The organism is Streptomyces sp. NPDC048507, assembly GCF_043199995.1.
In the GTDB taxonomy this organism is placed as follows: domain Bacteria; phylum Actinomycetota; class Actinomycetes; order Streptomycetales; family Streptomycetaceae; genus Streptomyces.
Window position 1 is genome coordinate 351,588 of the sequence record NZ_JBICWZ010000001.1, and the last position, 56,482, is coordinate 408,069.

Genomic DNA, 56,482 nt, shown 5'->3' on the forward strand with positions numbered 1-56,482 from the left:
TCGGCGAACACCAGCTTGTAGCTGTGCTCCCAGGCGGTGCGGGCGGTGGATTCCACGCCGATGCTCGTCGCGATGCCGGCCAGCACGATGCGGTGGATGCCGCGCCGGCGCAGTTGGAGGTCGAGCTCGGTCCCGGTGAAGGCGCCCCAGTGGCGCTTGGTGACCCGTACGTCTCCCAGCGCGGCGAGCTCGGCCGGGATCTCGGAGAACGCCGCGGGCGGGGCGGAGGCGGGCCCGGGGCTGTCCACGTCGGTGGTGGGCAGGTCCCCGCCATCGGGAGACCAGGCCACGTTGACCAGGACCACGGGCAGGTGATGGGCGCGGAAGGCCTCGGCGAGCGCGACGCCGTTCTTGAAGACCTCGGAGCCGGGCCGCGCGGCCGGCACGGCCAGGATGCCCTGCTGGAGGTCGATCAGGACGAGCGCGGTGCCGGAGTCCAGGGTCAGGGCGCCGTCGGACGCGGGAGAGGCGGTCATGCGGGGCTCCTTGGAGAGGGGGTGGGGGTGGTCAGTCGTCGGCCAGGCGCCGCAGCAGCGGGACGGCCTCGGCCAGCAGCGCCCGCTCCCCGGGGGACAGCCGCTCGGCCATCAGCTCCGCGAGCCGCCCGTGCCCGGCCTCGCGGCGCTCGCGCACGAGGGCGCGCCCCCGCTCGGTGAGGGAGACCAGCAGCCGCCGCCCGTCGGTGGGGTGCGGGGTGCGGGTGACGTACCCGTCGGCGCGCAGGGAGTTCACGGTGGCGATGAGGGATTGAGGGCGGATCTTCTCGGCCCGGGCCAGGTCGGCGCAGGTGGCCTCGCCGAGCCGGTCGAGCCGCTTGAGGACGGACATCTGGGAGAGGCTGATGCCGCCGCCCGTGGCCGCCCGCATCTGCCGCACCAGCATGCCGAGGGCGAGCTGCAGGTCCCCGGCGGTGTCACGGAGCGCCGGTTCGGGTTCCGGGATCATGGGAACGACCGTAAGGAATGACAGGCAAACTTGCAAGGCGGGCTGATGGTATGGGCCGCCCTCACGACTCAGGCGGACGGCTCCGGCAGCCCGCGGGCCAGCGCCCAGGCCAGCAGGGGCAGCACCGCCAGCGGCAGCAGCGCGGTGCGCAGGGAGGTCGCGTCGGCGGCGGCGCCGATCAGCGGGCTCGCGAGTCCGCCGACGCTCACGGTCAGGCCCAGCGTGACGCCGCTCGCGGTGCCCATCCGGGCCGGCAGGTAGTCCTGGCCCAGGGTGACCTGGAGCGAGAAGGGCACGTACAGGGCGGCGGCGGCCAGCGCCGCGCACCCGTAGGCCCACGGCAGCGGCAGGAACAGGATCCCGGCGACGGCGGGCGCGGCGGCGGCGTAGGCCCGGCGCACGGTGGTGACCCGGCCCCAGCGGGCGGCGAGCCGCCCGCCCAGCAGGGTGCCTCCGGCACTGCCGGCGAACAGAGCCGACAGGGCGACGGCCCCGGCGGCGGCGCCCGCGCCGCGCTCGCGCACGTACAGGGCGACGAAGGTGCTCAGGCCGATGAACACCACCGAGCGGACGACCACCACGAGCGTCAGGCGCGCGAAGGCCCGCCGGTCCTCGGCGCCCGCGACCGCCCGCCCGGGCGCACCGCCCCCGGCGCCGGCCGCCCGGCCGTGCCCGCGCCCGGGCCGGGCGAGGAGCACGCCCGCCACCGCCGGCAGGGCCAGCAGCGCCCACCCCGCCGGGCCGCGCACCGCCAGCGCCCCGGCGACGAGCAGCGGCGCGCACGCGAAGCCGATGTTGCCGCCGAGCGCGAACCGGCCCATGGCGGCGTGCCCGTCGCCGGACCGGGTGCGGACCAGCCGCGCGGCGGCCGGATGATAGGCGGCCACCCCCAGTCCGGAGAGGGCGACGGCGGCCAGCGTGGCCGGGTATCCGGCGTCGGCCCCGACGAGCGCGATCCCGAGCCCGGCGGCGGCCACGGCCAGCGGGATGAGCCAGGGCAGCTCCCGCCGGTCGGTGAGCGCCCCGAACAGCGGCTGGACCACGGAGGACAACAGCGAGGCGGCGAGCACGACGCCGGAGGCGGCCGCGTACCCGTACGCCCGCTCCGCGACGAGGAAGGGGACGAGCGCGGCGACCGCCCCCTGGTAGACGTCCACGCAGGAGTGGGCCGCGGCATCACGGAGCGCCGTGGCCCGTGGGGCGGGAGCGACGCGGGAAGCTTCGGATTCCACCCCCGACGGAGGAACGGAAGAAGAACGTTCGGCATTCACTGGATCGACTGAGGTCACCGATCGATGATTGCCGCGTACAACGGCTTCCCGCTTCCGATAAATTGCCGGGTGATGCAGGAAAACCGCCAGGACGATACCGGCCATCCACCGCTGCGCCACCTCCGCGGCGCCCCGACCAACATCAACCGCCTCGACACGCACCGCGGCATCGACGCCCACCGCCACGACGGCCACCAGATCGCCTATGCGGCCTCCGGGGTGCTCTCCGTCACCACCGGTTCCGGCACCTGGGTGGCGCCCCCGACCAGGGCGCTGTGGATCCCGGCCGGGACCGTGCACGAGCACCGCGCGTACGGGCGCACCGACCTGCACACCGTCGGGCTGCCCATCCGGTACAACCCGCTGGGCCTGGACGCCCCCGCCGTGATCGCCGTCGGTCCGCTGCTGCGCGAGCTGATCCTCGCGTACACCCGGGAGAGCGCCGACCCGGGGCCGGCGCGGCGCCGGATGCTGGGCGTCCTCCTCGACCAACTGCGGGTTTCCCCGCTCCAGCCGCTGCACCTGCCCGCGCCCGCCGACCCCCGCCTGGCCGCGGTCTGCGCCCTGCTGTACGCGGACCCGGCGGACCGGCGCGGGCTGGCCGCCCTCGCGGCGGACGCCGGGGCCGGGGCGGGGGAGCGGACGCTGAGCCGGCTGTTCCGCGCCGAGCTGGGGATGACCTTCCCGCAGTGGCGCACCCAGCTGCGGCTGCACCGGGCGCTGCGGCTGCTGGCCGTCGGCACTCCCGTGACGGCCGTCGCGCACCGCTGCGGCTGGTCCTCGGCGAGCGCCTTCATCGACGTCTTCCGCCGTGCCTTCGGCCACACGCCGGGCACGCACCCTGCCTGAGGTCCCGCCGGGAACCGGCCAAGAACCGGCGGTGCGGCGTCCGTTCCCGTCCGGAGCGTCCCGCTCCGTACGCAAGATCATCAAAATCAACTGAAATGATCTTCATGGGGCTTCCGGGGCGACATACTGGGCGGTGTGAAGACCGAATCCGAGACCGTTCTGATCGAGACCGAGGGCCGCTCCGGGGTGATCACCCTGAACCGCCCCGAGGCCCTCAACGCCCTCACGCACCCCATGGTGGTGAGAATCGCGGAGGCGCTGACGGCGTGGGAGGACGACCCGGCGATCGACCACGTCCTCCTGCGCGGCGCCGGGGAGCGGGGGCTGTGCGCGGGCGGCGACATCCGGGCCATCCACGCCGACGCGAAGGCCGCGACCACCGGCTCGCTCGGCTTCTGGCGCGACGAGTACCGGCTCAACGCCCGCATCGCCCGCTACCCGAAGCCCTACGTGGCCCTCATGGACGGGATCGTGATGGGCGGCGGCGTCGGCGTCTCGGCGCACGGCAGCGTCCGCATCGTCACCGAGCGCGCCCGCGTCGCCATGCCCGAGACCGGCATCGGCTTCGTCCCCGACGTCGGCGGGACCTACCTGCTGTCCCGGGCCCCCGGCGAGCTCGGCACCCACCTCGCCCTGACCGGCACGGCCGTCGGCGCCGCCGACGCCCTGATGTGCGGTCTCGCCGACCACTACGTGCCCTCGGACTTCCTGGACGAACTGACCCGGGACCTCGCGGAGGGCCAGGACGGGGCCTCCGCCGACAAGGTCGTGGCCCGCTACGCCATCCCCGTGGGACCGGAGGGTCCGCTCGCCGCCGAACGGGAGTGGATCGACCGCTGTTACGCCGCCGACACCGTCGAGGAGATCCACTCCCGGCTGCTCGGCACCGGCCTCCCGGCGGCCCGCGACGCCTCCCGGGCGCTGCACGCGAAGTCCCCCACCGCGCTCAAGGTGACCCTGGCCTCGCTGCGCCGCGCCCGCGAGGCGGATTCGCTGGAACGGGTGCTGGAGCAGGAGTACCGGGTCTCCGCTGCGGCCCTGTCCATGCCCGACCTGGTCGAGGGCATCCGGGCCCAGGTGATCGACAAGGACCGGCGTCCGCGCTGGTCCCCGGCCGCGCTGGTGCAGGTGCGGCCGGCGGTGGTGGAGCGGTTCTTCGCACCGCTCGGCGAGGGCCGGGAGCTGACCTTCCCCGCGGGCTGACCTTCCCCGCGGGCCGCCCGGCCCCCGGCGGGCCGGCGGGGGCGGCCGGAGGGGTCAGTCGCGGACGATCCGGGTGGCCAGACCGTCGAGGACCCGCTGGAGTCCGTAGTCGAAGTTCTCCTCGCGCCTGCGCGCCGGGTCGCGGTCGTGGAGGGCGGCCGCGTGGTCCTTGGTCAGCGGGTGCCCGTCGAGCGCCGTGCCGGGATCGGGCATCAGGGACCGGAGCCAGTCGCTCTCGCTCATCCCGCTGCGGGACAGCAGGGAGAGGTAGGAGGCCTCGCTGGTCGTGGCGCCGATGACGTACGAGATGACGGCCTTCATCGCGAGGTCGGCCTCGCCGGGCGGGAAGCCCGCCGTCTGCGCCAGGCCCAGCATCCGCTCCGACATCCGCATCAGGTTCGGGCCGAGGTGGGCCAGCCCGACCTGGCCGAGGACCGAGGCCACCCACGGGTGGCGCAGGACCATGTCGCGCAGGCTGTGCCCGCTGTGGGACAGCGAGGCGCGCCAGCCGTCGGGGCCGCCCGCCAAGGGGAGTTCGAGCTCGCCGTAGACCTCGTCCACGACCAGCTCGATCAGTTCGTCCTTGTTGGCCACGTGCCGGTAGAGCGAGGTGGCGGCGGTGCCCATCTGCGTCCCGAGCCGGCGCATGCTGAGCGCCTCGATGCCCTCGGCGTCGAGCAGCCGGACCGCCGCCGCGACGATCTGCTCGCGGCTGAGCGCGGGCTGTTCCTTCTGCCGGCGCGGCCGGGTCCAGACGGAGGGGACGGGGGCGGGGGCCTGCTCTGAAGGCGACATGCCTCCACCCTAGCCCCTTGCGGACACTGTACGCATCGTGCGTACGGCCTCCGCTGCCGCGGGTCGGCGCCGCCGCTCAGCGGTAGCCCGTGGTGTCCGCGGGCCGGCCCGCGTCCTGCACCTCCACCAGGTAGCGCCAGGCGTCCGGCCGGCTCCCGTCGAGATCGGTGAACCCGTACACCCCGGCGAGCTGACCGCTGGAGAGCGACCGGCCGTTCCAGCGGGCCACCTCCGGGTCGGCGGCCAGCGCCGCGACCGCGCGGCCCACGTAGGCGGGGGACTCGGAGATCGCGAAGTGCGGCACCCTCGCCAGCGCGTCGCGCCAGTTGGCCTCCGTCACGCCGAAGGCGTCCAGCATCATCTCCGAACGCAGCCAGCCCGGCGTCAGCGCCACCGCCGTCGCCCCGCGCGGGCCCAGCTCGTGCCCGAGCGCGAACGCCATCCGCAGCACCGCCGACTTGGCCAGGTCGTAGAAGAAGGACACCCGGTAGCGGCCCGCGTTGTACTCGGCCGTGCCGTCCGTCATCTCCACCACCAGCCCGCCCGGCCGGCGCAGCAGCAGGGGCAGCGCCACGTGGCTGGTGATCGCGTGGGTGTCCACGGCGAGGCGCAGCAGCCGCAGCCCGTTGTCCAGGTCGTGCTCCCAGACGGTGCTCTCCCATTCGAAGAGCCGCTCCCCGCCCCAGATGTCGTTCACCAGGACGTCCAGCCGGCCCCGTTCGGCATCGATCCGTGCCACCAGCGCCTCGACCTGCGCGGGCACCAGATGGTCGGCCGCCACCGCGACGCCCAGGCCGCCCGCCGCCGTCACCAGGGCGGCCGTCTCCTCGATCGTCTCCGGCCGGCCGTACTCCGAGCGCCGCCCGGCGGTGCTGCGCCCCGACACGTACACGGTCGCCCCGCGAGCGCCCAGCCCGACGGCGACGCCCCGGCCCGCGCCCCGCGTCCCTCCGGCCACCAGGGCCACCTTGCCGGCGAGGTCCCGGCCGCCGCGCTCCGACTCCGGCATGTCCCGAGCGTACGCCCGCCCGTACCGCCCGGCCCCCGCACGGCCGGGGCGCGCCCCGCTACGAGGGGTTCGCGGGCGGGGAGACCTCGGTGCTGAGCCAGCTCAGCGCCTCGGGGTACATCGCGGCCCAGGTCTGGAAGTTGTGCCCGCCCGACGGCCGCACCAGCGTCTTCACCCGCACCCCGGTGCCCCGGGCGGCCTCGGCGAAGGCGGTCAGCTGCCCGGGCGGGCTGTCCTTGTCCTGGGCGGAGGTGGCCAGGAACAGCCCGACGTCCGCACGCTTGGCCCGCCGGACCAGCGACATCGGGCTGTTGAGCGCACGCAGCCCCGCATCGGGCAGCACCTGCGGGTCCCCGGTGAGCGGATCCGGGTCCAGGGCCGCGCCCGCCCGGAACACCTTCGGATACTGCAACGGCAGCTTCGCCGCGCAGAAGGCCCCCGTCGAGATCCCCATCAGCCCCCACCCCTTGGGCCCGGGCAGCGTGCGGAAGTTCTTGGCGACCAGATCGGGCACGTCCCGGGCCAGCCAGGTGGCGACCTTGCGCTGCGGGGTGTCGCTGCAATCGGTGTTCACCCCGCCCGGGGAGATCTCCGGGATCACCAGGACGAAGGGGTGGGCCGTGCCGAAGCGCACCTGCTGCTCCAGCGCGCCGGGCATGGATCCCAGGTCCAGCCAGGAGCGCGGGGTGCCGGGGTAGCCGTGCAGCAGCATCAGCACCGGGTACCGGGTCCGGGCCGCGCCCGGGTCGTCGTAACCCGGGGGAGTCCACACGATCACCTGCCCCGCGAGCTTCGAGTGGCTGCCCCGGAAGTAGGTGGCCAGGGTGCCGTCGCTGCCCTGGGTGAAGCGGGCCCGGCCGACCGGCGCACCCGTCATCGCGGAGGCGTCCTCGCCGGTCCCGCGTCCGAGCAGGTCGTCCCAGGAGGCGTAGAGCCCGTAGCTGCCGTTGATCCAGGCGGCCACCACGCAGATCGCGGTCAGCTGGCACAGGCCGATCATCAGCACCCGGACCGCCCACCGCACCGCACCGGGCCCGGGGACCCGGTTCCACAGCAGCAGGGCGAGGAGCACGGCGAGCACGGTGACGGCGACGAGGGTGACGAGGAAGGCGGTGCTGGTCAGCTCCACGGCGTCGGCTCCTGAGGTGCGGGAGGGGCGGGTAGGCGGCGCGCGGCCGCCGCCCTGACGGGCCCTCAATGTACGGCGCGGCCAGCCCGGGGGCGGCGGGGCGCCGCGTGTCGCCGGGCGCGGTTCCCGGCCGGTCCGGCGCGGTATACCGGGCCCCGCGCGGGCCGCCGCACCGACGGCAGGCCCGCCCGCCGCCCCTGCGCTCACCCGTCCGGGTGATGGGCGGGGCGGGCCGTCGGCGGCGGGTCACGGGGCGCGGACGTCCACGGTGACGGAGTGCAGGCCGGTCGCCCCGTCGGGGACGGTACCCGTGCGCACGGACGTCTGGACCTGCCCGGCGCCGTCCGTGGCGCGGACCTCCAGCGTGTGCGGCCCGGGCTCCGCGTCCCAGGGCCACACCCACTGCCGCCAGGTGTCGACCCCGTCGGCGGCGGCGAGCGCGGCTTCCCGCCACGGCCCGCCGTCGGCCCGCACCTCGACCCGGGAGATCCCCCGGTGCTGGGCCCAGGCCACCCCCGCCACCGCGACGCGGCCCGCCGCCGGGCGGGAGAAGGCGCGCGGGGTGTCGATCCGCGACTGCGTCTTGACGGCGGCCCGCCGCGCCCAGGAGCGCCGCACCCAGTACGCGTCGTAGTCCGCGAAGGTGGTCAGCCGCAGCTCGCGCAGCCACTTGCAGGCCGACACGTACCCGTACAGGCCCGGTACGACCATCCGGACGGGGAATCCGTGCGCGAAGGGGAGCGGCGCGCCGTTCATGCCGACGGCCAGCAGCGCCTCCCGGCCGTCCATGACGGTCTCGACCGGGGTGCCGGTCGTCATCCCGTCCACCGAACGGGCCACCAGCTGGTCGGCCGGGCCGCCCCGCGACGGCGGCCGCACCCCCGCCTCGCGCAGCAGGTCGGCCAGGCGCACGCCGAGCCAGCGGGCGTTGCCCGTGTACGGGCCGCCGACCTCGTTCGAGACGCAGGTCAGGGTGACGTCGTGCTCGACCAGGGGCCGGGCCAGCAGGTCCCGCAGGGTCAGGGTCAGGGGCCGGGAGACCCCCTCGCCGTGCAGCGTCAGCTCCCAGCTCCCGGCGTCCACGCGCGGCACCACCAGCGCGGTGTCCACGCGGTAGAAGTCGCGGGCGGGCGTGAGGAACGGCGACAGGCCCGGCAGGCGCAGGTCCGCCCCGGCGGGCACCGGCCGGGCGGGGACGGCCGGAGCGGGCAGCGCGAGGTCCGCCCGGGAGGCCGTGGCCCGGGCCGACCCGTGGGCGCCGAGGCGCCGGCCGGCCAGGGCGGCCACCGCCGAGCCCGCGACGGTGGCCGCCACCAGCCGGCCGAAGCCGCGGCGGTCCATGGGCAGGGTCCGGCCGCCGAGCCCCGGCCCGGGGCTGGGCCGGTGCAGGGCCCTGACCAGCAGGTACAGGGTTCCGGCCGCGGCGGCGCCGCCCGCCAGCGAGGGCAGGGCGTCCTTCCAGGAGGCCTCCGGGCGGCCCACCGCGGCCACCGCCCCGAGCACCCCCACCGCCCCGGCGAGGACCAGTCCGGCGCGCGACCGGCGTACGGCCAGGAGGCCCGTTCCGGCGGCCATCAGGGCCAGGACGAGGGTGATCCCGAGGAACAGGGCCGGTTTGTCGGAGGTGCCGAAGGTGCGGATCGCCCACTCCTTGACGGCGACCGGCGTACGGTCGGCCACCGCGGCGCCGATCGCGGGGAGCGGGGCCGCCTCGGGGCGGACGGCCACCGCCGCGAGCTGCGCCACCGCCAGCCCGGCGCACGCCGCCAGCAGCCCGCTGAGCGCGCCCGCGGCCCGCCCGCCGCCGCCCCGCACCCCTTCCGCCGGGACCATCGCCGTCACCTCCGCCCGCGTGCGCCCGCCGCCAGGGCAGACCGGTCCGGGGAACCGGTGGGTGAGCCCCGGCCCGCAAACCGCTCCGGCTTCCACGGTGCCACCGATGCGGGCGCCCGCGCCCCCCGGGGCAGGGCCGTCTCCTGCGGACCGGGCCGGGCGGTGCGGGGCGGGCGGGGACTTCGCGGAGACCCCTTAGCGGCCCTGTGCGGCGGGCAGGGCCAGGAGCAGCAGGGGGGCAGTCGTCGGGGCGGGGGAGCCGCCTTCCGGTTCCAGGGTGACGCCGACGCCGGTGGCCCCGCTCAGGGAGCCCGACAGGAGCGCCGGCGCGTCGGGCCGGGCCGGGTCCATCAGGCCCGCCGGACGCATGCCGCCCGGAGCCGCGAACCACAGCTGGTACACCCGCCCGGCCGGGGGCGCCGCCATCCCGGCGGGCACGAACACCGCCCGGTCCCGCTCCCGGGATGCCACCACCGTGCCCGTGCCGCCGTCCGCGATCCGGCCGGAGGCCAGCCGGGCGTCGGGGGCCGACAGCACCCCGGTCAGCGCGTCGGTGCGGGCCCGTGCGGCCCGCGCCTCCTGCCGGGCGGTGTCCGCGCGCTGGTACTGCCAGGCCGCGACCCCGCCGAGGCCGACCGCCACCGCCACGCAGGCCGCCAGCGCCCACCGCGCCCCCGCCCACCGCGGCCCGGGCCCCGCGGACCGGGCCGCCGGGGCCCGGTGCCGCGCCGCACCCGGCTGTGCCGGTGCGGGGAGTTCGCGGATCCGCCGCAGCACCGCCTCGCGCAGTGCGGGCGGCGGCTCGCTCGCCACGGCCGAACCCAGCAGGGCCGCCGTCTCCGCGAGTTCGCGCACCTCCCGGGCGCAGTCCGGGCAGGTCTCCAGATGGGCCTCGAAGGCGGCGCGCTCCGGCCCGGACAGTGCGTCCAGTACGTACGCGCCCGTCGCCTCGTGCATGTTCTCCGTGCTCATCCGCCCCTCACCCCGAGACAGTCGCGCAGCCGCAGGAGTCCGTCCCGCAGACGTGTCTTCACGGTACCCAGCGGCACCGACAGCTCTTCGGACACCTCGCGCTGGGTCCGTCCCCGGTAGTAGGCGAGGATCAGCGACTGGCGCTGGCGCGGGGTCAGCGCCTCCAGGCAGCGCCGCACCCTGGTCCGCTCCTCGTGCTCCAGCGCCGCCTCCGTCACCTCGTCGAACTCCGGCACCGCGGCCTCCAGCCGGGCCGCACGCCGCTCCCGGTCGGTGGCGGCCTGTGCGGAGCGCACCCGGTCGACCGCCCTGCGGTGGGCCATCGTCAGCACCCAGGTACGGACGCTGCCCCGGTCGGCCCGGTAGCGCCCGGCGGTGCGCCACACCTCGACGAACACCTCCTGGGTCACCTCCTCCGCCTGGGCCCCGTCGCGCAGGACCGCGCGGGCCACGCCCAGCACGGCCGGGGCCACCGCCTCGTACACCGTGACGAAGCCCGCCTCGTCGCCCCCGGCCGCCCGGCCGAGGGCGGCGGCCAGCGACTCCTCGGCCCCGGCCGGGATTCCGGTGCCCGCCCCGGCCCGTGCGCCGGCAGGTCCCCGCGTGACGTCGTCCACATACCGATCTTCCGTGATCGGACCGGTTCCCGCCGCGTCCGGGCCGTCCACCGGCGATGCGGAGCCGGGGGCCCGGCGGACGGGGTCCCGGCGGGAGCGGCCCGCGCGGTGGTCAGGCATGCGGCCGCCCGGCGCGCTCCGCGGCCCGGCGGGCCATCGCCTCCAGGCACTGCCCCTCGTCCGCCCCGGCCCGCCGCACCGCGAGCTCCCCGCGCTTGCGCAGCTCCACGACCCCGTCGGTGAGCCGGTCCGGCCGGGCCGGGGCGGCCGGGGAGGACCGCACGTCCGCCGGTCCGTCCGTCCCGCCCACCAGCGAGGTCAGCAGCTCCAGGGCGGACGGCTGCGGGGCCGCCCGCCCCGCCGTGGTCCCCGTCGGCGCCGCGGCCGGGGCCGGCGTCTCGCACGGGGCGGCGGCCGGGGGCCGCGTCCGCTCGGTCTCGGACATCTCGGTGCACTCCTGTCGGCCGCTGGCCCGGGGGCGTCGGAAGGGGCGGCCGCCGCAGCGCCGCGGCGGCCGCCCCCGGGCACGTCCGGGCCAGTCAACCCAGCGCCCGGGCCGGGAGGGGGTCCGGGGACCGAAACTCCTCCGTCCGGGTAGCACGCCTCACCCGCACGGGTGAGGGCTGCGGGGTGTCGCGTGCGCAGCGGATTTTGATGCGGTAAGGGCGGTGGGTCAGTGTGCGGCCGCCGGTGGCAGGGCGGCGGCCACGGCGGCCGCCCTGGCGTAGGGATCGCCGCTCGGTGTGGCCGGCGGCCGGCTGGTGCCCCGCGCCCACTGCTCCTCGTAGGCGTGCCAGTCGATCTCCCGGGGCGCGGCCCCGCGCGCCAGCGCCTCCTCCAGGCCGTCGAAGTAGAGCTCCCACCGCTTGGCGTAGAACTCGGAGACCAGCCCGCTCCATTCGCGGTTCGCGTAGTCGTGCAGGAAGCCGCCCTCGCTGGTGCTGCGGCGTCCCCACACGCTGAGGATCGAGCGCGCGTCGTACGCGTAGCGGTCCTGCTCCGCCGGGGTCGTGCCCCAGGAGCGGGCCGCGGCCAGCCACCGGCCGAACAGGAAGTTCGGGTCGGTGCCGGTGAGCGCGTCCAACTGCCGTTCCCCGTCGGCCCACTGGCCGGTCAGCTCGTGCAGCAGTGCCGCGTCCTTCGCCTCGTACGCGGCCTTGATCCGCGGCAGCAGCTCCCGCGAGTGGTTGGCGAGGGCCTGCCGCGCGGTGTCCACCAGGTCGAACCGGTAGGCGCTGGACGAGCGCAGCCCCGGCGCCACCCGCAGCAGGTGGTCCAGGGCGCGGCGCACCGAACCGGCCGGGTAGCGCATGGACTTGGGGCTCCAGTACGCGGCCCCGGCCGCGGTCAGCGAGGGCCGGGCGGTGAAGAGGCTGTCCTGGGACTCCGACCACAGCCCGGACGACGTGCTGTACGGGCCCTTGCGCAGCTCCTCCCAGGCCGCGGCCGCCTCCGGGTCGGGCCGTCCGTAGCGGCGGGCCGCGAAGGCGGCGAACCAGGCCCGCTGGTCGACCGGGGCCGGCTCCCAGGCGAGGTCGGTGAACAGGTCGAAGGCCGCCGGGTTGGTGCCCGACGCCTCCGGCAGGTACGCCGTACCGGCCAGCGCGCTGTTGTCCTTGGCGCGCCATGCGCCGAAGCGGTCCAGCCACACCGAGGTGTTGGCGCCGATCGTGGTGTGTCCGCCGAAGTTGTAGATGGTCCCCAGGGCGTACGGGGCCCCGCCCCAACGGGCCTCCCGGTCGAGCCGGTTGTAGCGGTCGGAGAGCCCGTCCAGGATCAGCAGCTTCGAGGTGTCCACGCCGGCGAGCAGCTCCGGCGTCGGGTCGTCCTGCCAGCCCAGCACCGCCCACAGCGCCCCCGGATGCGCGCGGTGCAGGGCGCCCTGGATGGCCCGTGCGGCGCCCTTCACCTCGACGGTGCCGGTCTGCCCGCCCTCGTGCAGCGGGCTCATCCGGTACATCGCGCTGTCCCCGAACACCGCCCGCTGCTCGGCGTAGTACGCGGCCGCGAGCCGGCCGAACACCGGCGACGCCGGATCCAGCCAGTCGGGCCGGTCGAAGCCGGCCCAGTCGCCCTGCGGCACCGTGGCGGCGCCCGGGTTGCGGGCGGCGAACCCCGGCGGCACCGTGCCGAAGTAGCCGGGCAGCACCGGGGTCATGCCGAGCCCGCGCAGCTGGTCGGCGATGCGGCCGCCCAGCCGGGCGCGTTCGCGCACCAGCCGCTCGGTGACCGGGCCGCCGAAGCCGCTAAGGTTCTGCAGCAGCCACCAGCTCTGGTGCGCGGGGCCGGGGATCCACTCCCGCAGCTCCGCGTCCGAATAGCCGAAGCCCTGGAGCGCCTTGTAGTACGGGTATTCGGCGCCGGCCTGCACGAAGACCTCGTTGACGCCGTGCAGGGCGAGCAGGTCGATCTGGCGCCGGTGCTCCTCGAAGGAGCGGTACGGGCCCGCGTACCCGTCCTCGGTGTCGTTGAGGGCGTACCGGTGCGGGACGAGCGCGCTGCGGGTGACCGGCCGGGGTACGGCGGGCAGGGTCGCCGGGAGCATCCCCAGGCTGTCGCCCGGCCAGCCGATGTCGACCCCGGCGACGTGCTGGAGGTACCAGCCGACACCGGTGAGCAGGGTCGCGCCGGTGGAGCCGCGTACGGTGACGGCGCCCGCCGTCCCGGAGACGGTGAAGGTGTCCGCCCCGGCCGCCGTGTCGGGGACGAGGGTGAACTGCCCGGCGTGCCGGGGCAGGAGCCGTTGCAGGGCGGCCCGGGCGGGAGCCGCGTCGAAGGTCCGGGGCGCGGGCACGGCGGGGCGGTCCGTGGCGGGGCGGGCCGGACCGGGGCCGGCCGTGGCGGCCGCCGTGGCGCCCGGCGCCGCGGCCGTGCCGGTCAGGGTCAGGAGTACGGCGGCCAGCGCGGGCAGCACGGGCCGTACCCCGCGGCGGGCGCGGGGCGGGGGGATCGTCGTCATCAGCGCTCCGTCAGACCGGAAGGGACCAGACCTGGTCGGCCTGGTGGTCACCGCAGGGGGCGAGCCGCAGCCGCTCGGCGGGGGCGTCGGGGGCCTGGGGGGCGGCCGGTGCGGTCAGGCACCGGTCGCTCGTCTCCTCGACCAGAGCCCCGTCGCGGCGGTGGCGCCAGCTCTGCCCCGCCTGCCGTCCGGGCGCGCAGTCGGTCAGGGCCACCGACCCGTCGGGGCCGGCCGCGAGGCACTCCCCGGCCAGCCGCAGCCGTCCGCCGCCGCCCAGGGTCCAGCGCTGCCCGGCACCGGCCGTGCACGCCGCGAGGACGACCGCACCGGCGCCGGTGGTGCCGGACCCGTCCGCGCACCGGGCGCCGAGTCCGTTGATCTGCCCCGTCGGTACGGCCTCGGCGCAGCCGTGCGGGGTGAGCCGCCAGACCGCCGTGTCGTGCGCGGCGAGCCGGCCGGCCAGCGCACCGGAGACCCGGGTGGTGGTCCCGCTCCAGAGGTCCTCGGCCTCCACCGTGCAGGCGCGCAGCCCGATGTCGGCCAGCGGCACCGAGATGTCGCGGGCGCTGCCCGAGCGGTTGAGGACGGCGACGGCGCGGTCACCGTCCGCGAGCGGCCGGGCCAGCACCTCGAAGGTGGCGTTCGAGGAGACGACCGCGCCCTGGCGGCCCGCCGGATCCTGGTCGAGGGCGATCAGACGCGTGTTGCCGAGGGCCGCGAGGCCGCCCGGGCTCAGCTGCGAGACCTGCGAGGACAGGATGAAGGGGGCCGCCATCATGGCCCACAGGCCGACCTGGCTGCGGCTCTCCGCGTCGGTGAGCCCCGGGGCGCCCGCGATCAGGAAGTCGGGGTCGTTCCAGTTGCCGGGGCCCGCGTAGCGGCCGAGCCAGCGGTTGTAGCCGTAGTTGCCGAGCACCGAACTCCACCGGGAGGTGTCGGGGGCGGCCGGCTTGAAGACCTTGATGTCGCGGCCCTCGCGCCACAGTTGCCCGGTCTCGCCGACCCAGTCGAGGACCTTGTGCCAGTCCGCGCCGCCCCATTCGCCCTGCTGGAAGTAGGCGGGCGCGGAGGCGGACAGCACCATGGGGCGCCCGCTGTCGCGCAGTGCCCGGGCGACGGAGTTGTAGGCGTCCCGGTAGGCCTCCTCCTTCGTCTTGCCTGGCGGGATCCACAGGTTGCAGCCGTCCATCTTCACGTAGTCCACGTTCCAGGAGGCGAACTGCCGTGCGTCGCGGGCGTAGTGGTCCGCGCCGCCGCCCTCGGGGGCGCCGCTGCCGGGGTAGCGCTCGCAGGTGAGGGAGCCGGCGTCCTCGTAGATGCCGAACTTCAGGCCCCTGGCGTGGAGGTACGCGCCGAGCCAGGCCATCCCGTGCGGGAACTTCCGCGTGTCGACGACCAGGGAGCCCCCGGCGTCGCGCTCCTTGAGCATCCAGCAGTCGTCGACCGTCACCGTGTCGTAGCCCTTGGCCGCGAGGCCCGTGGAGAGCAGCGCGTCCGCGTTGGCGACCACGGTGGCCTCGTCGATGTCGCACATGTAGTGCGCCCAGTTGTTCCAGCCCATGGGCGGCGTGAGGGCGAGCGGGGTGTCCCAGGTCGCCGTCGGTTCGGCCGTCGCCGGGGCGGACGGGAGCGCGAGGGCGAGCAGGGCGGCCGCGGTCAGGCAGGGGAGCGACGCACGCAGGCGAGGCGGCACGGGGTCTCCTTGACGTGGTGGCGTACCGGAGGGGGCAGCGGGGGGTTGCGTGCGCTCAGTGCAGCGGTGCGACTACCCGCTGTCAACACAAGTCAACGGTTATGGATCAATGACCAGCAATATGGGTGTAGTCGAGGCGCGCCGCCCCAGGTGAAACGACGTATGTGCCAGTGGCTGATACGCTGTATCTCATGCCGAGGACTTCTTCCGCCCTGGACCGCGCCACCCCGGAGGCCATCGCCGTCTGCGCGCTGCGGATCCTCGACGAGCAGGGCCCCGGCGCGCTCAGCTTCCGCGCCCTCGCCGACCGCCTCGGCGTCTCCCACGCCACCGTCCAGCGCCGCTGCTCCGACCTCGCCGGACTGCTCGACCTGTGCACCGAGCACCTCGCCGCGCGACTGCCCGACATTCCCGCCGGCACCGACTGGGCCGAAGCCGCCGAACAGCGGTTCGGCGCGTTCTACCGGCTGCTCACCGCCCACCCCGGGCTGCTCGTGCTGCGCGGCGGCCGCCCCTGGCTCGGCCGCCAGCTGCTGGCCCGCCTCGTCGAGCCCGCCCTCGCCGACAGCGTCGCCGCCGGGATGAGCCCCGCCGAGGCCATGACCGTCTACCGCCGCATGTACCTCCTCACCCTGGGCAGCGCGGCGTTCGTCGACCACCGGGACCCGGACGCCGCCACCGCCGCCTCCCGCGCCGCCCTCGCCGCGCTGGATCCGGCCGAGTTCCCGGTGCTGACCGGCGGGCTGGCCGGCGTACTGCCGCCGCTCACCGACCACGAGGTGTACTACGGCGCCCTGCGCCAGCTCATCGCGGCGGCCCGGCCCGCCCCCTGAGCCCCCGTCTCCGAGACCCACCGCCCCGAAAGGCAGCCCGTCCATGGAACAGCAGCTCGACCACGCCGCCGTCCGCGCCGCCGCCCGCCGGATAGCCGGGACGGTCCGCCCCGCCGCCGTCGTGCCCGCCGCCGAAGGCGTCTGGTACGCCCTGGAGTACCTCCAGCACACCGGCTCTTTCAAGGCCCGCGGCGCGCACAACTTCCTCGCCGCCCACCGCGAGGCCGGCTCGCTCCCCGCCGCCGGGGTCACCATCGCCTCCGGCGGCAACGCCGGTCTGGCCTGCGCCTGGGCGGCCCGCGCCCACGGCGTGCCCGCCACCGTGTTCCTCCCCGTGGGCGCGCCCCGCGTCAAGGTCGACCGGCTGCGCGGCTACGGGGCCGACGTACGCCTGGTCGGCGAGCGGTACGCCGAAGCGCAGGCGGCCTGCCGGGAGTTCGCCGCCGGCAGCGGGGCCCTGAGCAGCCACGCCTACGACCACCCCCTCGTCGCCGCGGGCGCCGGCACCCTGCTGGAGGAGATCCGCTCCGCCCTGCCGGGGCTGGACGCCGTCGTCGTCGCGGTCGGCGGCGGGGGCCTGTTCGCCGGCGTCGCCACCGCCGCGCGGGAACACGGGGTGCGGGTGGTCGCGGCCGAGCCGGAACACTGCCGCGCCCTGAACGCCGCCCTGGAGGCGGGCCGTCCGGTCGACGTCCCCGTGGACTCCGTCGCCGCCGACTCCCTCGGCGCCAGCCGGGTCTCCGCCGACGCCCTGGCCGCCGCCCGGGCCGGGAACGCCACCTCCGTCCTGGTCCCCGACACGGCGATCACCGCCGCCCGCCGGGAGCTGTGGGAGGAGCACCGCATCGTGGTCGAGAACGGGGCCGCCACCGCCCTCGCCGCCCTGCGCGCCGCCCCGGAGCCCCTCGGCGAGCGGGTCGCGGTCGTCCTGTGCGGAGCCAACACCGACCCGGCCGGCCTCTGAGCGGTACGGGAGCCCGGAGCCCGGCCGTCCCGTCCGGGCCCGGACCCGCAGAGACGGCCTACGCGTCGTCCCGCTCGTCCCGTACGACGACCACCGTGCTCGCGGCGTACTGGACGACCTGCTGGCTCACCGAGCCCAGCAGCGCGCCCCTGATCCCGCCGTGGCCCCGGGTGCCGACCACCGTCAGGGCCGCCTCTCGGGAGGCCTCCACCAGCACCCGGGCCGGCGGGCCCTGTTCGACCCTGCGGAAGACCGGGACCCCGGGGGAGGCGCCGACCGCCTCGGCGACGGTGTCCGCCAGGCGCTGGCGCGCGCCCTCCTCGGCGGACGTCAGCGCCGCCTGCTCCACGATGCCCACCGCGAACGGATTGGTGTTCCACTGCCAGCTCATGACGGCGTGGACCCGGCTCCCGGTGGCCCGGGCCTGGCCGACGGCCCAGCGCAGGGCTTCCTTCGAGTGGTCCGAGCCGTCCACTCCGACGACGATCAGGGGCTCGACGGTCTCACTCACGGCGGGTTCCTCTCGGTTCGTCCGGATCGTCCTCTTCCCTTCCCTGTATACACGCAGGAGGGAGTCCGGCCCCGAACGACCATCGTTGCGGCGGCCGAAGACTTTCGGGTACAGCCCGCCCGGTCCGTCCCCTGCGAGGGTCGCAGGGTCCACACGGAACGCGACGGCACGGAGGAACGGGCGATGGCTCAGCGCAAGGGATGTCTGATCGGCTGCGGAGTCGCGCTGGTGGTGGGGATCGGAATCGTCATCGCGCTGTTCTTCGGGTTCTCCAAGGTGCTCGACATCGCCGACAAGACCCTGGTGGACCCGAAGGTGTACGCGCAGGTCGCGGTCGGCGACCCCGAGCCGGAGGTCCGCGCGAAGCTCCCCTCGGGCGAGACCTTCGTCAAGGACGCCCTCAAGAAGGGCGGCCCGGCCGAGCCCGCGGGCAGCACGTGTGCCTGGTACGTGTCGACCGCGACCAGCGGCGATGACGTGCTCCGCTTCTGCTTCAAGGACGGCAGGCTCGCGGACAAGGCCCAGTACGCCATGAAGTAGTCCCGGGCGGGGCGGCGCGGGCGGCCCTCAGCCGGTTCTGCGGATGCGGACGAGCGCGTGACGCGCCTCGGCGGTGGGCGGAGCCTCGCTGCCGAGCACGTCCACGAGGGTGGGGTACAGGTGCGCCAGGGCGGTCAGGGCCCGCTGGCTCCGCCCGGACCGTTCGAGGAGCAGCGCGAACTGGAGCCGGGCGTCGAGCAGCAGGAGGTCGTCGGAGGGGCGGGACGGGGCCAGGCTCTCGGCGAGCGCCGAGAAGGCGCGGCGGGCCTCCTCGGTCTCGCCCAGCCGCAGGAGGCAGTGGGCCGCCCTGGAGCGGCAGTCGGCCGCGAGGTCCTCGTCGCCCGCGGCGGCCCACTCCCGTGCCAGCGCCGTGTACGCGGGCAGGGCGGCTTCGTAGCGCCCGCGGTCCCAGAGGTCGAGCGCGGCAGCGGCGCCGGCCGCGAGGGGTGCGGCAGCCGCGGTCCTGCTCTGGACGGGGGGCGGGAACGCGCCGACGGGCGGCTGTGCGGGAGCCGGGAACGCGGCGCCGGACGGCTGTGCGTGAGGCTCGGACGCGCCGAGGACGCGTCCGAGCCGCCGTCCCAGGGCGTGGGCCGAGGCGGGACGCCGTCCCGGAAGTTTGGCGAGGCACTCCATCACGAGCCGGTCGAGGGCCGGATCGATGTCCGGACACCGGTCCCGCAGGGGTTTCGGTTCCTGGTCGCAGTGCCCCCTCATGAGGGCCAGGGGCGGGCCGGTGAAGGGGGTTTCGCCGGCCAGCAGTTCGTACAGCATGCATCCCAGTGCGTAGAGATCGCTGTGGGCGGTGACGAGGCTGGGTGCGTCGAACTGTTCCGGCGCCATGTAGGCACACGTGCCCAGCAACTGGCCGTCGGTGGTCAGCCGGGCCTGGGCGGCCCCGGGCATGGCGGCCACGCCCAGGTCGATGACCTTCACGTCCTCGTCCTCGGTGACCATGATGTTCGCCGGCTTCAGGTCGCGGTGGACGACGCCCTCGCCGTGCAGGTGGGCGAGGACCTCGCTGATCCGTGCGGCGATGTTGACGGCCTGCGCGGCGGAGAACCGGCGGCCGCCGGTGAGGACGCGTTCGAGGTCCGTTCCGCGTACGAGTTCCATGACGATGTAGGGGTTCGCCGTATCGGGGCCCAGCCGGGCGTCGTAGACGGCGGGGATGCCGGGATGGTCGAGCCGGGCGATCAGGCGGGCCTCCCGGCGGAAGCGCTCCCTGAGCATCTCCTCCTCCGCACTGCGGGGACCGGCGGCCAGGCGCGCGGGGTGGATGGTCTTGAGTGCGACGTGCCGGTTCAGTTCCAGGTCGTAGGCCTGCCACACGAACCCCATGGCGCCGTGCCCGATCTGGCTGCGGAGCTCGTAGCGGCCCTCCAGAACGCGGTAGTCAGTGGCCATCGCGGCAGTCGCTCTCCGGGCTCTCCGCGCTCTCCGGGGCTTCCGCGTGCTCTGCGATCTCGTGGATCTCGTCGGCGAGCTGTTCCAGGGTGCCTTCGCCCGGCACCAGCCAGTGGCGGGTCCCGGCGACGGCGACCGGGGCGTCCTGCCGTCCGGCCCGGGTCCAGATGTGCCGCACCAGGCCGGAGGGCGAGTACTGCTTGCCGTCGGCGGCCCAGACCAGGGGGCGGCTCTGGTCGTTCACCCAGGTGGCGAGGAAACGGCGGGGGTCGTCGTTGAGCCATGCGTCGAGGGCCGATTCCTCTGCCGGGCCGGGCCGGTAGACGACCTGGGTGCCGTCGGAGATCCGTGCGTGGCCGACCAGGAGGTGCACGCTGTTGGGCCGGCGGAGGCGGCGCGGGGGTCCGCCCGTCGCCGGAGTGAAGGAGTCCTCGTCGCCGTGGAGCGCGGGGAGTGCCTGGAGGACGGTGGCCGCCAGGTCGCGACACCGTTCCGGACTGGCGAACACCCGGTTCAGGAAGGTCTGGTGGCCGAACTGCGCGCGCACCACGGTGTCGAGGAGCGACAGGACCCGCCGGGTGAGTTCCGGCACCCGGGCCAGCGCGGCCTCCGGCTCGTCCGTGTCGTGCGGGCCGACCGCGCGGAACACGAGGTGGGCGACGAGCAGGCTGCCACGGTCGCAGATCGCGGCGGCGCGGCCTTCGAGGGTGGGCGCCAGTGCGTGCAGGGACTCGTTCACCGTGCGCACCAGCCGGACCGCGTGCCAGATCGTCCGGGCCGGCGGACGGGGCTCGAACAGCCGGGCGTAGGCGCCGTCCGGCGCCGGATCCCACAGGGACGAGCTGTCGCCCCGGAGCCTGGCCACGAGGGCCGGGTCGGGGTCGGCGCAGGCCAGCGCGGTCGCGGCCTCGACCACGGTGCACCCGGCGTCGCCCACGGGGGCGAGCGCCCCGCGCCGGGACACGTACTCCTTGCCGAGGGAGACGAGGAAATCCGCCCGGATGAGTGCCTGCTGGGCATCGAGCGCGATGAAGTCGCGGGACTCCACACGGTTCTGCGCGTGACCGGCCGACGTGATGCGCGCGGCGAGGCCCTCGTCGGCGCCGCTGACGCAGATGACGCGGACGAGCACGTTCGCCCGTGCCACGGCATCCGGGTGGTTCTGGTGGGCGTGGGCGATCGAGGTGATCGTCTGTGCTCCGTTGACGACGCGCGCGTTGTGCAGGACGAGCCGGGCGGGGCGGCGGCCGGAGATGAAGGGGGAAGCGCTCACGGAGTCGCACAGCACCGTGATGCCGTTGTTGAGGTACCCGAAGCTCTGCGGATCCTCGGCCAGGGTCGTGCTGATGGCGTGGTTGACCGGGGTGGGACCCAGGTGGCGCCGGATGTTGTGCTCGTAGAGCCTGGCCCCGAACTGCGCGTGCCAGTCGGCGGGTTCCAGGGCCGAGGCCATCCCCGTGTACGTCACGTGCGGAAGCGTCCCGAGGTGGAACCCGCCGGTGAGGGTCAGGGAGAGCTCGATCGGTGGTGGGGCCGTGTCGCTGAGGATCGCGGAATGGAAGTCGGTGATGTCGAGGACGCGTACGTCGACGACCTCCGCAATGGTGTTGTAGGCGCCCATCGCACTCGTGAGCAGGGCGGAGACGTCGGGCGCCAGGCGGCCGTCGCCCGCCACGGCCACCACGAGGTGGATCTTGCAGTGGGGTGAGGCGAGGACCGTGTCCAGGCGATCGGCCAGTCGCTGGAAGCGGAGGTTGAACTTGTCGTACTGCAACTCCGTCAGCCGGTTCAGCCCGTCGAGCAGCTTCAGGATGTCCGTGGTGGCGAGTCCGGCCCGTCCGCGGTCGTGCCATTTGGCCTGGACCAGCCAGATCTCGGGGGCTTCGCGCGAGAAGACGAGGGCGTCGATGCCCCGGTCGTCACGGCCGTCGATGACGCAGTCGGCGGCCTCGGCCGAGTCGATGTCGGCCAGCAGGCGTGCGGCGCGTGCGGCGAGCGCCCGTGACCGGAAGATCCGTTCGCGCTGTTCCTCGGGGACGGCGGCGCAGTCGCTCAGGTCGATGAGCCCGCCGAACTCACGCGTGAGCGCGTCCCTGATGAACCCGATCTGCGGGCCGTCGGACTTCGTACCGTCGCGCATGACAGGTTCTCCGTGCTCTCAGGGCAGGTCGGGGGCGTACTCGACCGTGAGCGGGCTGGCCACGAGGCAGGGTGCGGCGCCGTGGGCGGCGGGGAAGCGGGCCGTCACGCGTGCGTAGCCGCGGGTCCAGGGCGCGGCCCCGGTGTGGCCGGGCGCCGAGTCGATCGCGTGCAGGAGGCCGCGGACACCGTCGTCGGGGAGCCCGGCAGGGGAGGAGGTGGCGTCGGCCGAGGGGTCCTGCCGCAGGGACAGGGCCTGCACCACGTGTCCCGCCTGGGTCAGGAAGGTGCTCCCGACGCTGTCGCCGCCCGTGATGCCTTCGAGGGGGAGCCCGTCGACCTGCGCGGGCGGCTGCCCGAGCAGGTGGCGGGCCGAACCGTGCAGCAGCAGGCGGCAGCCCGTCCCGTCCTCGTACGCGGGTTCCTCGCCGGGTGCGGGATCGGCGAAGAGGACCATCTGGCGGAAGCGGCCCGTGAGGGAGATCTGGCGCAGCGGGGCCTCGAAACAGACCCAGTGGCCGGGCCGCAGGTCCGGCTGCGCGAACCAGCGGGCGGACTCTCCGAGGTGCTCGGAGACCCGGTCCAGATGCCGCTGCCGGGCCTGCTCGGTGTCCGTGACGGGGGCGTCGAGCTCGATTCCGCCGAAGGGCGTGGACAGGCGCAGTGCCGAGGTCCGGCGGAGCCTGCGCGGCGCGGCGCTGAACTGGCGCAGCTTGTTGTCCGAGACGTAGATGAACTCGCGCAATGCAGCCCCCCGGCCGAGTGGGTCTCCCCTTGAGGGGATCATCTTGCCACTCGTGCCGTCCGCCGGGTCCCGCACTCCGGTCCGGCGCGAGGCACGGAGGGTCTCCGTGGACGTGCCGCGGGCCGTGAACTGCGCCACACGTTCCCGCCGTGTCCCCTCCGGATGCCCGGGGCCGGGGGGCGGAGAAGGGCCGGTTTGGTTATGCACCTAGTTGCAAAATGCTGTGCGCGTCGCTAGAACAGGTGGACCACCCCGCGCGAGGAGACGCCCACCCATGAGCCAGTACCCGCACCTGCTGAGCCCCCTGGACCTCGGGTTCACCACCCTGCCGAACCGCGTGATCATGGGCTCGATGCACACCGGGCTCGAAGAGCACCAGGGCGGCTTCGAGCGCCTCGCCGCCTTCTACGCCGAGCGCGCCCGCGGCGGCGCCGGGCTGATCGTCACCGGCGGCATCGCTCCCAACGACGCCGGCCGCCCCTTCGAAGGGGGCTCCCGGCTCACCAGCGAGGACGAGGCCGCCGAGCACCGGGTGATCACCGAGGCGGTGCACGCCGAGGGCGGGAAGATCGCGATGCAGATCCTCCACTTCGGCCGGTACGCCTACCACAAGGAACTGGTCGCCCCCAGCCCCCTCCAGGCGCCCATCAGCCCCTTCGTCCCCAACGAGCTCACCGACATCGAGGTCGAGCGGACCATCGAGGACTTCGTCCGCGCCGCCCGCCTCGCGAAGCTGGCCGGCTACGACGGCGTCGAGATCATGGGCTCCGAGGGGTACCTGATCAACGAGTTCATCGCCGCCGCCACCAACCGGCGCACCGACCGCTGGGGCGGCGCCTACGAGAACCGGGTGCGCTTCCCGCTGGAGATCGTCCGCCGCACCCGCGCGGCCGTCGGCCCCGACTTCATCCTGATCTACCGGCTCTCCATGCTGGACCTGATCCCCGGCGGCTCCACCCTCGACGAGGTCGTCCACCTCGCCAAGGAGGTCGAGGCGGCCGGCGCCACCATCATCAACACCGGCATCGGCTGGCACGAGGCCCGCATCCCCACCATCGCCACCTCCGTCCCGCGCGGTGCCTACACCTGGGTCACCAAGCGCCTGATGGGCGCCGTGAGCGTGCCCCTCGTCACCAGCAACCGCATCAACACCCCCGAGATCGCCGAGGAACTGCTCGCCGACGGCCGCGCCGACCTGGTCTCGCTGGCCCGCCCCTTCCTCGCCGACGCCGACTTCGTCGCCAAGGCGGCGGCCGGGCGCCCCGAGACCATCAACACCTGCATCGGCTGCAACCAGGCCTGCCTCGACCACACCTTCAGCGGCAAGATCACCAGCTGCCTGGTCAACCCGCGCGCCTGCCACGAGACCGAGCTCGTCCTGTCCCCGACCCGGACGAAGAAGAGCGTCGCCGTCGTCGGCGCCGGACCCGCCGGACTCGCCTGCGCCGTGTCCGCCGCCGGCCGCGGCCACGCCGTCACCCTCTTCGAGGCCTCCGGCCACATCGGCGGCCAGCTCGACGTCGCCCGGCGCATCCCGGGCAAGGAGGAGTTCGAGGAGACCATCCGCTACTTCGCCAGTCAGCTGACCGCCGGCGGCGTCGAGGTCCGCCTCGACACCCGCGCCGACGTCGAGACCCTGGCCGGCTTCGACGAGGTCGTCGTCGCCACCGGAGTCACCCCGCGCACCCCCGCCATCGAGGGCGTGGAGCGGGAGAACGTCGTCAGCTACCTCGACGTACTGCGCGACGGCGCCCCCGTCGGCGAGCGCGTCGCCGTCGTCGGCGCCGGCGGCATCGGCTTCGACGTCGCCGAGTTCCTCACCGACAGCGGGGAGGGCGCCTCCCAGGACCCCGAGGTCTACTTCCGCCACTGGGGCGTCGACACCGCCTACACCGGCCCCGGCGGCCTCACCGCCCCCGAGCGGCCCGCGCCCCCGCGCCGGGTGCACCTGCTCCAGCGCAAGACCACCAAGGTCGGCGCCGGGCTGGGCACCACCACCGGATGGATCCACCGGGCGGAGCTCAAGCACCGCGGGGTCGTCTCCGTCGCCGGAGCGACGTACGAACGGATCGACGACGAGGGCCTGCACATCACCGTCGACGGCGAGCCGCACCTCGTCCCCGCCGACACCGTCGTCCTGTGCACCGGCCAGGAACCGCGCCGTGACCTGTACGAGGCGCTGCGCGCCGCCGGGGTCGCGGCGCACCTGATCGGCGGCGCCGACGTGGCCGCCGAACTCGACGCCAAGCGGGCCATCCGCCAGGGCACGGAGCTCGCCGCCCGCCTCTGAGGCCCCCCGGGCAAAGGCAGTTGTGGCGGCCCGCCCCGGGCCGCCACAATCTCCGGGTGACGCTGACACCGGCAGAGGCCGACACGATCCTGCACGACAACTTCGCCCCCTGGGTGCTCGCCCTCGGCCTCACCGTCGAGGAGACCGGCGAACGGCACGCCGTCCTGCGCCTGCCCTGGTCCGACGCCCTCGCCCGGGACGGCGGCGGCCTCAGTGGCCAGGCCCTGATGGCCGCCGCCGACACCGCCACCGTCATCGCGATCAGCTCCGCCCGCGGCGGATACGGCCCGATGACCACCGTCCAGCAGTCCACGAGCTTCCAGCGGCCCGTGAGCGGCACCGACGTGCTGGTCGACGTGCGCGTCACCAAACTCGGCAAGCGGATGGCCTTCGCCGACGTCACCCTGACCCCGGAGGGCGGCCACGAGCCGGCCGCCAAGGCCTCCACGGTCTACGCCCTGCTCGGGTGAGCGTGGGCGGCGCCCCTCGGCATCCGGAGCCGGAACCACTCGGCCGGAACAGGGACTTCACCGTCTTCTGGCTCGGCCAGGCGCTCTCGGTGATCGGCGGGTCCATCTCGCTGCTCGCCCTGCCGCTGCTGGTCTACGAGGCCACCGGCGACGTCGCCCAGCTCGGGCTGCTCACCGCCGTCTGCGGAGCCACCGGGATCGCGACGAGCACCTTCGCCGGTTCCGTCGTCGACCGGACCGACCGGCGGCGCCTGATGATCGGCTGCGACCTGCTGCGCGCCGTCCTGCTGTGCGCGCTGCCCCTGCTCTGGCTCTGGCCGGGCGCCCCGCGGATCTGGCTGCTGTACGCGCTGTCCGTGCCGGTCGTCGTCCTGAAGACCCTGTTCGACGTGGCGTACGTGACCGCCGTGCCCGGCCTGGTCCCGCCCCGGGACCTGACCGCGGCCAACGGGCGGCTGATGAGCACCTTCGCCCTCGGCACCCTGCTCGGGCCGCTGGCGGCCGGGCTGATCACCACCGGCGCCGACGCGGGCCTGGCCCTCGCCGTGGACGGGGCCACCTTCGCGGTGTCGGCGCTGAGCCTGCGCTGGGTGCGCTTCGGCCGCCACGGCGACGGACGCGGCCGCGCCGCGGCCCGCGGCGGCTTCCGGGAGACGTTCCTGACCGGGTTCCGCTTCCTGTGGGCCCAGCCCGTACTGCGGTCCCTGACGGTCCTGCTGACCCTGCTGACCTTCGTCACGGTGGGCGCCACCGATCTGCTGGTCTACCGGATCCGGGAGGACCTCGGCCGGTCCGCCGCCACCCTCGGCTACGTGATCGCGGTGAGCGGGACCGGCGCGGTCGCCGCCTCCTTCGCGGCCGGGCCGCTGCGCCGCGCCCTCGGGTTCGGGACCTGCTGGCTCGGCTCCACCGCCCTGATCGGGCTCGGGGTGGTGCTGACCGGGGTGAGCCGGAGCCTGCCGGTGATCGCGCTCGCGGCGGCGGTGTTCATGTTCGGACTCACCCTGGGCGGCGTCTGCTCCATGACCCTGCGCCAGGAGATCACCCCGGGGCCGCTGCTGGGCCGGGTCACCTCCGCCTTCTGGACGGTGCACAACGCCTCCGGGCCGGTGGGCGCGGCGGTGCTGACCCTGCTGGCCGCCCGGCACGGCGTCCCGGTGGTGAGCCTCGGCGCGGGCGCGCTCTGCCTCCTGATCGTCGGAGCCGGGCTGCTGACCCCGCTGCGCGGGAGCCGCCCCGGCGCGGCTCCCGGCGGCCCGGCGGCGCGGGTCCCGGCGCGCGCCCGGGACGCGGGTCTGGGATCGTGAGGCCGTGGGGCCCGCAGGGGCCCCGCGCGGACGCCGTACGCGCAGCACGCGCGGGTACGCCGTACGCGCACGACGTACGCCCGGAGGTGCGCCGATGGCCGGACAGTTCGAGGCGACCGTGGAGGTCGACCGGCCCGTCGAGGAGGTGTTCGCCTACCTCGCCGACGGCCGCAACGACCCCGAGTTCAGCCCCCGCGTACAGCGGATCACCAAGACCCCGGACGGCCCCACGGCGCTCGGGACCGTCTTCCGCAGCACGGTGAAGGACGCCGGGATGAAGACCGGCCGCGAGTTCCGCATCACTGCCTTCGAACCGCCGGGGCTGATCCGCTGGAGCGAGCTGAGCCGCAACCTGGTGACCGCCGAGGGCGGCTACGACCTGGAGCCGCTGCCCGGAGGCCGTACCCGGGTGCGCGTCTTCAACACCCTCGAAGGGCACGGCCTCGGCAAGCTCCTGGTCGGCTTCGCGCTGGGTGCGGCCCGCAAGGACGCCCCCGCCTTCGGACGCCGCATCAAGGCGGCGGCGGAGGCGTCCCGGCCGCGCTGACCACCGGCGCCGGGGACGCTGCGGCGGCTACGGTCAGAAGCGCTGCGGCACCGCCGGGAACGGCAGCGGCAGCGGACCCTCGGGGCCCGTACCGCGCCGTGCGGCGCCCGGCTCGGTCCGGCAGGTCACGTCCGCGCCGGGCAGCCGCCCCGTGGCCAGGTACGCGTTGACCGGGGCGTTCGCGCAGGATCCCGGATCGGCCAGGTACACGCCGTGGCCCTCGCCGCCGAGCGCCAGCACCATCCGCGAGCCCTTCAGCGAGCGGTGCAGCCCCTGCCCGCTGACCAGCGGGGTCTGCGAATCCCACTCGTTCTGCACGGTCAGCACGTCCGCGCGGGCCTTCATCGGCGTCGCCGCCTCCAGCGGCCGCTGCCAGAAGGCGCACGGCTTGATGCCGGAGGCCATGTCTCCGTAGAGCGGGTAGCGCTGCTTGTCCTTCGCGGCGTCGCGCCGGTAGCGCTCGGGATCGCGCGGCCAGGCATCGGTGTCCCCGCATACGACGGACCAGAAGACGGCCGTCCCGTTGTCCGGGGCGGGTTCGGCGGGTCCGGCGGGCGCGGATGCCGAGGGCCGTCCGGGCTCCGGCCGCAGGGTCTTGAGCAGCTCGCCCGCCGACGGGCCGGGCGGCAGCGGCTTCCCCTCGGCCGCCGCCTTGAGCGCACTGACGAGCGGGGCCGCCGTCGCCGGGTAGAAGAACAGCCCCCGGGCGGTGCGGATGTCGTCACCGCTCAGCTTCTGGCCGTCGAGCACGATCGGATCGCGGTCCGCCCGTGCCACCAGGTCCCAGAACGTCCGGGACACCGCCTGCGGGGTGGTCCCGAGGTGGAACTCGCCGTCGCGCTGCGCCGTCCAGCGCGTCCAGCGCGCGAACGCGGGCTCGGCCTCGGTCGCCCACACCTGGAACATGCCGCGCCAGGCGCGCTGCGGGTCGACCCCGCTGTCGAGGACGAAGCGGTCGGTGCGCTGCGGGAACATCTGCGTGTACACCGCGCCGAGGTAGGTGCCGTACGAGTAGCCCAGGTAGGAGAGCTTCCGCTCACCCAGGGCCGCGCGGATCGAGTCCAGATCGCGGGCGGTGTTGCGGGTGGTGACGTACGGGAGGACGTCGCCCGCCTTCTCCCGGCACTTGTCGGCGACCGTGCGCGCCCAGGCCACGTCGGCGGGGTAGGTCTCGGGCCGGTACGCCCGGTCGAAGTTCTGCTCGGCCTCGGTGAGACCGCAGGTGATCGGGTTGCTCCGGCCGACGCCGCGCGGGTCGAAGCCGATCAGGTCGTACCGGTCCCTGACCTCCTGAGGCATGGAGGTGTCGGCCATCAGCGGCAGATCGAGGCCCGAGCCGCCGGGACCGCCCGGGTTCATCAGCAGCACCCCGTGCCGGCGGGCGGGGTCGCGGCTCTTGATCCGGGATATCGCGAGGTCGATCCTGCGCCCCTCGGGCCGCCGGTAGTCGAGCGGAACCTTGATGGTCGCGCACTCGTACGCGGCCGGCTGCTCGGCGTCGCACCGGTGCCAGGACGGTTTCCGGGGCTGGTAGCCGGCCGGGGGAGCGGCGGCCGGGTCGGCGGCCGCCTGCGTCGCGGACAGCAGCGGGAGGGCGGTGGCGAGGAGGCCCGCGGCGGCGAGGAGGGACGCGACGCGGGGCGGGCGCGCGGCACGCGGACGCGGCGCAGTGGGCGGAGCCGGCGGGTTCATCGGCGGGTTCAGGCGCACGAGGAGCCGTTCCTTTCGGAGAAGAGGGGCGGTTCCCTGCTCACCCTGGGGGACACGGCGGCCCGGCGAATCATCCCGAAGGGCGGCTCTCGTGCGCTCGTGTGCGCCTCACGAACGAGTGCAATTCCGGACAACTGGCCGACAGGCCGTGCACGTTGACGCCATGCACGCCGGCGGGGGGCATTCAGTGCGGGGACCCGTGCCCGGCCATCGGGTCCATCGGCGCCATCGGCGTCATCGGATCCGCCGACGGGGAGTGGTCCGCGTGGCCCGCGTGGTCGGTGCCCGACTCCACGGTGCCGCCGAGGCGTTCGCGCAGGGCGGTGAGGGCTTCCGCCGAGGGGCCGGTGACCACCCAGCGGTCCCCGACCAGGTAGACGCCGCCGTAGGTCCGGGTCTCGTCCAGCCAGGAGCGCAAGCCCTTCTCCGCGGCGAAGGTCGTCAGGCGGTAGGCGCCCAGCGAGGTCTCGCACGCGCCCTGGCGCAGCTCGTCCGCCTCCACGCTCAACTCGGCGGTGCATCCCAGGGCCCCGGCGATCTGCTCGACGGTCGTGCCGGGCGCGGCCGGGGCGGCGGCCGCCGCCGGGGCGTGCCGGGTCTGCGCGCTCCCGGCGCACCCGCCGCACAGCAGTGACCCGCACATCACGGCGACGGCCACGAGGAGACGGCCCGTCGGACGGTCGGTGGACGGCATGGCACGACCTCGCTGACTGATCGGGGGAAAAGGGCCGTGGTGCCCGGCGGGGAGGGGGGCCGGGCACCACGGGATCGGGGGTGGGAGGGTGTGAGGGGAGAGGTGTTGGTGTTATCCGGTGGCCTTCGCCTTCTTTCCCTTGTCGGTCACGGCGAACCAGAGACCCTGCTTTCCCTGGCCGTTGATATCGCCGGGCTCCTTGTCACCGGTGAACGTGTAGACCGGCCAGCAGTCGATCGTCAATTGATCGGAACCGTCCGGACGCTTTACTGACCCGACCAGTGCGGCGGCAATTCCGGACACCTTCGACTTGTCCACCGGAGAGGCCGGTTTCCAGGTGTCGAGGCAGGCGTCGAGGCAGCCGAACTTCATCGGCCAGGCGCTGTCCTTGTCGAAGCGGTAGAGCGTGCGGCCCTGCGCATCGGCGAGGAGAGCGCCGAGCTGCGCATTCTGCCGGGCCGACAGCGACGCCTGCTGCTCCGCCTGCTGTTCCTGCCCGGCGGGCTTCTCGGGGGCCGTGCCCGCCCCCTTGGACGCGGTGGCCGGCTTCCCGTCCGGCCCCACCGCGTGCCAGGTGCCGCCGACGCCCTCGCCGAGGGTGTCGCCCGCCTTCGTGTCCTTCGCGTAGCGGTACACCGGCCAGCCGCCCACCGTCAGCTGCATGGTGCCGTCGGCCCGCATGACCGAGCCGAGCATCCCGGCGTCGATGCCCGCGCCCGCCGTGGCCTCGCCGGCCGCGACGGCCGGCCAGACCGCGGCGCAGTCCGCCTCGCAGTTCGACTTGGGCGGCTTGGCGGTGTCCTTGTCGAACCGGTAGAGCGTGAAGCCCTCGCCGTCGGTGACCGCCTGGCCCAGGTCCGGGACCGCCCGCACCTTCAGCTCCCCGGCCGGCCCGCTCTTGGTGGCCGCCCCGGACCCGCCGGCCGGTGCGGCCCCGCCGGCCGGTGCGGCCCCGGTATCGCCGCCGTACCCCGGGAGCGCACCGGACCCGTAGCCGTTGAGCTGCTTGCTGTCGCTCACCGGCTGTACGGCATTCCCCTTGGCCGCGGGCTTGTCCGAAATTCCGCAGCCGGCCGTCAGCAGCAGTACCGCGACCGCCGAACCGGCGATTACCTCACGGTGCATTCTCTTCACGGTCTCTCCTTCAGCTTCGGTCCCGCGTTCTCATTGCCTGAGTAATTGATACGGGGCCCGCGGCCGCCCCGGTGAATATCCCCGGGAATTTGTCAGATCGCGCCAAGAATGAACTCGGAGGCGGCCCGCGGCCGTGCGCTGCGCATTTCCGGATCCGCTCATTCCTGGATCCGCAGCGCGAGTGCCGGACAGCGCCGTACGGCGCGCAGCGCCTTGGGCCGCAACCGCCCCGGGACCGGCATGGACGCCTGCGCCGGGTAGCCGTCCGCGTCGAGGCGTACGACGTCCGGGAGGATGTCCACGCACAGCCCGTGCCCCTTGCAGAGCGTCCAGTCCACGACCAGCCGTTCGGGGCTCTCGTCCCGGGGCAGGGGCAGCGCCCCCAGCACCCGGCGCCCGCAGCCGCTGCCCAGCGCGTGGTCGCGGAACTCGTCGGGGAAGGCGGCGAGCGCCGAGGCCACGAACGCCGAGGTGCCGTCGGGATGGCTGCACGCCCCCCGGCGCAGCACGCCCCGCATGCGTGCCTCCACGGCGTCGAGCGCGGCCCGCCCCCCGCCGCCCACGGCCTCCTCCAGTACGTCGGCGAGCGCGGGCAGCCCCCGTACGCACGGCCCGCACTGGCCCGCGGACTCCTTCGCCATCCACCGCGTCACCCGCGCCACCTCGCCCGCCGGGCAGGTGTCCTCGGGCAGCGGCAGCACGGCCCCCGCGCCCAGTACCGCGCCGAAGGAGGCGAGGGACTGCCGGGAGACCTCGGCGCCGAGCGCGGACCCGGGGTCCAGCCAGCGCCCGTGGTAGCCCCCGACGAGCACGCCCTGTCCGGGGCGGGTGCCGCACAGCTCCAGGACGTACGCCAGCGAGGTCCCGGTCGGGGTCTCCACGACGGTGGAGCCGGCCACGGTGAGCAGGACGGTGCCCGGCTCGGCGGGCAGGCCGACCGACCGGTATCCGGCGGCGCCGAGCCGGGCGGCGACTGCGAGCTGCGCGTAGGTCTCGGTGTTCGACAGCAGGGTGGGGACGCCGCCCAGCCCGCGCTCGCTGGTGCGCACGCGCTGGCCCGAGGGCAGGGTGGGGCCGCCGTTGAGGCCGTTGATCATGGAGGTGCCCTCCCCGGTGACGAACCGCTCGGGCAGCAGCGCCACCCGTACCCGGCGCCCGCCCGGGCCGCGTTCGGCGACGGCGTCGCGCACCGAGCGCTCCACGTCGGGCCGGGTGACGGCGACCACCACGTCCTCGGCGCCGACCGCGGCGGCGGCCAGCAGGGCACCGTCGAGCACCAGGTGCGGGGCGTGCAGCAGCAGGGCCTTGTCCTTGAGGCAACTGGGCTCCCCTTCACTGCCGTTGACGACGACGGCGGTCTGCCCGTCGCGTCCGCGCGCCGACTGGTTGACCGCCCGCAGCTTCCTGGCGAAGGGGAAGCCGGCGCCGCCGCGTCCGCGCAGGTCGATGTCGGCGGCGAGGTCGACGAGTTCGTCGGGGTGGTGGCGGGGGAGGGGGCCGTGGGCGGCGAGATGGGCCTCGCGGTCCAGCCGCGGGGCCCGGTCGAGTCCGGTCAGCAGCCGGGGAGCGCCCACGCAGCCGAGGCCGGGCCGGGTCGGTTCGCTCATCGCCGCCCCTCCCGCCCGGGCGCGTACGCGGCGGCGTACGGCGGCCGTTCGGGCGGCGGCGGTACGTCGGCCCGCGCGGCGGCCGGGACGGGAGACCCGGCGGGCCCCTCGTCGCGGCGGGGGCGCAGCCGCCCGAGGGGCACGTCCCGGATGACGTACGGGCGGCCGCGCGGGCCCCGTACCGTCGGCGTCGCCTGAGGGGCGGTCAGGGAGGAGGCGGCCTCGCGCCGCCGGGCCCGTACGCGCAGTGCGAGGATCCCGATGACGCCGGCCACTCCGAGCACGTAGGCGGCGGTCACCCAGGCGTCGGCGGGACGGCCCGCCTTGAGCCCGTGCACCAGCGAGGCGCCCCACGCCGGGTAGGCGCCCATGTGCAGGGCGCGCCACCAACGGGAGCGGCTCTTGGTGGCGAACACACTACGCAGGGCGCCGGAGACCGCGACGGTCACGAAGAGATATCCGGCCAGGGTGCCGAGGCCGATGACCACGGGCCGGTCCGCGTCGGTGAAGGGCAGCACCGCGGCGGACGCGCCGGTGTGGCCCTCGGCGACCTTGATCCATACGTGCAGGCCGAGGAAGCCCAGCCCCGCCACGGCCAGACCGCGGTGCACGCCCTGGGCCAGCAGCCGGTGCCCCGATCCGAGGAGCACCCGGTCGGTGGCCACCAGTCCCCACAGGACGGTGGAGGTGAGCGAGACGAGGGAGAGCACGCCCGAACCGAAGTCGAGGAAGTCCCACACGTGGGACAGGGCGCCCGTCCGGGCCGTCACGACGAGGAAGACGAGCGCGGCCAGCGCGCCGCTCACCGCGACGCCGGGGCGCACCCGTCCGGCGACGGGCAGCAGCGGCGCCCGCCGGACGGCCCGCCGTCCCGCGGCCGGGGCCGCCGCCGCGTGACGGCTCCTGCGTCGGGCTCTGTGGGAGCGGGGCATGTGAGGCTGGGGCAGGGGCATCCAGTTCTCCTGTGCGCCTGGGCTCCGAGCACTCCACCTGGCGCTCGGCGCCCGGGAGTTGTGGTCGGTGGTGGCCGGCAGCGCTGTGGAATTCCCACGTCGGCCGAAGGGCTCGGGGGCCGGAGTGCAGCAGCATCGTGGAGCTACGCAGCATCTCCACAGGATTTATCGAAACGTGATAATTTCTCGCACCCCGTCTCCGGTGCGTCGAACAAGCCCGGAAGATTCCCCTCCAGTGGAGGTTGTGACAGGCCAACGCGCCTTCGGCCGTCTACGCGTCCCCGACGGCAAAATCAAGGCAAACCTACGGGACCGAACGTGGCCGGAACCCTCCAGGAGGGCGTATGGAGGCTGCAACTGTCGTGACGGACAAGGTTGTTGGTGAGGCAGACGACCCTGACGGGCCTGTCGCCCCTCCACCGGACAGGCCTCACCCCCGCAAGAACGAGGAAACGATGTGCGAACTTCTGAACCGCATCTGGTCCCGCCCCCGGGGCGAGTGGACCCGTGTCCTGCGCAGGGAACTCCCCGCGTTGGCCGGGGAGATAGTGGAGGAGCTTCTGCATGGAATTCCCGGACTTTCCGAGCTGGTCGACGACAACGATGCCATTGATGACGAACTTCTCCGGCAAAGGGTGGAATATGCCCTTCTCGTCGCACTCGGCTATCACGAGGAGACCGGACCGGACGCGCTCGGTACGGGCGTGCCGGACGAGGTCGACGAGGTCGACGAGGTCGAGGAGCGGCACGACGGGGCGGCGGACGCCGTCCACGGCGGTGTCCGGCCCGAGGGCGGCCGCGACCCCGGCCCGACGGAGGTCCGCGCCCACGGCCACGGCAGCGCCGGCCACGGCGGCAGCGGCACCCCGCAGACCGGGCCCGGCGCCCGCGAAGGAGTCCCCGCCCACGAGGCAGTCCCCGTCCCGGGCGGCGTCGCCGTCCGCGAAGGCGCCCCTGTCCGGGGCGGCGTGCCCGTCCACGGCGCTGCCACTGTCCACGACGGCGCGCCCGTCGACGGCGCCGGTCACCCCCACGGCGCCGGTCACCCCCACGAGGACGGTCACGCCCGCGGCGCCGGTCACCCCCACGGGGACGGCTCCGGCGTCGGGCGGCCGGAGCCCACGGCCCCGCAGGACCGGGCCCGCCAGGAGCTCTTCAAGGCCCTCACCGACGACCGCGACACCTCCCACAGCTCCCTCACGGAGCTCGCCGAAGCCGCCGGCTGGCCCCTCCCCGAAGCCGTGCGGGCCATCGCGCCGGCCACGCCCGGCGAAACCCTGCAACTGGCGACCGTCCTCGACGACGCCCTCCCCGGCCTGTTCGCGGGCCGGCCGTGCCTGCTGCTCCCCGTAGGCGAACCCGATGCCCGGGCGGCCCTCGAACTCCCGCTGCGCGGCCGCTCCGCCGCCGTCGGCCATGCCGTCCCGCTCCGCGACACCGCGTCCTCGCTGCGCTGGGCGCTGCGCCTGCTCACCCTGACCCCCCACCGGGCCGGCCCGGACGCCCGCCCCGTCTTCGTCGACGACCACCTCTCCACGCTCCTGCTCCTCCAGGACGAGCCCCTGGCGCATGCGTTGGCCGCCCGCTGGCTGCGCCCCCTCGCCGACCTGACCCCACGTCAGAGCGAGCGGCTGGAGGTCACCCTGCTCGCCTGGCTGGAGGGCGGCGGAGCCCCCGAGGCGGCCAAGGCGCTGAGCGTGCACCCGCAGACCGTGCGCTACCGCATGCGGCAGCTGGAGAAGCTCTTCGGACCCGGTCTGCGCGATCCGCGGACCCGCTTCGAACTGGAGATGGCCCTGCGCAGCCGCCGGCTGATGGCCCACGTACGCCGTCAGCACTCCCGGGCCGGCCGCCGGACCGGACGCGTCGTCACCGCCGACTTCACCCCCCTGGTCGTCGGACGGATGGCGCGCGTCAACGGCCTGTGACCCGGACGCCACCGCGACCGCCCGGCCTCCCCCACGACGGGGAGGCCGGGCGGGCGCCGTTCGCGCGTGGGCCGCAGGGACGCGGCGTGGTCCGGCGGGACCGCCTACGCGGGCAGGGGTGCCGGGGCCGCGCGCATCGTCGCGTTGAGGTCGAGCAGCTCCGCGTACGCCCCGGCACACGCCCCGCAGCCGGCGAGGTGCCGGACGAGCCCGCGCGGACGCCGCCCGGCGCCGCGCCGCACCGCCGGGCCCAGCATGCCCCCGTAGTGCCCGCACCGCCCCGTCGCCGCCGCGGCCAGATGGGCGCCGAGGTAGGCCTCGCGCAGCCCCTCCCGGGCCCGGAAGGCCAGCGAGGTCACCGCGCTCGGTGTGATGCCCAACAGCACGGCGGTCCGGCGCGGGGACCGCTCCTCCACGACGGTGTGCCACAGGACGGCCCGCCAGCGCGCGGGCAGTGCCCGGAAGGAACGCGCCACCAGCCGCCGGTCCTCGTCCGCCAGCACCTGGTGCTGTGGATCGCCGCCGACGGGCACCCGCTGCGGCCAGCGGTCGAAGTCGGCCGTCGGCAGGGTCCGGACGTCGCCCTCCTGCCACTGGACCGCCGTGTGGCGGACCACGGCCAGCAGGTACGGGCGCCAGGGGCCGTGGGGTCCGGTGCCCGAGCGGACGGCCCGGAAGGTCCGCACGAACGCCTCCGAGACGAGGTCCTCGGCGTCCTGCGGGCTGCGGCAGCAGGTGCGCGCGTACGCGAGGGCCGCGCGCCGGTGGCGGCGGTACAGCAGCTCGCACACCGCGGCCGCACCGTCGCCCGCGTCCCCGGCGGCATCCCTCAGCAGCAGGGTGAGCTGACCGTCGGAGGGTGCCTCGTCCGGGCGGTCCGGGCCTTCCGGGGCGCCCGGGACGGCCGTGGTGTCACGAGAGCCGGACATGGCACTCCTCGTCCTCGTCGCTCCGCCGCCCGGCCGGGCGGGGGGAGGCGAACGGCGCCGGCCCGGGGCGCGGGGACCCCGGGCCGGCGTCCGTTCCCGGGGGTCAGCGGCAGACGCGCCCGCCGTTGATGCAGCCCACCGCCCTGGCCATCAGGCCGTTGGACATGACGTTGATGAAGTCCCCGTGGTCGGTCACCGGCTTGTGCAGCTGCTCCGGGAAACTGTCCACGGCGAAGCGGGCGCCGGGGGCGACCCCGTACACGATGCGCTGCACCAGCTGCGGGATCGCGGTGAAGCCCTTGGGGCAACGGCCGTTCTTGTCCTGGAAGGCCACGTGCGTACGGTGGTTGGCGCTGTCGGTGTTGCGCCCGTCCCAGCAGCTCTGGAAGGAGAAGGTGCGCACCACGTCGCTGCCCTTCGGGCAGATCGGGTACTTGTCCTTGAGCTGGCGGTCCTCGAAACCGGTGCAGCTCCAGGAGGCGTTGGCGTTCGCGGTGCCGTTGGTGAAGGCCTTGGCGTCACCGGTGATGATCCGCAGGAAGCGCGGCATCTCCCGCACCTTGCCGACCGGACTGCCCTTGAAGTCGATGGTGACCTGCTTGGGCCGCAGGATCGTCCCCACGTTCGCGTCCTGCCCGCCGCCCGGGGCCTGCGCGTCCTTCTCGGACTTCCCGTCGCGCAGCCGCAGCACCGGCCAGTAGTAGGTGGACTGGTCGCCGTTGCCGCAGGTGGTGCCGGAGGCGGCGAGGCTGTTGTTGGAGGAGAAGGCGTCGGTCGACTTGTTGCCCACGTAGTCGTGCATGTGGTGGGCGCCGTTGGAGACGCCCGGCGCGACGATCACGTTGTCGGGGTTGAAGTGGCCGTTCTCGTTGCGCCCGCACTGCGAGGAGAAGGAGCCCGTGGAGGCGCCGCGCCCGGCGGCGGGGGTCTTCACGTTCGGCCGTACCTTGTTGATCGAGACGAAGTCGCTCTGCGCCGGACCGCGCTTCTGCCCGATGCTGCGGGCGGCGTTCGGATCCCCGGCGGGTGCGGCGGCCGCCGCCGCGTCGGCCACCGCGTCGGCCCCCGGGTCGGCCTCGGCGGGCGCCTCCTTCATCGAGCACCCGCTCAGCGAGTCCAGCCCCACCGGACGCCCCGCCGAGCGGCCGATCGCGTCCGACACCCGGTTGATGGTCGCGGAACGCTGGTCCCGGAGCCGGCCCAACAGCGCGTCCTCGGGCACCTCCTGCCCGCGCACCTGCCCCGCGGCGAGCTGCCGGTAGGCGTCGGCCACCTGGACGTCCAGCTGCGCGAGGTTCTCGTCCACCTCGCCCCGCGCCTGGTCGGGTACGTCCCGCAGCCGGTCGCCCACGTCCGGGCAGTCGATGGTGGCGGTCGCCGCACCGTTACGTCCCGCGTCCTGCCCGGCGTTCGCGTTGCCGGCGATGACGGCGACCCCGCCACCGCCCAGCACCAGCGCGGACACCGCCGCCAGGAGTTTCAACCGGGGTCGCCTGTGGCCCTTTTGACTCATGCGATCACTTCACTTCGTCGAACGGACGGGGGAGGGGGGCGAAGCCCCCTGGTGGACCGGGGAGGAGGGGGAGGCGGGGGCCGGGCTCGACTCGAGCGAGTCGAAGTCGACCAGCCCGCTCTCCTCCAGGACCGCGATGTGGTCCAGGACGGTGGTGTTGGCGGAGGTGGCCAGGGACCGCACCATCGAGTTCCGGGTCTGTGCCCGCACCTGCGCGACGAGCTGGAACACCTTGCCGTGCGCCCGCCGCAGCAGCTGCACGAACAACCGCTCGTACTCGGTGCCCTGAGCGGCCGCCATCTGGTCGAGCCAGCCCTGCTGCTGGGCGGTGGGACGGTCGGGCAGGTCGACGCCGAGGGCCTGGCCGACCTGGATCACCTGACGGTCCAGATCGGTGTGGCCCATCACGAGGTGCTCCCCGGCGGTGCGCACGGAGGGCCGCGTCCCGCGCTGCTGGGCCTGCCGTCCGGCGGGCAGCTCCCAGAGCCCGGCGAGCCGTACCTTGCGGACGAAGTCCCGGTCGACGGGGGTCAGCGGCCCGTACGCGGTGCTCATGATCCCGCCGCCGTCGTCCTCGACCCCCGCGGGCAGGGCCGCCGAGCCCGCCGGGCCCGTGGTGGCCGCCGAGGCCCGGTCGCCGTACTTGGACACGGGGATCAGCAGCGCGAGCAGCGTGACGGCCAGGGCGCCGATGACCAGTCCGCTTCCGATCGTGTACTTCGTCGCCACCGACAGGCCGTTGACGGATCGCCGCCGGAATGACAGCACAGTGCCTCCTCGCTCCGTGGTCCGACAGGAGACGCGGGGCCGGATCGGCCGCCGCCCGCACGTTCCGCACGGTGCGCACCCGCTCTCCTGGGGTGCCACGGGACGCTAGTGCCCCCCGTGGTGCTGCCGAGGAAGGACCATCACCATCGGACAAACATCCGGGCAACCCCCGAAATCCCTGCTACCGTCCCCCGTCACCACGCCCAACACCCGCAGCCACCAGGGGAGTTGCCGCTCCATGGCCCCTGGCCGGGTACACCCCGAAACCGGTGCCCCGCGGCGGATGTATCGTCTGGAGCAGCCGACGGGGAAGGCAGCGGGATGCGGGCGGAGGCAGTGGGGCCGGCGTGGGCCAAGGAGGGTCTGGGGCATCGGAGTCCCAAGTTCCCCCTGTCCGTCGAGGGGCCCGTACGGAGGCTGGTGGACCGGCTCGTGCCGGGCGTGTCGAGCGTCACCAAGTACGCGCGCCACTAAGCGCTCTACGCCGCGGCCGAGGCCGAGGCCGAGCGCCGCCGGTTCGACGCCCGGGACTGCCGTGAACTGCTGCGTCGCTGCGAAGTGCTCCTCGCGGCGGTACAGATCGAGCGGTCGCCCGGCGGCGTCCCCGACGGGCTCGACCTCGACCGGGCCGCACGGCTCTACTCACCCCGCGCGTGGGGGTTCTGGTCCCAGTACGGCGCCCCCGCACAGGTCCTCGGCATCGTCGCCTACGACCGGGGCGGGATCCGGCCCGGACGGCACGCCTGCCCCGCGGAGGTCCGTGACCTGTTCGAGCCGCTGCTCGCCCTCGCCGGCTCGAAGCGGACCGCGGTGCGCTCCGAGGAGATCGGCGCGGCAGGGGCCGCGGCGCCGGGCGAGCCGTCCGCCGCCGAGCGGGACTGGCTCGCCTCCCTGCTGACCGCCACCCGCGACGGCGTCCACCGGCCGGAAGAGTGGCGGGCCAAGGACCGGACGCGGAGGGCCACGCTGCGGGTGCTCGCGCAGGCGCTCGCGCGGCACGCGGGAGATTCCTACACCGGTGCGCTGCGGGACACCGTCGCCTTCGGCCCGCTCCTGGGCGAGCACCCCGTGCTGTCCGCCGTCCCCGAGGCGGCGCGCTGGCGGGGGCTGTTGTTGCGCCACTACTCCGTGTCCGCGTGGCGCCGGCTGTGGGCGGACCTCGTGACCGAGGTCGGTGCGCAGGACGGGCGGGACGGCGGCCGGGACCGCTCGGCGGCCGAGCTCCGCGCCTGGTTGTGTGAAGGTGCCGTCAGGGACCGTCAACGAGGCGCTCGCCGCACTCGGGCCGGTCCGCGACCGGGCCGGACACTCCCTGCCGGTCGAGCCCCGGCTGCTCCAGAAGGCACCGGCTCCCTGGCGGGACGTCCGCGTCCTCCTCACGGGTGGCCTCCGCGCCCGTGGCGGCGCCGATGCCACACAGCTCCATCAGGGCCCCCTGCTCGCCGGGGCCCAGCGCGCCTACCTCGGTGACCGGCGCGAGTTCCTCGACCCGCTGTGGATGGAAGCCCTCGTGCGCGAGTACGGTGACCGGCCGGTCCGGGACCTGGCCTCCCGCCTCGCGGACGACATGCTGGCCCAGTCCCGCAGGGTGGCGCTGCGCAAACTGCGCTACGACCCGCGGACGGGCGGCCTCAAGATCTTCTCCCGCCTGCACATGCGCAACGACCGTTACTTCAGGATCGGCGAGGAACCGAAGGCGGAGATCGGTCTGCGGATCCCGCAGCTCGGCTCCATCGGCCGCCAGCTCGGCCTGTTCGAGGCAGGCTCGGACGGGTCCGGCCCCCTGACTCCGACCCGGGCGGCCCTGAAGAGCCTGGAGGTGGCGGTATGACGGCCTCGGTGCACACCGAGTTCGCGTCGCCCGTCTCCCTCCTGAGGGCGTGGCGGGAACGCCCGGACAACGCCCCGCTCAGGGAGTTCCTGGTCCTGGGCTTCACCACCGACCTCCCGTTCCTTGAGGCGGTCGCCGTCCCGGCGGCCCGCGCACTGGGTGCCCGTGCCGCGATCCTGGGGGACGCCGGACACGCCCTGCACGAGGCGGTCGACGTACGACAGGCCGGTCGCGGCTACCTCCACGGCGTCGCCTCCTGCCACGGGGCCTTCCACCCCCAACTGACCTTGCTGCTGGGGGACGACGCAGGGTTCAGCTCGTGATCACCGCCTATGAGACGGGGCTCGTGACGCTGCCTGGCTGAGCGCGTATGACAGCAACACCGTTTTCCTGGTCCGTTCCTGGCACAGCCTGCCGCCGTTGACGATGGTGCCCGGGACCCTTCGGCGTCCGGGGCAACGTCGTCCTCGGCACGGCTCCGGCCAGGCCCGGAGCGTCACGCTGGGATGATCGCTGCATCCCCCTGCGCAGTGCGCACTGCGCGGACTGGGCACTGTGGCCCCGGTGGCCGCAAGGTCCAGGTCGAGACGGCTGTTCACACCCAGTTCGAACCGGCCTTACAGGTTGACGTGAGCCTCCGCCTCGAGTCGATCGGGTCCTCCGGCTCCCACTCCTGCCGCACCCCACGCTCCCTCCGGCCGTCGTGACCGGACCGACCTCGCGGAACTGCTCCCTCAAAGCGCGCCCTGCTTTGCTACAGAGGGCCATGTGTCACTTCGCGGCAGCTTCGGGAGGACAGGGCCGTCATTGCGTAGGCTGACGTCGTCGTCGCGGTGGGGGATGAGGGAGCGGGCCAGCCCTTCCCAACCTTCCTGCCGATGCGTCAGAAAAGTCAGCAATTGGTCAGCATCAGTCCTCCAAAAACATGGAGAGAGCTGACCGGACATACGACTCGTTGTAAGGTAAGGAAACCGCCCTTGACCTGCAAAAATGCAGGCAGGGAGCCTAGATCCAGGGATACCTTGATGCTTCGTACCATGTTCAAGTCCAAGATCCACCGGGCCACCGTCACGCAGGCCGACCTGCACTACGTCGGGTCCGTGACCATCGACGCCGATCTGCTCGACGCGGCCGATCTGCTGCCCGGGGAGCTCGTCCACATCGTGGACATCACCAACGGCGCGCGGCTGGAGACCTACGTCATCGAAGGCGAGCGGGGTTCCGGGGTGATCGGGATCAACGGGGCCGCCGCGCACCTCGTGCATCCCGGGGACCTCGTCATCCTGATCAGCTACGCGCAGGTCGACGACGCCGAGGCGCGGACGTTCGCGCCGCGCGTCGTCCACGTCGACGCGGACAATGCGATCATCGAGCTGGGGTCGGACCCGTCCGCCCCGGTGCCGGGTACGGACCAGGAGCGCAGCCCCCACGCGGTGGCTGTCTGAGGGGAGTCGGGGACATGGCGGTCGAACTGCGGGACGAACGCGGGGCCGGGCGGCTGCTCGCCGTCGAGGGCGGCGAGACGGTCGGGTACATCGCCTACTTCGTCCTCGCCGCCGAGCCCCACGCGCTGGTCGCCGTCCACACGGTGGTCGAGCCGGGGCACGAGGGCCGGGGCATCGCCGGACAGCTGGTGGAGGCCTTCTACGGGATCGCCGCGTCCGAAGGCGTTCCGGTCGTGCCGCTGTGCCCCTGCGCGGCGAGCTGGGCCGCCAAGCACCCCGACCGGGCGCCCGGCGCCCCGGACGGGGTGACCGAGGCCGCCAAGGCGCAGCTGGCGGGCGACTCCGGCCTGTGGTGACGGCTGCGGACCTGACGCTGCTCCACACCTCCCCGGTGCACGTCCCGGTCTTCGACGCGCTGCGCGACCGGGACCACCCCGGCGCCGTCCTGCGGCACGTGGTGGTCCCGGAGCTGCTGGACCGGGCCCGCGAACGGGGTCCGGAGTCGGTGGTCCCGGACCTGCGCCGGCTGCTCGCGGAGGCGGCCGGGCCCGTACTGGTCACCTGCTCGACGCTCGGGGCGGTCGCGGAGTCCCTCGCGCCCGCCGTCGGCGCCCCCGTGCTCCGGGTGGACCGGCCGATGGCCGCCGAGGCCGTCCGTACGGGGCCGCGGATCACCGTACTGGCCACCGTGGCCTCGACGTCCGGGCCGACCGCGGAGCTGCTGGCCGAGGAAGCCGCCGGCCGGGCGGTGTCCGTCACCGTGCACCTCGTGGACGGCGCCTGGGAGCGCTTCGAGGCCGGTGACACCGACGGCTACCTCGCGGCCGTGGCCGCGGCGGCGGACGCCGTCACCGGCGCGGACGTCATCGTCCTGGCCCAGGCCTCCATGGCCGCGGCCGCCGGGCTCGTCCGCACCCCCGTGCCCGTCCTCTCCAGCCCCCGCCCCGGCCTGGCCGCCGCGCTGCTGCTCGCGGAGCCGCGTCCGGCATAGAAAACAAATGTTCGGATCAGATGCCTCCGGATAGGGTCCTGTTGATCATCAGCGAGACCTGGGGAGGGTCATGAACGTGAAGAAGACCAGGCCGGGGGGCCGGACGGGAGCGGTCCACAGACGCGCGCTCCCGTTCGCGCTGGCCGCGGGGATGGCGGCCACGGGGCTCGCCGTCCTCGCGCCGACGGCCGCCGCCGCGCCGGCCACCGCCGCCACGTCCGCCGTGTCCGTCACGGGCTGGACCCGGGTGGCCAAGAAGCACCCGGACACCACCTACTGGAAGTCGGCCGAGGCGCTGCGCGCCGGGAACGAGGGCGGCCGCGAGGGCCTGTCCCGCTCCTTCCTCCAGATCGACACGGCCGCCCTCGCCGGCGCCCGGGTCACCGGGGCCACCCTGCGCCTGCGCGGCACCGCGTCGGCCACCTGCGCGGCCGAGCCCGTGGAACTGTGGAGCACCGGCGCCGTCACCGCCAGGACGAGCTGGAACAAGCAGCCCGCCAAGGTGACCCGGCTCGCCACGGTCACCGCCTCCCGGGGCGCCGGTCCCGGCTGCCCCGCCGGGGACCTGGCCTTCGACGTCACCGCGCTGCTGCGGGACGCGGCCGCCGCGGGCCGCACCGCCGTCACCGTCGGCCTCTACGCGGCCGACGAGAAGGACACCTCCGCCTGGAAGCGCTTCGATCCGAAGAGCGCCGCCCTCCAGACCACCGTCGCCGTCCCGCCCACCGTTTCCGGGCTCGGCACCGACCCGGCGACCCCGTGCACCGGCGGGCTCATCGGCAACACCCGGATCGGCCTGTCCGCGACCGTCGACGGCCCGGACACCGGCGCCCTCGCGGCCGAGTTCCAGGTGTTCGCCGCCGGTTCGGCCACGCCCCCGCGGGCCATGACGATCCCCGCGACCAAGGGCCGTCCGGCCACCTGGTCCGTCGCGGACACCGACCTGCCGAGCGGTGACTACACCTGGCGGGCCCGCGGCACGGACGCCGCCGCCGGGCAGAGCTCCGACTGGTCCCCGTCCTGCGCCTTCTCGGTGGACCGTACGCGTCCCGCCGCGCCCCCCGTGATCAGCTCGCCCGAATTCCCGGACGGCGGACAGGGGCAGCCCGCCCACACCGGAGCGGCGCGCACCCCGGGCACCTTCACCTTCGCCACCGGCGGGGTCGAGGACCTCGCGGAGATCGTCTACTGGTCCGACTCCGACGCGGTCCGCCGTACGGTGACCCCCGGCGGCAGCGCGACGATCACCCCGCTGCTCACCGGCCCGCAGCGCGTGTACGCATACGGCGTCGACAGGGCGGGCAACCGCTCGGACACGGCGAACTACCTCTTCTACGCGGTCCGCGCCGCGCACCCCGACGTGACCGGCGACCTCAACGGGGACGGTCGCCGCGACCTGTGGACCCTCGCCGCCGACGGCCGCCTCCAGTTCCGCGCGGGCCGCGGTGACGGCGCCTTCGCCGCGCCCGTCGACGCGGGAGTGACCCTGGACCCCGCCGCGCAGATCGTCGCGGGCGGCGACTGGGGCCAGGACGGCTACAACGACCTCGTGGTGCTGGAGCCCGGCCCGTCCGGGGCCCGGCAGCTGTGGGTCTACCCGAACACCGGTCTCGGCGCGGTCGCGCCCGTCGACCGCATGGAGGTGTCGGCGCTCCGCCCCGCCGACGACCACTGGTCCGACGCACAGCAGCTCGCGTCCGCCGGGGACGTCGACGGCGACGGCCTGGCCGACCTCCTGGTGCGCCAGGGCGGGCAGCTGTGGACGTACCTCGCCAGCCCGGTGGGCTACCTGGGGGCGCCCGTGTCCGTCGGCGGCACCGGCTGGGACGCGTACACCGTCGTCAGCCCGGGTGACACCGACGGCGACGGCGCCGGTGACCTGTGGCTGCGCGAGGACGCCACCGGCGACCTGCTGAGCGTCACCGGGGCCAAGGGCGCCGACGGCGGGCAGGACGTCACCGCCTGGGGCTCCGCCGCGAAGGCCAAGATCGGTTCCGGTTTCGGCCGCGCCCCCCACCCCGTCCTCGGCTCCGCCGGCGACGTGACCGGCGACGGCTTCGCGGACCTCTGGGCCACTCGCGCCGACGGCACGACGGTGCTGTTCCGCGGCACCGCCACCGGCGTCGACCCCACCGCGGTGCCCCTGGGCTGACGGGCCCCTGCGCAGGGCGGTGCCCCCGGTGGACGAACCCCGCCGGGGGCACCGCCGTGTCCGGGGGCGTACGGGAACGGATCGGGGGAAGGTGGGACCCATGGTGCGAAACGCAGAGCAGACGCAGCCCCCGGTGCCCGAGCCGGATCCGGTGCCCCCGCCCCCGGTCCCGACGCCTCCGGTCCCGGCGCCCCCGGCTCCGACGCCCCCGGCTCCGACGCCCCCGGCTCCGACGCCCCCGGTCCCGCCCGGGCCGAGCCCGGTGCCGCCGGTGCCCACGCCGTTCCCCGAGCCCGATCCGGTGCCGCCGCCGCCCGGACCCGCGCCGATCCCGCAGCCGGGCCCGCTGAGCTGAGCCCGTACGCCCGAGCCCGTACGCCCGCCCGCGCGAGCCCCGACCCTCCGTTCGGCCGCCCCAACTCCGTTCCGCCTCCGGCTGGTTGCGGCTCTTGTCAGGGGCGGGGGGTGACGTTAGGTTGTGCGGTTCCTGATGTCTTCAAGGGGGCTCCCATGGGCGTACGGGGCCGGCACCGCCGGTACCAGCCGAGCAGCATCAACCGGGCCTCGCTCGCCGTCACCGCGGGCGGTGCGGGGATCGCGCTCCCGCTCATCGGCGCGGGGGCGGCGCAGGCCGCTTCCGTGGACACGTGGAACAAGGTCGCCGAGTGCGAGGCGACCGGCAACTGGAAGATCAACACCGGCAACGGCTACTTCGGCGGGCTGCAGTTCAGCCAGAGCACCTGGCGGGACTTCGGCGGCACCGCCTTCGCCGCGCGGGCCGACCTGGCGACCAAGGACCAGCAGATCGCGGTCGCGGAGAAGGTCCTCAAGGGGCAGGGCCCCCAGGCCTGGCCCGTCTGCGGACCGCAGTCCGGACTCAGCCGCAGCGGACCGGCCCCCGCCACCGGTGCGAAGCCGGCCCCCGCCACCGGTGCGAAGCCGGCGGGCGCCACCGCCAAGGTCCCCGGGCAGCAGGCGCCCATGGACCGGCTCCAGGCGACGAAGGCCACGACCGGCGCACCCGGTACGTCCGGCAAGGGCGCCGGCGCCGCTTCTCCCGCCCCGGTGGTCACGCCCACCCCGACCGGCACGTCCGTCCTGCCGAACCCGTACGTCGTCGCCTCCGGGGACTCGCTGTCGACGATCGCCGCCGAGCAGCACGTCGAGGGCGGCTGGCAGGCGCTCTACGAGACGAACCGGAGCACGGTCGGCGGCAACCCCGACATGATCTTCCCGGGGCAGCGGCTCACCCTCCGCGTCACCACCGCCCCCGTGGCACCGCCCGCGCAGAACCCGGAGAAGCCGCCGCGCACCGCCGAACCGGTCAAGCCCGTGGAACCTGCGGGGAAGGCCGGCCAGACCGCCGAACCGGCGGCGAAACCGGCCGCGAAGCCCAAGCCCGCCGAGCAGCCCAAGGCCGCGTCAGCGGAGCAGAAGCCGGCGTCGGGAGGCTTCACCGCCCCCGTCGACGGATCCCTCGGCACCGCCTACCACGTCGCGGGGTCGTCCTGGTCGAGCGGCTACCACACGGGCGTCGACTTCCCGGTGGCGACCGGCACCACCATCAAGGCCGTCGGCCCCGGCACCGTCGAGTCGGCCGGCTGGGCCGGTGCGTACGGGTACCAGGTCGTCATCCGGCACGCCGACGGCCGGTACTCGCAGTACGCCCACCTCTCGGCGCTCGGCGTCAAGGCCGGGCAGCAGGTCTCCGGAGGGCAGCGGATCGGCCGCTCCGGCTCGACCGGCAACACCACCGGTCCCCACCTGCACTTCGAGATGCGGACCGCGCCCGGCTACGGCTCCGACATCGACCCGCTCAAGTACCTCCGGGGCAAGGGCGTCGGCATCTGACCCCCGCACGTGCGGCGGCACGGCCGTGAGCAGCACCAGGCCGGCCGCCGCCACCACCGCGCTCGCCGCCGCGGCCAGGGCGCCCGCGGTCCCGTACCGGAAGCCCTCGTCGAACAAAGAGATCCCGACCGCCGCCGCCACCGCCGGGTTGACCACGGTCACCGTGGCGAGCGGCGCGGTCAGCCCGGCGCCCCGGTAGGCGGCCTGCGACAGCAGGAGCCCGCCGGCCGCCAGGGCGGCGATGGCCGCCAGGTCCGGCCACAGACCGACGAGCGCCCCCGCCTCGAAGCTCTCGGCCACCGACTTGGTGAACACGGAGGCCATGCCGAAGGCCGTACCGGCCGCCGTCGCCAGCAGCACGCTGCGCAGCACCGGCCGGTGCACCCGCCGGGAAGCCGCGAACAGCACGGCGGCCCCGCCCGCCGTCACCGACAGCAGCAGGCTCCGCTCCGCGCCGGCCAGCGCCTCCCGGCCCGCGCCGTCCCCGCCGGTCAGCGCCAGCAGCCCGGCCAGCCCCACGGTGGCCAGCACCGCCCCGCGCCAGGCCGCGCCGCCCGCCCGGCGCCCCACGAAAACGGCCGCCATCGGCAGGGCGAAGACGATGGTCAGCGCCCCCAGCGGCTGGACCAGGCTCAGCGGCCCGTACGCCAGGGCCAGCACGTGCAGCAGCGCGCCGAGACCGTTGAGGGCGACGGCCACCCACCAGCCGGTCCGGCGCAGCGGCGCGTACGAGCCGTCGGGAGAGCTCGCCGCGACGTACTCCTGGACGATCGCACCGCCCGCGTACGCGACGGCGGACACCAGGCAGAGGAGGACCGAGAGGGCCAGGGTGCTCATGAAATCCACCATGCCCCACTCGGGCCCGCACTTCATCCGCCCCGAGTCTTCTTGATCGACGGTCGAGTCATCCTCCCGGCATACACCAGCAGGAGTACGCGCCTCCCCGGAAGCGCACCCCCGAGCCATGCGGAGCGTCACCGGAGCCCGTCGGTCGCCTCCCCGAAGGAGACCTGGCCGGTGTCCAGGTCGAAGCGGGCCCCGATCACCACGGCCGGATCGAAGGCCCGGTCCGCGCGCAGGGTCCGCCGCACCCGGTCCACGTTGGCGGTCATCGCGTTCTCCACCCAGTCGCCCGTCAGCGACCGCGCCGTCCGGGCGGCCGGAGTCAGCTCGTCGATCACCCGGGACAGGTGCCCGCTCACCGCCCGACCGCTGCGCACCCGCTCCACGGCCGCCGAGACGGCCCCGCACCGCTCGTGCCCAAGCACCACGACCAGCCGTACGCCCAGCTCCGCGATCCCGAACTCGACGCTGCCGAGCACCGCCTCGTCCAGGGCCTGGCCGGCCGTGCGGATGCACACCAGATCGCCCAGCCCCACGTCGAAGACCCGCTCCGGCGGCACCCGCGAATCGATGCACCCGAGCACCACCGCGTACGGCCGCTGCCCGCCGGCCAGCGCCCGCCGCCGCACGCCGTCCTCCCGCGCCGGGCGCGGCCGGCCCGTCGCGTAGCGGTCGTTTCCGGAGCGCAGCAGGCGCAGCGCCTCTTCGGCGGTGGCCGTGTCACGGAGCGTACGGAGCGTCACGGGGCAATCCATACCGTGACGGCCGGCTCGCGGTGGGTGAGGCGCACGGGAACGGGTTTGGTTCCGGGCGTGTCGGCTCCGTACAGTAGCGGTTTTGGGGAGTTCCGCAGCAGGCGGACGCGGACGAGCGAACAGGGAACGGCAGCGGCCATGACGGTGACCGAAGACAACCACGCGTACGGGCCGGGCATCGACCCCGAGCGGCTGGCCCTCTGTCTCAGCGTGCTCGACGAGCTCGACGGGATCGACGTCGACCACCCCGACGCCGTCACCGTCCGCCGCGCCACCGCCGGCCTCTACCGCACGGTCAAGCAGCGCCGCCGCCAGGAGCGCCGCGCCGCCAAGACCGCCAACGACAAGGCCGTCACCGAGGCGACCGCGACCGGCTCCGCCGAACGCATCGACGACGAGACCCAGGGCAACGCGCTGAGCACCGCCACCAAGGGCCCGATCGCCGGAATACTGCAGCGCCCGCGCTCCTGCTACATCTGCAAGACCCGGTACGTCGAGGTCGACGCGTTCTACCACCAGCTCTGCCAGGAATGCGCCTCCTTCAACCGGGCCCGCCGCGACGCCCGCACCGACCTGACCGGCCGCCGCGCCCTGCTCACCGGCGGCCGGGCCAAGATCGGCATGTACATCGCGCTGCGGCTGCTGCGCGACGGCGCGCACACCACGATCACCACGCGGTTCCCCAACGACGCGGTCCGCCGCTTCAAGGCGATGCCCGACAGCTCCGAGTGGCTGCACCGGCTGAAGATCGTCGGCATCGACCTGCGCGACCCGGCCCAGGTCGTGGCGCTCGCCGACTCGGTGGCCGCCGAGGGCCCGCTCGACATCCTGATCAACAACGCGGCCCAGACCGTCCGCCGCTCCCCGGGTGCCTACAGCGAGCTCGTCGCCGCCGAGAGCGCCCCGCTCCCGGCGGGCGAGCTGCCCTCCGCCGAGGTCATCGGCACCTTCGGCAGCGGCACCGTGGACCGTGTCGCCGCGCTGCCCAGCGGCAACGGCGAGAAGCTCAGCGCCCAGGACGTCACCGACCTCGCGCTGCTCTCCGGCTCCGCCACCCCGGCCCGGATCGCGGCCGGCACCGCCATCGACGCGGGCGGCCTGGTCCCGGACCTGCACGACACCAACAGCTGGATCCAGACGGTGTCCGAAGTGGACCCGATCGAGCTGCTCGAAGTGCAGCTGTGCAACTCCACCGCGCCGTTCATCCTGATCAGCAGGCTCCGCCCGGCGATGGCCGCGGCCGAGGCCGGCCGCCGCTACGTGGTGAACGTCTCCGCCATGGAGGGCGTCTTCAGCCGCGGCTACAAGGGGGCGGGCCACCCGCACACCAACATGGCCAAGGCCGCGCTCAACATGCTGACCCGCACCAGCGCCCAGGAGATGTTCCAGAAGGACCAGATCCTGATGACCGCCGTCGACACCGGCTGGATCACCGACGAGCGTCCGCACCCCGACAAGATGCGCCTCGCCGAGGAGGGCTTCCACGCGCCCCTCGACCTGGTGGACGGCGCGGCCCGCGTCTACGACCCGATCGTCCGGGGCGAAGCGGGCGAGGACCTCTTCGGGGTCTTCCTGAAGGACTACGCCCCCGCCAACTGGTAGGCCGGGCGGCGGAACACGGACGAGGAGGGGGCGGACGGCGCGAGCCGTCCGCCCCCTCACCCGTTCGGGCGTATTGCGCCTCAGAGCCGGTAGGCCCCGGCGGCGACGAGTTCCAGCACCGGGCGCCAGTCCTCCACCACCCCCGCGTCCAGCCCCGCCGCCCGGCCCGCCCGGGCGGCCTGCCGCAGGGTCTCGGCCGCCGGATCCGCCTCCGCGTCCGCCTGCGGCTGCGGGCCCCGGACCTGCGGCCGCAGCAGCCGGGCGACCCGGTCGCCCAGCAGCGGGCGGACCGCCTCCGCCGTGCGTTCGGCCGGGTCCGGGGACGCCTCCGAGCCCTGCTGCGGGGCCTGCCCGGAGCCCGCCGGGACCAGCAACCGCCCCAGCCCGTGGAGCAGTCCGGCCACCTGGAGCTCCTTGTCGAACGGATGCGAACGGCGCAGCAGCGCCGCAGTCTGTAGTCCGAGGTCGCGGGAAGCCGCGTCCGGGGCCTCGTGACCGGCGTGCAGAAGGTCCATCAGCTCGTCGACACTGCCGAACGCGGGTACCCCAGTCCTGGCCACCGCGACTCCCTCCGTCGTCCCCGCTCGCGCGCCAACGCCCACGAGCAGACCAGCACCGGTGGACACGCCGGTGGGCGACTTCCTGAACTCGGGGGGAAAACGAGCGGTCCAGCGCGGATTTTACCGTTCCATCGAGCGGGCCCCCGCTCATATGTGTAACCTGAACGGCAAGGAGCCCCACCCCGGGCCCTGCTCCACCATGGCGCCACCGCGTCCGGAAGACCTTCATTTCCCCTATCCGGCACGCGGAAGAGCCCGCCGGGTTACGCGACACAAGGGAGTGCGCGGTGACTGAGATGACCAAGACAGACCCGACCATGGAGCGCACGGGATGGAGGGCGAGCACGCGGTCCGACGAACTCGGAAGTCTCGAGGTCTGGGCCCGCTCCGCACCCATCCGGCTGGCCGGCTACGAGGACGACCTGGCGGAGCCGCACATCCTGCCCGGCATCGACTAGGCGTCCGGGCCCGGCGGCCCACCGCGCCCCCGCACCCCCGCACCCCAGGGTGACGGGGGCGCGGCACGCCCGGACCCGCCCTCCGGGCACCGACCGTGCCGAGAGCCCCGCCGGGTTCCCGCCGCGCGTACGCCCTGAGCGTCATCGCTGTCGGCGATCACACCTTCCCCGGGCCGCCCCGCCCCGGCACTGTCGACCCATGACCACGAAACTGCTGATGCTGGGCGGCACCGAATTCGTCGGGCGCGCGATCACCGAAGACGCCCTCGCCCGGGGCTGGGAGGTGACCGTCTTCCACCGCGGCCACCACGCGCCCCCGCCGGGCACGACCGCCCTCCACGGGGACCGCACCGCTCCGGGCGGGCTGGACGCCCTCGCCGCGGGCGAGTGGGACCTGGTCGCGGACACCTGGGGCGGCGCCCCCACCGCGGTGCGCGACAGCGCCCGCCTGCTGGCCGGCCGGGCCGGCGGGTACGCGTACATATCCAGCCGGTCGGTGTACGTCTACCCCGCCCCGGCCGGGCTCGCCGAGGACGGGCCGGTCGTGGAGGGTTCGCCCGACGCCGGCTCCACCGACTACGCCGAGGACAAGCGCGGCGGCGAGCTCGCCGCGCAGGCCGCCTTCGGGGACCGCGCCCTGCTGGCGCGCGCCGGGCTGATCCTCGGCCCGTACGAGAACGTCGGCCGACTGCCCTGGTGGCTGAACCGGATCGCCCGCGGCGGCCCGTTCGTCGCCCCCGGCCGCCCCGGGCTGCCGCTCCAGTACGTCGACGTGCGCGACCTCGCCCACTGGGTCCTGGACGCGGCGGCGGCCGGGCTCGGCGGCGCCTACGACGTGGTCTCGCCGACCGGGCACGCCACCATGGGCGGATTCCTCGCCGCCTGCGTGGCCGCCACCGGCTCGGACGCCGAGCCGCACTGGAGGGCGGACGCGGTGATCGAGGAGGCGGGGGTCCAGCCCTGGACCGAACTGCCGGTCTGGCTCCCGGAGGGCGAACTGGCCGACCACATGTTCGGCGGGGACGTCTCCAAGGTCCTGGCGGCGGGCCTGCGCTGCCGCCCCGTCGAGGAGACGGTCGCCGACACCTGGAGCTGGCTCACCTCGCTCGGCGGGGTCGCCCCGCAGCGCCCCGACCGTCCCGGCAAGGGCATATCGGCCGAGCAGGAGGCCCTGCTACTCGGCCTCTGAACCGTCCGGGACCGCCCCCGGCCCGGTCGTCAGCCGGGTCGGCGGCAGGTACTCGCGCACCAGGGTGCGGTGCCACCAGGCGCCCGTCGCGCGCAGTTCGCGCCGGGTGGTGAAGCGGTACCGGTAGAGCCGGGCCCGTACGAAGAGCGGCGGGGCGTCCGGGAAGGGGTTGTGGCGCAGCAGCCGCAGCGTGTCCCGGTCGCCCGCCAGCAGCCGTTCCACGAACGGCCCGAACCAGTCCCGGGCGTAGGCGGGGGAGAGCGCCGCGAACCACATCAGCCAGTCGAGGCGCAGGTGGTACGGGGCGAACTGGCGCGGCAGCCGCCGCGGGTCACCCGGTTTGCCCCGGAACCCGTACTCCCGCCAGGCGCCGTCCTCGCGGGGCACCGGATCGGCCGTCCCCTCGACGACCACCTCCTCGCGCACCCGCCCCACCGTGCCGAACGCCCCGTAGGTGTTGACCAGGTGGAGCGGGTCGAAGGAGCGGTTCATCACCTGGCGCGGCGAGATCATGTTGGACACCGGATGCCGGCTCAGCACCAGCACCAGCGCCGTCACCGCGCACACCAGCACCACGAACCACAGCGGCGCCGCGCGCGAGGCGGCGGCGGGCGGCGCCCCCGCAAGCGCGGTGAAGTCGACGGCCGACAGTGCGAGCGTGATCGTCAGCCAGTTGAGCCAGGCGAAGTTGCCCGACAGCACCAGCCACAGCTGGGTGGCCACGATCAGCCCCGCGGCGTACGAGGCCGCCGGCTGGGGCGCGAACAGCACGACCGGCACCACCAGTTGGGTCACGTGGTTGGCCGCGCACTCCACCCGGTGCACGGGCCGCGGCAGATGGTGGAAGAACCAGCTCAGCGGTCCCGGCATCGGCTGCGTCTCATGGTGGTGGTAGAGGCAGGTGAGCTTGCGCCAGCAGGCGTCGCCCCGCAGTTTGATCAGCCCGGCGCCGAACTCCACCCGGAACAGCAGCCAGCGCAGCAGCCACAGCACCAGCACGGGCGGCCCGGTCCGGGCGTTGCCGAGGAAGACCGCCAGGAAACCGGTCTCCAGGAGCAGGGATTCCCAGCCGAAGGAGTACCAGGTCTGCCCGACGTTCACGATCGACAGGTAGAGCAGCCACAGCACCGCCCACAGCCCCATGGCGGCGCCCAGCGGCAGCAGGTCCCCCGCGCCCGCCGCCAGCGCCGCCGCCAGGGCCGCCCCGGCCCAGGCGCAGCCCGCGAAGAGGCCGTCCGCGTAGCGCAGTTGGAACAGGCTCGGAGCCTGACGGAAGGGCACGTACCGCACGTAGCGGGGGACGGGCAGCATCCCGTGCGCCCCGATCAGCGCCCGGAACTGCAGGGCGGCCGCGACGAACGCGCAGACGTAGACGCCCGCCAGGGCCCGCTGGAAGACCAGCCGGCCGAGCCAGTAGCCGGGCGCCGTGAACCAGTCCATCCCCTCCAGTATCAGGCGCGGGCGGCCAGCGCGCGCACGTGGCGGCCGAGGTGGCGCGCGTAGGCGTGCTGGAGCAGGGGCAGCACCGGCCCCGCGAGGCGCGTGTACCAGCGGTCCGGGCGGCTGAAGGCCGTCACCGTGAACCAGACCGCCCCGTCGTCGTCGATCTCCACGACGAAGGACTCCTCGCCGCGGGCCGGGTGCCCGGTCCTGGTCCCGTAGGCGAAACCCGTACGGGCGGGCTCGTACGCGGTCCAGATCACCTCGCAGGGGGCGGTGATCCGCAGCGGCCCGAGGCCCATCCCCACCTCCACCCGCAGGCCCGGCCGGACGGCCGCCGCCTGGTCGGCGGCGGCGGTGCGCACGCGCATGCCCGAAGCGCGGTGGGCGACGAACGTGGTCACGGCCGCCCCGGCGGCTTCGAAGGCGGGCCTGCCCCGGCCGATCCGGGCGCGGTGGCGCAGGTGGTTGTACCCGGCGGGCAGCGGGCGGCCGGAGGTCGCGCCCCGGTCGGGGTAGTTGAGGGTCTCCTGGCGGGCACCGGTCAGGCGGGTCATGGGGTGTTCTCCGTTCGTGGAGGTCGTGGAGGTCGTGGAGGTCGTGGACCGTGCGCGGCCGGGCGGCGCGTCTGCCGGGGAGCCGTCACGGCGCGGCGGGCGCCATGGGGACCAGCGGAGCCGGGGGCCCGGCGGGCGCGGCGGCCAGCCTGCGCCACGCCAGGAGCGAGCACAGCGCGAAGCCGAGCGCGTTGCCCAGGCCGTGCGTGGCGGCCATCCAGGTCAGCGTGGGGTGGACGATCCCGGTGGCCTCACCGGCCGCCCACCACAGGGCGAGCAGCATCGTCGCCACCAGCACCACGGCCGAGACGGCCAGGAGCGCCCGGGTGGTCCGGTCGCGCGCTGCGGGCCGCACCTCCCGCCAGGTCGTCAGCGCCACCGCCCACATCCCCGTGGTCAGCACCACCGCGCCCAGCAGCTCGGCCCAGTCGTCGACGAAGTAGCCGAGGAGCACGAGCAGGGTCCCCGCCGGGACGCTGTACGCGGCCCAGCGCGCCCCGCGCCGCCCGGGCGCCGTCCGGCACACCAGTCCGGCGACCAGGGCGGCGGTGAACCCGGCGAAGTGGAAGTGCGGGACGGTCAGGGCCAGGACGTCCAGGTCGAAGCCGAACAGCCGGTACCCGGCCCGCTCCGCGACCAGGGCGCTCGCGGCGACCGAGGGCGACAGGAGCGCCGTCAGCACGGCCGTCTCGGCGGGGGCGCACACGCCGGACCCGGCGCCCCGGAGGCGACCGAACCGGGCGACGGCGGCCCCCGCCAGGGCCAGCGCGGCGGCCGCGTACAGCGCGGCGAGCGCGGTGGCGGCCGGTCCGCGCGGGAGCCACGTGCACAGCACGCCGGGCAGCGCCGCCGCCGGCCAGAGCCGGGCCGCGCGGCGCAGGCCGCCGGGATCGATCAGGCGCAGGCCCAGGGGGACCGCGCAGCACATCCCGAGGGCGACCACCAGGTTCACGAGCACCGTCACGCCACACTCCTTTGAACGCGTTCAACCGGCGATCGTGACCCTACGTCGTTTCTTGAACATGTTCAATCCTTTCGGGGTCCGGGAGGAGGAGGCTCGTGGGGCTTCGGCGCTCCGGTTGCGGCGTCCCGGGAGATGCGGCAGACAGGACAAGAACAATCGGGGCGAAAAGGGAGAGCAGCGTGAACGACGTGAATGACGTGCCCGCACCGACACCCCGTCAGGCGCCGCGCCGTCACGTACCGGCCTGCGCGGCCCTCTTGGCGGTCGTCGGCCTCCTCGCCGCGGGCTGCTCGACCGCGGAGCCCGAACAGACCAAGGGAGCCGCCGCCGGAGCGCAGGAGCTCGCTCTCCAGCCCGTCGGCGCCCCCGGCCCCGACCCCTTCACCCCTTCGTCCGCCACCGCCGAATCGGCGCCCGTCCAGCCCCCGCTGCCCAACGCGAGCGGCCGTGGGATCCGTACGGTGGGCGCCGCCACCCCCGGTCTGTACGGCGGCACCAACCGGCTCGGCAGCTGCGACGTCGAGCGCCAGGTCACCCTCCTCACGGCCGATGACGGCAAGTCACGCACCTTCGCCGAGGCGGCCGGAGTCACCCAGGAGAAGATCCCGGAGTTCCTGCGCGGGCTCACCCCGGTGGTCCTGCGGGCGGACACCAGGATCACCAACCACGGCTTCCTCGACGGCCGGGCCTCCGGCTACCAGTCCGTCCTCCAGGCCGGGACGGCCGTCCTCGTCGACGACCACGGCATGCCCCGGGTCCGGTGCGCCTGCGGCAACCCGCTGGCCGCGCCGCTCGGCGCGAAGGGCACCCCGGTGCTCAAGGGCGACCAGTGGAACGGTTACCAGCCCAACCAGGTCATCGTCATCGAGCCGACCGTCGAGGCGGTCAACCGGCTGGTCATCGTGAACATCGCCGACAACACCTGGATCGAGCGCAAGACCGGCGACGACGGGGCCCAGGACCGGGTTCCCGCGGTGCCGCCCCCCTACGACCCCTCCGCGGGCATCCCCGAGGGCCCCGCCACGCCGCCCGACCCGTCCGACCCCTGCGCCGGTCCGGACGCCAACAGCCTGGCCCGGACCACCCCGCCGAAGGCGCCGGCCGCACCCCCGTCGGCGCCCCCGCCCGGCTCGCCGTCCGGGCCGCCGCCCTCCGGCGCCAACGAAGCCCCCGCCCCTCCGGCGGCCGGACCGCCCGGCGCACCGGCCGCCCCCGCCGGCCCGCAGGCCGGCCTCCCGGACGAGCAGGCGCCCGTGCTCGACGCCCGGGGCGTGCCGCTGGACGAGCTCGCGCCGCCCCTGGACCCGTCGGCCGCACCCCTCGGCGAGCAGCCGCCTCCGCTCGACGCCCGCGGTGTGCCGCTGGACGAGCTCGCGCCGCCCCTGGACCCGTCGGCAGCCCTCGGTGGGCAGGCACCTCCGCTCGACGCCCGCGGTGTGCCGCTGGACGAGCAGGCTCCGCCACTGGCTCCGCCGTCCGGGTCCGGCGCGCCCGGCGCGCCCGGCGCGCCCGGAGCCCCCGGCCCGTCGGCCACCCCCTGCGCCCCCCGTACGGGCACGGGTACGGGCGCCGATGCCGCG

Annotated in this window: 50 protein-coding genes and 1 pseudogene (2 of these 51 only partly in view); 21 read left to right on the forward strand and 30 right to left on the reverse strand. The window is 74.8% G+C overall.

The window, feature by feature from the left end; genetic code table 11:
- The 3 genes from ACGFXC_RS01630 to ACGFXC_RS01640 all read right to left on the reverse strand — a co-directional run.
- Positions 1–476, reverse strand: partial view of a hydrolase gene (locus ACGFXC_RS01630; RefSeq protein ID WP_393708421.1) — the 5' portion only. It extends 121 nt beyond the left edge of the window; the window shows 476 of its 597 coding nt (coding positions 1–476); its start codon is at positions 474–476; its stop codon lies beyond the left edge, outside the window.
- Between the two features lie 31 nt (positions 477–507).
- Positions 508–945, reverse strand: a complete 438-nt coding sequence (locus ACGFXC_RS01635; protein ID WP_393708423.1) for a MarR family winged helix-turn-helix transcriptional regulator — start codon at positions 943–945, stop codon at positions 508–510.
- 68 nt (positions 946–1,013) lie between these two features.
- The gene (locus ACGFXC_RS01640; protein ID WP_393708424.1) at positions 1,014–2,102 is read right to left on the reverse strand and encodes an MFS transporter; all 1,089 of its coding nucleotides are present in this window, start codon (positions 2,100–2,102) and stop codon (positions 1,014–1,016) included.
- Positions 2,103–2,288: 186 nt separating this feature from the next.
- On the opposite strand from ACGFXC_RS01640, the gene ACGFXC_RS01645 reads away from it, so the two are divergent.
- Both ACGFXC_RS01645 and ACGFXC_RS01650 read left to right on the forward strand, forming a co-directional pair.
- Positions 2,289–3,065: a helix-turn-helix domain-containing protein gene (locus ACGFXC_RS01645; RefSeq protein ID WP_393708426.1), complete on the forward strand. Its 777-nt coding sequence runs from the start codon at positions 2,289–2,291 to the stop codon at positions 3,063–3,065.
- 135 nt (positions 3,066–3,200) lie between these two features.
- Positions 3,201–4,268: an enoyl-CoA hydratase/isomerase family protein gene (locus ACGFXC_RS01650; protein ID WP_393708428.1), complete on the forward strand. Its 1,068-nt coding sequence runs from the start codon at positions 3,201–3,203 to the stop codon at positions 4,266–4,268.
- Between the two features lie 54 nt (positions 4,269–4,322).
- Here ACGFXC_RS01650 and ACGFXC_RS01655 read toward each other — a convergent pair whose 3' ends face one another.
- The 9 genes from ACGFXC_RS01655 to ACGFXC_RS01695 form a co-directional block, all read right to left on the reverse strand.
- On the reverse strand, positions 4,323–5,063 hold the full coding sequence (locus tag ACGFXC_RS01655) for a TetR/AcrR family transcriptional regulator (RefSeq protein ID WP_393708429.1): 741 nt from the start codon (positions 5,061–5,063) through the stop codon (positions 4,323–4,325).
- A 76-nt stretch (positions 5,064–5,139) separates the two neighbouring features.
- Positions 5,140–6,072: an SDR family oxidoreductase gene (locus tag ACGFXC_RS01660; RefSeq protein ID WP_393708431.1), complete on the reverse strand. Its 933-nt coding sequence runs from the start codon at positions 6,070–6,072 to the stop codon at positions 5,140–5,142.
- A gap of 58 nt (positions 6,073–6,130) precedes the next feature.
- Positions 6,131–7,201 carry an alpha/beta hydrolase gene (locus ACGFXC_RS01665; protein WP_393708432.1) on the reverse strand — a complete coding sequence of 357 codons (1,071 nt, stop codon included), beginning with the start codon at positions 7,199–7,201 and terminating at the stop codon, positions 6,131–6,133.
- A gap of 246 nt (positions 7,202–7,447) precedes the next feature.
- Entirely contained in the window at positions 7,448–9,034 is a 1,587-nt protein-coding gene (locus ACGFXC_RS01670; RefSeq protein WP_393708434.1) for a molybdopterin-dependent oxidoreductase, read from the reverse strand.
- Between the two features lie 195 nt (positions 9,035–9,229).
- Positions 9,230–10,006, reverse strand: coding sequence for an anti-sigma factor domain-containing protein (locus ACGFXC_RS01675; RefSeq protein WP_393708436.1), 777 nt, complete (start codon positions 10,004–10,006; stop codon positions 9,230–9,232).
- Positions 10,003–10,569 (reverse strand): ECF RNA polymerase sigma factor SigK, encoded by a 567-nt coding sequence (gene sigK, locus ACGFXC_RS01680; RefSeq protein ID WP_393709579.1) that lies wholly within the window; start codon positions 10,567–10,569, stop codon positions 10,003–10,005. The genes ACGFXC_RS01675 and sigK overlap by 4 nt, the downstream gene beginning before the upstream one ends.
- Before the next feature lie 166 nt (positions 10,570–10,735).
- Positions 10,736–11,068 (reverse strand): hypothetical protein, encoded by a 333-nt coding sequence (locus tag ACGFXC_RS01685; protein WP_393708438.1) that lies wholly within the window; start codon positions 11,066–11,068, stop codon positions 10,736–10,738.
- Positions 11,069–11,296: 228 nt separating this feature from the next.
- Positions 11,297–13,582 (reverse strand): alpha-N-acetylglucosaminidase, encoded by a 2,286-nt coding sequence (locus ACGFXC_RS01690; RefSeq protein ID WP_393708440.1) that lies wholly within the window; start codon positions 13,580–13,582, stop codon positions 11,297–11,299.
- A 10-nt stretch (positions 13,583–13,592) separates the two neighbouring features.
- Complete coding sequence (locus ACGFXC_RS01695; protein ID WP_393708441.1) at positions 13,593–15,275, reverse strand: ricin-type beta-trefoil lectin domain protein; 1,683 nt, start codon at positions 15,273–15,275, stop codon at positions 13,593–13,595.
- A gap of 191 nt (positions 15,276–15,466) precedes the next feature.
- On the opposite strand from ACGFXC_RS01695, the gene ACGFXC_RS01700 reads away from it, so the two are divergent.
- Together ACGFXC_RS01700 and ACGFXC_RS01705 are read left to right on the forward strand one after the other, a co-directional pair.
- Positions 15,467–16,108 (forward strand): TetR/AcrR family transcriptional regulator, encoded by a 642-nt coding sequence (locus ACGFXC_RS01700; protein ID WP_393708443.1) that lies wholly within the window; start codon positions 15,467–15,469, stop codon positions 16,106–16,108.
- A gap of 43 nt (positions 16,109–16,151) precedes the next feature.
- Positions 16,152–17,072, forward strand: a complete 921-nt coding sequence (locus tag ACGFXC_RS01705) for a serine/threonine dehydratase (RefSeq protein WP_393708445.1) — start codon at positions 16,152–16,154, stop codon at positions 17,070–17,072.
- A 58-nt stretch (positions 17,073–17,130) separates the two neighbouring features.
- Here ACGFXC_RS01705 and ACGFXC_RS01710 read toward each other — a convergent pair whose 3' ends face one another.
- On the reverse strand, positions 17,131–17,583 hold the full coding sequence (locus tag ACGFXC_RS01710) for a universal stress protein (protein ID WP_393708446.1): 453 nt from the start codon (positions 17,581–17,583) through the stop codon (positions 17,131–17,133).
- Positions 17,584–17,766: 183 nt separating this feature from the next.
- Here ACGFXC_RS01710 and ACGFXC_RS01715 point away from each other — a divergent pair, with 183 nt between their 5' ends.
- Positions 17,767–18,123: a hypothetical protein gene (locus tag ACGFXC_RS01715; RefSeq protein ID WP_393708448.1), complete on the forward strand. Its 357-nt coding sequence runs from the start codon at positions 17,767–17,769 to the stop codon at positions 18,121–18,123.
- A 27-nt stretch (positions 18,124–18,150) separates the two neighbouring features.
- On the opposite strand, the gene ACGFXC_RS01720 is transcribed toward ACGFXC_RS01715, so the two are convergent.
- From ACGFXC_RS01720 to ACGFXC_RS01730, 3 genes are read right to left on the reverse strand one after another with little or no spacing between them, the layout of a single operon-like run.
- Positions 18,151–19,530 (reverse strand): protein kinase, encoded by a 1,380-nt coding sequence (locus ACGFXC_RS01720; RefSeq protein ID WP_393708450.1) that lies wholly within the window; start codon positions 19,528–19,530, stop codon positions 18,151–18,153.
- Positions 19,520–21,670: an AIPR family protein gene (locus ACGFXC_RS01725; protein ID WP_393708452.1), complete on the reverse strand. Its 2,151-nt coding sequence runs from the start codon at positions 21,668–21,670 to the stop codon at positions 19,520–19,522. Before ACGFXC_RS01725 ends, ACGFXC_RS01720 begins: the two co-directional genes overlap by 11 nt.
- Positions 21,671–21,688: 18 nt before the next feature.
- Complete coding sequence (locus ACGFXC_RS01730; protein ID WP_393708454.1) at positions 21,689–22,414, reverse strand: SAVMC3_10250 family protein; 726 nt, start codon at positions 22,412–22,414, stop codon at positions 21,689–21,691.
- A 274-nt stretch (positions 22,415–22,688) separates the two neighbouring features.
- On the opposite strand from ACGFXC_RS01730, the gene ACGFXC_RS01735 reads away from it, so the two are divergent.
- The 4 genes from ACGFXC_RS01735 to ACGFXC_RS01750 all read left to right on the forward strand — a co-directional run bounded on the left by ACGFXC_RS01735 (position 22,689) and on the right by ACGFXC_RS01750 (position 27,028).
- Positions 22,689–24,704 (forward strand): FAD-dependent oxidoreductase, encoded by a 2,016-nt coding sequence (locus ACGFXC_RS01735; protein WP_393708456.1) that lies wholly within the window; start codon positions 22,689–22,691, stop codon positions 24,702–24,704.
- A gap of 56 nt (positions 24,705–24,760) precedes the next feature.
- The gene (locus ACGFXC_RS01740; protein ID WP_393708457.1) at positions 24,761–25,174 is read left to right on the forward strand and encodes a PaaI family thioesterase; all 414 of its coding nucleotides are present in this window, start codon (positions 24,761–24,763) and stop codon (positions 25,172–25,174) included.
- A complete protein-coding gene (locus ACGFXC_RS01745) occupies positions 25,171–26,481 on the forward strand; it encodes an MFS transporter (protein ID WP_393708459.1) in 1,311 nt (436 codons plus the stop codon). The genes ACGFXC_RS01740 and ACGFXC_RS01745 overlap by 4 nt, the downstream gene beginning before the upstream one ends.
- 94 nt (positions 26,482–26,575) lie before the next feature.
- Positions 26,576–27,028, forward strand: a complete 453-nt coding sequence (locus tag ACGFXC_RS01750) for an SRPBCC family protein (protein ID WP_393708461.1) — start codon at positions 26,576–26,578, stop codon at positions 27,026–27,028.
- Positions 27,029–27,061: 33 nt separating this feature from the next.
- Here the strand turns inward: ACGFXC_RS01750 and ACGFXC_RS01755 are convergent, their stop codons facing one another.
- The 5 genes from ACGFXC_RS01755 to ACGFXC_RS01775 form a co-directional block, all read right to left on the reverse strand.
- Complete coding sequence (locus tag ACGFXC_RS01755) at positions 27,062–28,720, reverse strand: alpha/beta fold hydrolase (protein ID WP_393709581.1); 1,659 nt, start codon at positions 28,718–28,720, stop codon at positions 27,062–27,064.
- A 202-nt stretch (positions 28,721–28,922) separates the two neighbouring features.
- Positions 28,923–29,432, reverse strand: coding sequence for a hypothetical protein (locus ACGFXC_RS01760; protein ID WP_393708462.1), 510 nt, complete (start codon positions 29,430–29,432; stop codon positions 28,923–28,925).
- 111 nt (positions 29,433–29,543) lie between these two features.
- Positions 29,544–30,557: an SCO0930 family lipoprotein gene (locus ACGFXC_RS01765; protein ID WP_393708464.1), complete on the reverse strand. Its 1,014-nt coding sequence runs from the start codon at positions 30,555–30,557 to the stop codon at positions 29,544–29,546.
- 167 nt (positions 30,558–30,724) lie between these two features.
- On the reverse strand, positions 30,725–32,173 hold the full coding sequence (locus ACGFXC_RS01770) for an NADH-ubiquinone oxidoreductase-F iron-sulfur binding region domain-containing protein (RefSeq protein ID WP_393708466.1): 1,449 nt from the start codon (positions 32,171–32,173) through the stop codon (positions 30,725–30,727).
- Positions 32,170–33,126: a hypothetical protein gene (locus ACGFXC_RS01775; RefSeq protein WP_393708467.1), complete on the reverse strand. Its 957-nt coding sequence runs from the start codon at positions 33,124–33,126 to the stop codon at positions 32,170–32,172. Before ACGFXC_RS01775 ends, ACGFXC_RS01770 begins: the two co-directional genes overlap by 4 nt.
- A gap of 635 nt (positions 33,127–33,761) precedes the next feature.
- Between ACGFXC_RS01775 and ACGFXC_RS01780 the strand changes: the two genes are divergently transcribed.
- Positions 33,762–35,054, forward strand: coding sequence for a PucR family transcriptional regulator (locus ACGFXC_RS01780; protein ID WP_393708468.1), 1,293 nt, complete (start codon positions 33,762–33,764; stop codon positions 35,052–35,054).
- Positions 35,055–35,158: 104 nt separating this feature from the next.
- On the opposite strand, the gene ACGFXC_RS01785 is transcribed toward ACGFXC_RS01780, so the two are convergent.
- The 3 genes from ACGFXC_RS01785 to ACGFXC_RS01795 form a co-directional block, all read right to left on the reverse strand.
- Positions 35,159–35,983: an RNA polymerase sigma factor gene (locus ACGFXC_RS01785; protein WP_393708470.1), complete on the reverse strand. Its 825-nt coding sequence runs from the start codon at positions 35,981–35,983 to the stop codon at positions 35,159–35,161.
- Between the two features lie 103 nt (positions 35,984–36,086).
- Positions 36,087–37,496, reverse strand: coding sequence for a DUF1996 domain-containing protein (locus tag ACGFXC_RS01790; RefSeq protein ID WP_393708472.1), 1,410 nt, complete (start codon positions 37,494–37,496; stop codon positions 36,087–36,089).
- Positions 37,497–37,505: 9 nt separating this feature from the next.
- Complete coding sequence (locus tag ACGFXC_RS01795; protein WP_393708474.1) at positions 37,506–38,264, reverse strand: DUF4142 domain-containing protein; 759 nt, start codon at positions 38,262–38,264, stop codon at positions 37,506–37,508.
- Positions 38,265–39,507: 1,243 nt separating this feature from the next.
- On the opposite strand from ACGFXC_RS01795, the gene ACGFXC_RS01800 reads away from it, so the two are divergent.
- From ACGFXC_RS01800 to ACGFXC_RS01830, 7 genes are all read left to right on the forward strand, one after another.
- On the forward strand, positions 39,508–40,095 hold the full coding sequence (locus ACGFXC_RS01800; RefSeq protein ID WP_393708475.1) for a hypothetical protein: 588 nt from the start codon (positions 39,508–39,510) through the stop codon (positions 40,093–40,095).
- The gene (locus ACGFXC_RS01805) at positions 40,092–40,418 is read left to right on the forward strand and encodes a hypothetical protein (RefSeq protein WP_393708477.1); all 327 of its coding nucleotides are present in this window, start codon (positions 40,092–40,094) and stop codon (positions 40,416–40,418) included. Before ACGFXC_RS01800 ends, ACGFXC_RS01805 begins: the two co-directional genes overlap by 4 nt.
- Positions 40,419–41,120: 702 nt before the next feature.
- On the forward strand, positions 41,121–41,540 hold the full coding sequence (gene panD, locus ACGFXC_RS01810; RefSeq protein ID WP_393708478.1) for an aspartate 1-decarboxylase: 420 nt from the start codon (positions 41,121–41,123) through the stop codon (positions 41,538–41,540).
- A 14-nt stretch (positions 41,541–41,554) separates the two neighbouring features.
- The gene (locus ACGFXC_RS01815; protein WP_393708480.1) at positions 41,555–41,896 is read left to right on the forward strand and encodes a GNAT family N-acetyltransferase; all 342 of its coding nucleotides are present in this window, start codon (positions 41,555–41,557) and stop codon (positions 41,894–41,896) included.
- A complete protein-coding gene (locus ACGFXC_RS01820; protein WP_393708482.1) occupies positions 41,890–42,531 on the forward strand; it encodes an aspartate/glutamate racemase family protein in 642 nt (213 codons plus the stop codon). The genes ACGFXC_RS01815 and ACGFXC_RS01820 overlap by 7 nt, the downstream gene beginning before the upstream one ends.
- 70 nt (positions 42,532–42,601) lie before the next feature.
- Positions 42,602–44,683, forward strand: a complete 2,082-nt coding sequence (locus tag ACGFXC_RS01825; RefSeq protein WP_393708484.1) for an FG-GAP-like repeat-containing protein — start codon at positions 42,602–42,604, stop codon at positions 44,681–44,683.
- A gap of 510 nt (positions 44,684–45,193) precedes the next feature.
- Positions 45,194–46,534 (forward strand): transglycosylase family protein, encoded by a 1,341-nt coding sequence (locus ACGFXC_RS01830; protein ID WP_393708486.1) that lies wholly within the window; start codon positions 45,194–45,196, stop codon positions 46,532–46,534.
- Between the two features lie 102 nt (positions 46,535–46,636).
- Here ACGFXC_RS01830 and ACGFXC_RS01835 read toward each other — a convergent pair.
- A pseudogene (locus ACGFXC_RS01835) lies at positions 46,637–47,500 on the reverse strand (DMT family transporter); the annotation flags it as partial.
- Between the two features lie 8 nt (positions 47,501–47,508).
- Positions 47,509–48,120 (reverse strand): carbonic anhydrase, encoded by a 612-nt coding sequence (locus ACGFXC_RS01840; RefSeq protein ID WP_393708488.1) that lies wholly within the window; start codon positions 48,118–48,120, stop codon positions 47,509–47,511.
- 150 nt (positions 48,121–48,270) lie between these two features.
- Between ACGFXC_RS01840 and ACGFXC_RS01845 the strand changes: the two genes are divergently transcribed.
- On the forward strand, positions 48,271–49,734 hold the full coding sequence (locus tag ACGFXC_RS01845) for an SDR family NAD(P)-dependent oxidoreductase (protein WP_393708489.1): 1,464 nt from the start codon (positions 48,271–48,273) through the stop codon (positions 49,732–49,734).
- 80 nt (positions 49,735–49,814) lie between these two features.
- Here the strand turns inward: ACGFXC_RS01845 and ACGFXC_RS01850 are convergent, their stop codons facing one another.
- Complete coding sequence (locus ACGFXC_RS01850; RefSeq protein WP_393709582.1) at positions 49,815–50,249, reverse strand: hypothetical protein; 435 nt, start codon at positions 50,247–50,249, stop codon at positions 49,815–49,817.
- 332 nt (positions 50,250–50,581) lie between these two features.
- Here ACGFXC_RS01850 and ACGFXC_RS01855 point away from each other — a divergent pair, with 332 nt between their 5' ends.
- Together ACGFXC_RS01855 and ACGFXC_RS01860 are read left to right on the forward strand one after the other, a co-directional pair.
- Entirely contained in the window at positions 50,582–50,752 is a 171-nt protein-coding gene (locus ACGFXC_RS01855) for a hypothetical protein (protein WP_167456775.1), read from the forward strand.
- Positions 50,753–50,951: 199 nt separating this feature from the next.
- On the forward strand, positions 50,952–51,941 hold the full coding sequence (locus ACGFXC_RS01860; protein WP_393708491.1) for an NAD-dependent epimerase/dehydratase family protein: 990 nt from the start codon (positions 50,952–50,954) through the stop codon (positions 51,939–51,941).
- Here ACGFXC_RS01860 and ACGFXC_RS01865 read toward each other — a convergent pair.
- From ACGFXC_RS01865 to ACGFXC_RS01875, 3 genes are all read right to left on the reverse strand, one after another.
- The gene (locus ACGFXC_RS01865) at positions 51,927–53,381 is read right to left on the reverse strand and encodes a lipase maturation factor family protein (RefSeq protein WP_393708493.1); all 1,455 of its coding nucleotides are present in this window, start codon (positions 53,379–53,381) and stop codon (positions 51,927–51,929) included. The two genes, ACGFXC_RS01860 and ACGFXC_RS01865, sit on opposite strands and share 15 nt — an antisense overlap.
- Before the next feature lie 11 nt (positions 53,382–53,392).
- Positions 53,393–53,938, reverse strand: a complete 546-nt coding sequence (locus tag ACGFXC_RS01870) for a DUF1990 family protein (RefSeq protein ID WP_393708494.1) — start codon at positions 53,936–53,938, stop codon at positions 53,393–53,395.
- An 85-nt stretch (positions 53,939–54,023) separates the two neighbouring features.
- Positions 54,024–54,902: a YndJ family protein gene (locus tag ACGFXC_RS01875; protein WP_393708496.1), complete on the reverse strand. Its 879-nt coding sequence runs from the start codon at positions 54,900–54,902 to the stop codon at positions 54,024–54,026.
- Positions 54,903–55,081: 179 nt separating this feature from the next.
- On the opposite strand from ACGFXC_RS01875, the gene ACGFXC_RS01880 reads away from it, so the two are divergent.
- Positions 55,082–56,482, forward strand: partial view of a DUF6777 domain-containing protein gene (locus tag ACGFXC_RS01880; protein ID WP_393708498.1) — the 5' portion only. 267 nt of this gene lie beyond the right edge of the window; the window shows 1,401 of its 1,668 coding nt (coding positions 1–1,401); it begins with the start codon at positions 55,082–55,084; the stop codon falls past the right edge of the window.

Bases quoted from the DNA above. Each gene is read 5' to 3' on its own strand.
- ACGFXC_RS01635 (WP_393708423.1), bottom strand. From the start codon at position 945: ATGATCCCGGAACCCGAACCGGCGCTCCGTGACACCGCCGGGGACCTG.
- ACGFXC_RS01645 (WP_393708426.1), top strand. From the start codon at position 2,289: ATGCAGGAAAACCGCCAGGACGATACCGGCCATCCACCGCTGCGCCAC.
- ACGFXC_RS01655 (WP_393708429.1), bottom strand. From the start codon at position 5,063: ATGTCGCCTTCAGAGCAGGCCCCCGCCCCCGTCCCCTCCGTCTGGACC.
- ACGFXC_RS01660 (WP_393708431.1), bottom strand. From the start codon at position 6,072: ATGCCGGAGTCGGAGCGCGGCGGCCGGGACCTCGCCGGCAAGGTGGCC.
- ACGFXC_RS01670 (WP_393708434.1), bottom strand. From the start codon at position 9,034: ATGGTCCCGGCGGAAGGGGTGCGGGGCGGCGGCGGGCGGGCCGCGGGC.
- ACGFXC_RS01675 (WP_393708436.1), bottom strand. From the start codon at position 10,006: ATGAGCACGGAGAACATGCACGAGGCGACGGGCGCGTACGTACTGGAC.
- ACGFXC_RS01685 (WP_393708438.1), bottom strand. From the start codon at position 11,068: ATGTCCGAGACCGAGCGGACGCGGCCCCCGGCCGCCGCCCCGTGCGAG.
- ACGFXC_RS01690 (WP_393708440.1), bottom strand. From the start codon at position 13,582: ATGACGACGATCCCCCCGCCCCGCGCCCGCCGCGGGGTACGGCCCGTG.
- ACGFXC_RS01700 (WP_393708443.1), top strand. From the start codon at position 15,467: ATGCCGAGGACTTCTTCCGCCCTGGACCGCGCCACCCCGGAGGCCATC.
- ACGFXC_RS01705 (WP_393708445.1), top strand. From the start codon at position 16,152: ATGGAACAGCAGCTCGACCACGCCGCCGTCCGCGCCGCCGCCCGCCGG.
- ACGFXC_RS01715 (WP_393708448.1), top strand. From the start codon at position 17,767: ATGGCTCAGCGCAAGGGATGTCTGATCGGCTGCGGAGTCGCGCTGGTG.
- ACGFXC_RS01720 (WP_393708450.1), bottom strand. From the start codon at position 19,530: ATGGCCACTGACTACCGCGTTCTGGAGGGCCGCTACGAGCTCCGCAGC.
- ACGFXC_RS01725 (WP_393708452.1), bottom strand. From the start codon at position 21,670: ATGCGCGACGGTACGAAGTCCGACGGCCCGCAGATCGGGTTCATCAGG.
- ACGFXC_RS01735 (WP_393708456.1), top strand. From the start codon at position 22,689: ATGAGCCAGTACCCGCACCTGCTGAGCCCCCTGGACCTCGGGTTCACC.
- ACGFXC_RS01750 (WP_393708461.1), top strand. From the start codon at position 26,576: ATGGCCGGACAGTTCGAGGCGACCGTGGAGGTCGACCGGCCCGTCGAG.
- ACGFXC_RS01755 (WP_393709581.1), bottom strand. From the start codon at position 28,720: ATGAACCCGCCGGCTCCGCCCACTGCGCCGCGTCCGCGTGCCGCGCGC.
- ACGFXC_RS01760 (WP_393708462.1), bottom strand. From the start codon at position 29,432: ATGCCGTCCACCGACCGTCCGACGGGCCGTCTCCTCGTGGCCGTCGCC.
- ACGFXC_RS01765 (WP_393708464.1), bottom strand. From the start codon at position 30,557: ATGCACCGTGAGGTAATCGCCGGTTCGGCGGTCGCGGTACTGCTGCTG.
- ACGFXC_RS01770 (WP_393708466.1), bottom strand. From the start codon at position 32,173: ATGAGCGAACCGACCCGGCCCGGCCTCGGCTGCGTGGGCGCTCCCCGG.
- ACGFXC_RS01775 (WP_393708467.1), bottom strand. From the start codon at position 33,126: ATGCCCCTGCCCCAGCCTCACATGCCCCGCTCCCACAGAGCCCGACGC.
- ACGFXC_RS01785 (WP_393708470.1), bottom strand. From the start codon at position 35,983: ATGTCCGGCTCTCGTGACACCACGGCCGTCCCGGGCGCCCCGGAAGGC.
- ACGFXC_RS01790 (WP_393708472.1), bottom strand. From the start codon at position 37,496: ATGAGTCAAAAGGGCCACAGGCGACCCCGGTTGAAACTCCTGGCGGCG.
- ACGFXC_RS01805 (WP_393708477.1), top strand. From the start codon at position 40,092: ATGACGGCCTCGGTGCACACCGAGTTCGCGTCGCCCGTCTCCCTCCTG.
- panD (WP_393708478.1), top strand. From the start codon at position 41,121: ATGCTTCGTACCATGTTCAAGTCCAAGATCCACCGGGCCACCGTCACG.
- ACGFXC_RS01815 (WP_393708480.1), top strand. From the start codon at position 41,555: ATGGCGGTCGAACTGCGGGACGAACGCGGGGCCGGGCGGCTGCTCGCC.
- ACGFXC_RS01825 (WP_393708484.1), top strand. From the start codon at position 42,602: ATGAACGTGAAGAAGACCAGGCCGGGGGGCCGGACGGGAGCGGTCCAC.
- ACGFXC_RS01830 (WP_393708486.1), top strand. From the start codon at position 45,194: ATGGGCGTACGGGGCCGGCACCGCCGGTACCAGCCGAGCAGCATCAAC.
- ACGFXC_RS01845 (WP_393708489.1), top strand. From the start codon at position 48,271: ATGACGGTGACCGAAGACAACCACGCGTACGGGCCGGGCATCGACCCC.
- ACGFXC_RS01850 (WP_393709582.1), bottom strand. From the start codon at position 50,249: ATGGACCTTCTGCACGCCGGTCACGAGGCCCCGGACGCGGCTTCCCGC.
- ACGFXC_RS01860 (WP_393708491.1), top strand. From the start codon at position 50,952: ATGACCACGAAACTGCTGATGCTGGGCGGCACCGAATTCGTCGGGCGC.
- ACGFXC_RS01865 (WP_393708493.1), bottom strand. From the start codon at position 53,381: ATGGACTGGTTCACGGCGCCCGGCTACTGGCTCGGCCGGCTGGTCTTC.
- ACGFXC_RS01870 (WP_393708494.1), bottom strand. From the start codon at position 53,938: ATGACCCGCCTGACCGGTGCCCGCCAGGAGACCCTCAACTACCCCGAC.